Annotated in this window: 56 protein-coding genes and 1 riboswitch (1 of these 57 running past the window's edge); of the genes, 42 read left to right on the forward strand and 14 right to left on the reverse strand. The window is 26.8% G+C overall.

The features are described 5' to 3' along the window. Positions 1-199 precede the first annotated feature (199 nt). Positions 200-1678 (forward strand): VanW family protein, encoded by a 1479-nt coding sequence (locus tag QOZ84_RS07400; protein WP_284132313.1) that lies wholly within the window; start codon positions 200-202, stop codon positions 1676-1678. A gap of 47 nt (positions 1679-1725) precedes the next feature. On the opposite strand, the gene QOZ84_RS07405 is transcribed toward QOZ84_RS07400, so the two are convergent. Then, positions 1726-2271, reverse strand: a complete 546-nt coding sequence (locus QOZ84_RS07405; protein WP_284132314.1) for a DUF308 domain-containing protein — start codon at positions 2269-2271, stop codon at positions 1726-1728. A 147-nt stretch (positions 2272-2418) separates the two neighbouring features. On the opposite strand from QOZ84_RS07405, the gene QOZ84_RS07410 reads away from it, so the two are divergent. From QOZ84_RS07410 to QOZ84_RS07420, 3 genes are all read left to right on the forward strand, one after another. Continuing rightward, positions 2419-2847, forward strand: a complete 429-nt coding sequence (locus tag QOZ84_RS07410; protein WP_284132315.1) for a DMT family transporter — start codon at positions 2419-2421, stop codon at positions 2845-2847. A 205-nt stretch (positions 2848-3052) separates the two neighbouring features. Continuing rightward, the gene (locus QOZ84_RS07415) at positions 3053-3706 is read left to right on the forward strand and encodes a YitT family protein (RefSeq protein WP_284132316.1); all 654 of its coding nucleotides are present in this window, start codon (positions 3053-3055) and stop codon (positions 3704-3706) included. A gap of 109 nt (positions 3707-3815) precedes the next feature. Further along, positions 3816-4640 (forward strand): MerR family transcriptional regulator, encoded by an 825-nt coding sequence (locus tag QOZ84_RS07420; RefSeq protein ID WP_284132317.1) that lies wholly within the window; start codon positions 3816-3818, stop codon positions 4638-4640. A gap of 197 nt (positions 4641-4837) precedes the next feature. Here QOZ84_RS07420 and QOZ84_RS07425 read toward each other — a convergent pair whose 3' ends face one another. After that, the gene (locus QOZ84_RS07425) at positions 4838-6274 is read right to left on the reverse strand and encodes a CehA/McbA family metallohydrolase (RefSeq protein ID WP_284132318.1); all 1437 of its coding nucleotides are present in this window, start codon (positions 6272-6274) and stop codon (positions 4838-4840) included. A gap of 126 nt (positions 6275-6400) precedes the next feature. Here QOZ84_RS07425 and QOZ84_RS07430 point away from each other — a divergent pair, with 126 nt between their 5' ends. Further along, entirely contained in the window at positions 6401-6904 is a 504-nt protein-coding gene (locus QOZ84_RS07430; protein WP_284132319.1) for a hypothetical protein, read from the forward strand. Positions 6905-6963: 59 nt separating this feature from the next. On the opposite strand, the gene pdaA is transcribed toward QOZ84_RS07430, so the two are convergent. Beyond that, positions 6964-7797 (reverse strand): delta-lactam-biosynthetic de-N-acetylase, encoded by an 834-nt coding sequence (gene pdaA / locus QOZ84_RS07435; protein ID WP_284132320.1) that lies wholly within the window; start codon positions 7795-7797, stop codon positions 6964-6966. Positions 7798-8050: 253 nt separating this feature from the next. Between pdaA and QOZ84_RS07440 the strand changes: the two genes are divergently transcribed. Together QOZ84_RS07440 and QOZ84_RS07445 are read left to right on the forward strand one after the other, a co-directional pair. Beyond that, the gene (locus QOZ84_RS07440; RefSeq protein WP_284132321.1) at positions 8051-11146 is read left to right on the forward strand and encodes a helicase C-terminal domain-containing protein; all 3096 of its coding nucleotides are present in this window, start codon (positions 8051-8053) and stop codon (positions 11144-11146) included. 133 nt (positions 11147-11279) lie between these two features. Next, positions 11280-12233, forward strand: a complete 954-nt coding sequence (locus tag QOZ84_RS07445; RefSeq protein WP_284132322.1) for a calcium/sodium antiporter — start codon at positions 11280-11282, stop codon at positions 12231-12233. A gap of 65 nt (positions 12234-12298) precedes the next feature. Here the strand turns inward: QOZ84_RS07445 and nhaC are convergent, their stop codons facing one another. Beyond that, positions 12299-13729 (reverse strand): Na+/H+ antiporter NhaC, encoded by a 1431-nt coding sequence (nhaC, locus tag QOZ84_RS07450; protein WP_284132323.1) that lies wholly within the window; start codon positions 13727-13729, stop codon positions 12299-12301. 124 nt (positions 13730-13853) lie between these two features. After that, a riboswitch (Lysine riboswitch) is annotated at positions 13854-14026 on the reverse strand. Between the two features lie 197 nt (positions 14027-14223). Here nhaC and QOZ84_RS07455 point away from each other — a divergent pair. Next, entirely contained in the window at positions 14224-14823 is a 600-nt protein-coding gene (locus QOZ84_RS07455; RefSeq protein WP_284132324.1) for a ribonuclease H family protein, read from the forward strand. A gap of 35 nt (positions 14824-14858) precedes the next feature. Here the strand turns inward: QOZ84_RS07455 and QOZ84_RS07460 are convergent, their stop codons facing one another. Further along, a complete protein-coding gene (locus QOZ84_RS07460) occupies positions 14859-16631 on the reverse strand; it encodes a peroxiredoxin (RefSeq protein ID WP_284132325.1) in 1773 nt (590 codons plus the stop codon). Positions 16632-16880: 249 nt separating this feature from the next. Here QOZ84_RS07460 and QOZ84_RS07465 point away from each other — a divergent pair, with 249 nt between their 5' ends. The 25 genes from QOZ84_RS07465 (at position 16881) to rpoD (ending at position 40425) form a co-directional block, all read left to right on the forward strand. Beyond that, on the forward strand, positions 16881-17183 hold the full coding sequence (locus QOZ84_RS07465; protein ID WP_284132326.1) for a hypothetical protein: 303 nt from the start codon (positions 16881-16883) through the stop codon (positions 17181-17183). A gap of 118 nt (positions 17184-17301) precedes the next feature. Then, entirely contained in the window at positions 17302-18060 is a 759-nt protein-coding gene (locus QOZ84_RS07470) for a protein phosphatase 2C domain-containing protein (RefSeq protein ID WP_284132327.1), read from the forward strand. Between the two features lie 139 nt (positions 18061-18199). Beyond that, positions 18200-19591 (forward strand): UbiD family decarboxylase, encoded by a 1392-nt coding sequence (locus QOZ84_RS07475; RefSeq protein WP_284132328.1) that lies wholly within the window; start codon positions 18200-18202, stop codon positions 19589-19591. 138 nt (positions 19592-19729) lie between these two features. After that, positions 19730-21256, forward strand: coding sequence for a VanW family protein (locus tag QOZ84_RS07480; protein ID WP_284132329.1), 1527 nt, complete (start codon positions 19730-19732; stop codon positions 21254-21256). Positions 21257-21304: 48 nt separating this feature from the next. Further along, positions 21305-21898 carry a helix-turn-helix domain-containing protein gene (locus QOZ84_RS07485; protein ID WP_284132330.1) on the forward strand — a complete coding sequence of 198 codons (594 nt, stop codon included), beginning with the start codon at positions 21305-21307 and terminating at the stop codon, positions 21896-21898. Between the two features lie 134 nt (positions 21899-22032). Continuing rightward, positions 22033-23388, forward strand: a complete 1356-nt coding sequence (locus QOZ84_RS07490) for a tetratricopeptide repeat protein (protein WP_284132331.1) — start codon at positions 22033-22035, stop codon at positions 23386-23388. Positions 23389-23592: 204 nt separating this feature from the next. After that, positions 23593-24558, forward strand: coding sequence for a WG repeat-containing protein (locus QOZ84_RS07495; protein ID WP_284132332.1), 966 nt, complete (start codon positions 23593-23595; stop codon positions 24556-24558). A 119-nt stretch (positions 24559-24677) separates the two neighbouring features. Continuing rightward, on the forward strand, positions 24678-25040 hold the full coding sequence (locus QOZ84_RS07500; RefSeq protein ID WP_284132333.1) for a CidA/LrgA family protein: 363 nt from the start codon (positions 24678-24680) through the stop codon (positions 25038-25040). 2 nt (positions 25041-25042) lie between these two features. Beyond that, a complete protein-coding gene (locus QOZ84_RS07505) occupies positions 25043-25732 on the forward strand; it encodes an LrgB family protein (protein WP_284132334.1) in 690 nt (229 codons plus the stop codon). Between the two features lie 437 nt (positions 25733-26169). Continuing rightward, positions 26170-27036: a YitT family protein gene (locus QOZ84_RS07510; protein ID WP_284132335.1), complete on the forward strand. Its 867-nt coding sequence runs from the start codon at positions 26170-26172 to the stop codon at positions 27034-27036. A gap of 248 nt (positions 27037-27284) precedes the next feature. Beyond that, positions 27285-28082: an MORN repeat-containing protein gene (locus QOZ84_RS07515; protein ID WP_284132336.1), complete on the forward strand. Its 798-nt coding sequence runs from the start codon at positions 27285-27287 to the stop codon at positions 28080-28082. Positions 28083-28240: 158 nt separating this feature from the next. Further along, positions 28241-29227 carry a CAP domain-containing protein gene (locus tag QOZ84_RS07520; protein WP_284132337.1) on the forward strand — a complete coding sequence of 329 codons (987 nt, stop codon included), beginning with the start codon at positions 28241-28243 and terminating at the stop codon, positions 29225-29227. A 26-nt stretch (positions 29228-29253) separates the two neighbouring features. Then, positions 29254-29952, forward strand: a complete 699-nt coding sequence (locus QOZ84_RS07525; protein WP_284132338.1) for a polysaccharide deacetylase family protein — start codon at positions 29254-29256, stop codon at positions 29950-29952. A 177-nt stretch (positions 29953-30129) separates the two neighbouring features. Continuing rightward, the gene (locus QOZ84_RS07530; protein WP_284132339.1) at positions 30130-30453 is read left to right on the forward strand and encodes a hypothetical protein; all 324 of its coding nucleotides are present in this window, start codon (positions 30130-30132) and stop codon (positions 30451-30453) included. Between the two features lie 179 nt (positions 30454-30632). After that, entirely contained in the window at positions 30633-31217 is a 585-nt protein-coding gene (locus QOZ84_RS07535; RefSeq protein WP_284132340.1) for an anthranilate synthase component II, read from the forward strand. Beyond that, entirely contained in the window at positions 31217-32566 is a 1350-nt protein-coding gene (gene pabB, locus QOZ84_RS07540; protein WP_284132341.1) for an aminodeoxychorismate synthase component I, read from the forward strand. The genes QOZ84_RS07535 and pabB overlap by 1 nt, the downstream gene beginning before the upstream one ends. Beyond that, a complete protein-coding gene (locus QOZ84_RS07545) occupies positions 32556-33299 on the forward strand; it encodes an aminotransferase class IV (RefSeq protein ID WP_284132342.1) in 744 nt (247 codons plus the stop codon). The genes pabB and QOZ84_RS07545 overlap by 11 nt, the downstream gene beginning before the upstream one ends. A gap of 10 nt (positions 33300-33309) precedes the next feature. Beyond that, complete coding sequence (locus tag QOZ84_RS07550; protein ID WP_284132343.1) at positions 33310-34011, forward strand: hypothetical protein; 702 nt, start codon at positions 33310-33312, stop codon at positions 34009-34011. Between the two features lie 17 nt (positions 34012-34028). After that, entirely contained in the window at positions 34029-34601 is a 573-nt protein-coding gene (gene folE, locus QOZ84_RS07555; protein WP_026900640.1) for a GTP cyclohydrolase I FolE, read from the forward strand. A gap of 22 nt (positions 34602-34623) precedes the next feature. Continuing rightward, positions 34624-35415, forward strand: a complete 792-nt coding sequence (gene folP, locus QOZ84_RS07560; protein ID WP_284132344.1) for a dihydropteroate synthase — start codon at positions 34624-34626, stop codon at positions 35413-35415. Positions 35416-35424: 9 nt separating this feature from the next. Then, complete coding sequence (gene folB / locus QOZ84_RS07565) at positions 35425-35790, forward strand: dihydroneopterin aldolase (RefSeq protein WP_284132345.1); 366 nt, start codon at positions 35425-35427, stop codon at positions 35788-35790. Then, positions 35783-36289: a 2-amino-4-hydroxy-6-hydroxymethyldihydropteridine diphosphokinase gene (gene folK, locus QOZ84_RS07570; protein ID WP_284132346.1), complete on the forward strand. Its 507-nt coding sequence runs from the start codon at positions 35783-35785 to the stop codon at positions 36287-36289. The genes folB and folK overlap by 8 nt, the downstream gene beginning before the upstream one ends. Beyond that, positions 36270-37052, forward strand: a complete 783-nt coding sequence (gene aroF / locus QOZ84_RS07575) for a 3-deoxy-7-phosphoheptulonate synthase (protein ID WP_284132347.1) — start codon at positions 36270-36272, stop codon at positions 37050-37052. The genes folK and aroF overlap by 20 nt, the downstream gene beginning before the upstream one ends. 374 nt (positions 37053-37426) lie before the next feature. After that, entirely contained in the window at positions 37427-39244 is a 1818-nt protein-coding gene (gene dnaG / locus QOZ84_RS07580) for a DNA primase (RefSeq protein WP_284132348.1), read from the forward strand. 17 nt (positions 39245-39261) lie between these two features. Continuing rightward, positions 39262-40425 carry an RNA polymerase sigma factor RpoD gene (rpoD, locus tag QOZ84_RS07585; RefSeq protein ID WP_284132349.1) on the forward strand — a complete coding sequence of 388 codons (1164 nt, stop codon included), beginning with the start codon at positions 39262-39264 and terminating at the stop codon, positions 40423-40425. 70 nt (positions 40426-40495) lie between these two features. Here the strand turns inward: rpoD and QOZ84_RS07590 are convergent, their stop codons facing one another. Next, the gene (locus tag QOZ84_RS07590; RefSeq protein ID WP_284132350.1) at positions 40496-40684 is read right to left on the reverse strand and encodes a hypothetical protein; all 189 of its coding nucleotides are present in this window, start codon (positions 40682-40684) and stop codon (positions 40496-40498) included. Between the two features lie 81 nt (positions 40685-40765). On the opposite strand from QOZ84_RS07590, the gene QOZ84_RS07595 reads away from it, so the two are divergent. Together QOZ84_RS07595 and QOZ84_RS07600 are read left to right on the forward strand one after the other, a co-directional pair. After that, positions 40766-41455: a tRNA (adenine(22)-N(1))-methyltransferase gene (locus QOZ84_RS07595; protein ID WP_284132351.1), complete on the forward strand. Its 690-nt coding sequence runs from the start codon at positions 40766-40768 to the stop codon at positions 41453-41455. Positions 41456-41482: 27 nt separating this feature from the next. Next, on the forward strand, positions 41483-42580 hold the full coding sequence (locus tag QOZ84_RS07600; protein ID WP_284132352.1) for a Nif3-like dinuclear metal center hexameric protein: 1098 nt from the start codon (positions 41483-41485) through the stop codon (positions 42578-42580). A gap of 45 nt (positions 42581-42625) precedes the next feature. Here QOZ84_RS07600 and QOZ84_RS07605 read toward each other — a convergent pair whose 3' ends face one another. Then, positions 42626-42934 (reverse strand): phage holin, LLH family, encoded by a 309-nt coding sequence (locus tag QOZ84_RS07605; RefSeq protein WP_284132353.1) that lies wholly within the window; start codon positions 42932-42934, stop codon positions 42626-42628. Between the two features lie 119 nt (positions 42935-43053). On the opposite strand from QOZ84_RS07605, the gene QOZ84_RS07610 reads away from it, so the two are divergent. Then, positions 43054-43476 (forward strand): hypothetical protein, encoded by a 423-nt coding sequence (locus tag QOZ84_RS07610; RefSeq protein ID WP_284132354.1) that lies wholly within the window; start codon positions 43054-43056, stop codon positions 43474-43476. A gap of 56 nt (positions 43477-43532) precedes the next feature. Here QOZ84_RS07610 and QOZ84_RS07615 read toward each other — a convergent pair whose 3' ends face one another. The 5 genes from QOZ84_RS07615 to QOZ84_RS07635 form a co-directional block, all read right to left on the reverse strand. Continuing rightward, the gene (locus tag QOZ84_RS07615) at positions 43533-45680 is read right to left on the reverse strand and encodes a YhgE/Pip domain-containing protein (protein ID WP_284132355.1); all 2148 of its coding nucleotides are present in this window, start codon (positions 45678-45680) and stop codon (positions 43533-43535) included. 137 nt (positions 45681-45817) lie between these two features. Further along, entirely contained in the window at positions 45818-46387 is a 570-nt protein-coding gene (locus QOZ84_RS07620) for a manganese efflux pump MntP (RefSeq protein ID WP_284132356.1), read from the reverse strand. A gap of 58 nt (positions 46388-46445) precedes the next feature. Next, on the reverse strand, positions 46446-47210 hold the full coding sequence (locus QOZ84_RS07625) for a PucR family transcriptional regulator (RefSeq protein ID WP_284132357.1): 765 nt from the start codon (positions 47208-47210) through the stop codon (positions 46446-46448). 130 nt (positions 47211-47340) lie between these two features. Beyond that, the gene (locus QOZ84_RS07630; protein ID WP_284132358.1) at positions 47341-48450 is read right to left on the reverse strand and encodes an ABC transporter ATP-binding protein; all 1110 of its coding nucleotides are present in this window, start codon (positions 48448-48450) and stop codon (positions 47341-47343) included. Positions 48451-48629: 179 nt separating this feature from the next. After that, positions 48630-49421, reverse strand: a complete 792-nt coding sequence (locus tag QOZ84_RS07635; protein WP_284132359.1) for a TIGR00266 family protein — start codon at positions 49419-49421, stop codon at positions 48630-48632. 191 nt (positions 49422-49612) lie between these two features. On the opposite strand from QOZ84_RS07635, the gene QOZ84_RS07640 reads away from it, so the two are divergent. From QOZ84_RS07640 to QOZ84_RS07665, 6 genes are all read left to right on the forward strand, one after another. Then, positions 49613-50161 carry an NADH peroxidase gene (locus QOZ84_RS07640; RefSeq protein ID WP_284132360.1) on the forward strand — a complete coding sequence of 183 codons (549 nt, stop codon included), beginning with the start codon at positions 49613-49615 and terminating at the stop codon, positions 50159-50161. 192 nt (positions 50162-50353) lie between these two features. Further along, the gene (locus QOZ84_RS07645; RefSeq protein WP_284132361.1) at positions 50354-52018 is read left to right on the forward strand and encodes a glycoside hydrolase family 13 protein; all 1665 of its coding nucleotides are present in this window, start codon (positions 50354-50356) and stop codon (positions 52016-52018) included. A gap of 24 nt (positions 52019-52042) precedes the next feature. Beyond that, the gene (locus QOZ84_RS07650; protein WP_284132362.1) at positions 52043-53701 is read left to right on the forward strand and encodes a PTS transporter subunit IIBC; all 1659 of its coding nucleotides are present in this window, start codon (positions 52043-52045) and stop codon (positions 53699-53701) included. Between the two features lie 2 nt (positions 53702-53703). After that, a complete protein-coding gene (locus tag QOZ84_RS07655; RefSeq protein ID WP_284132363.1) occupies positions 53704-54495 on the forward strand; it encodes an endonuclease/exonuclease/phosphatase family protein in 792 nt (263 codons plus the stop codon). 187 nt (positions 54496-54682) lie between these two features. Next, positions 54683-55570, forward strand: a complete 888-nt coding sequence (locus tag QOZ84_RS07660) for a mechanosensitive ion channel family protein (protein ID WP_331496537.1) — start codon at positions 54683-54685, stop codon at positions 55568-55570. 301 nt (positions 55571-55871) lie between these two features. After that, positions 55872-56489 (forward strand): TVP38/TMEM64 family protein, encoded by a 618-nt coding sequence (locus QOZ84_RS07665; protein ID WP_284132364.1) that lies wholly within the window; start codon positions 55872-55874, stop codon positions 56487-56489. 84 nt (positions 56490-56573) lie between these two features. On the opposite strand, the gene QOZ84_RS07670 is transcribed toward QOZ84_RS07665, so the two are convergent. Beyond that, positions 56574-57116, reverse strand: coding sequence for a metal-dependent hydrolase (locus QOZ84_RS07670; protein WP_284132365.1), 543 nt, complete (start codon positions 57114-57116; stop codon positions 56574-56576). Between the two features lie 115 nt (positions 57117-57231). Next, positions 57232-57671 carry the 3' portion of a superoxide dismutase gene (locus QOZ84_RS07675; protein ID WP_284132366.1) on the reverse strand. It continues 259 nt past the right edge of the window, so 440 of the gene's 699 nt are visible here — the last part of the coding sequence; the start codon falls outside the window, past its right edge; its stop codon occupies positions 57232-57234.

The raw sequence follows: 57671 nt of genomic DNA on the forward strand, positions 1-57671 counted from the left end.
TATATTACCATAAAAAAAATATATATACAAATTGCTATTATTTGAGCAAATATATGTTAAATCAAATATACAAATTAGTATTAAATTACCCTATATTCTAAAAATACTATTTACAATACTGTTACCTATTTTACTGAATATATATTTTATTAGATTAATACAATATAGTAATTAAAGGAATCAATGGGGGAATAAAATAATGGATAAAGACAATCTTAATGAAAATGAAAATTCTAATATCGATGAGGAAAAAGAATTAAATGAAGAAAAAGAATTAAATGTAGAAAATATTATTGAAGAAGACGAAAATTTAAAAAATAGTGAGGGGGCAAAAGGCGAAGAAACGAAACCTGAGAATGAAGAAATTATATGTGAAGAAAAAGAAGAAAACTCAAATCAAGAAGAAGATCTCAATCAAGAAAATCAAGAAATAAAAGATGAGTGCAAAAGGGTTATAAATAAAAAAGTAAAAATTACAATTGGTATTATAGCTATATTGGCAGTTGTATCATACATAATAATTAATTTAGTGGTATCTAAATATGATGATATAGTGTATCCTGGCTATTCTATATACGGAGAAAGTATAGTAGGTTTAAATAAAGAACAGTTACAAAATAAAATATATGAGTATAAAAATAAAATAGATAAAAAAATAATTAACATAGATGCTGGTGGAAATCTTTATAAATTAAATGTAGAAGATATAGTCCTAAGTTATAATGAAGATAAATTATTAAATCAAATATTTAAGGAAAATGAAGATAAAAATAAACTTCAAAAATTAGCTGTAATAATAAGAAAACAAAAAAATGATTATAAACTAGATATTGAAGTTGATAAAAGAGCGATAAAAGAAAAATCAGGTCAAATAAGCAAAGAAACTAGTAAAAAATGTGAAGAGCCTAGAGTTTTAATAAATGGAAAAAATATCAGATATGAAAAAGGTAAAAAAGGTATAAAACTGGATGATAAAGACTTTTTATCAAATATAGAGAAGTCTATAAAACAAAATAATATAGATAAACAAAACATAAAAATAAGTGGTAAATATATAGATGACAATCCTAAAGTAAATATTAAAGATGTAGAAGATGTAAATTATAGAATATCAACTTTTTCTACTACATATGGATCTGGTGGAGGCAGAGGTCGTAATATTGAAATAGCAGCAAGTAAAATAGATGATTTACTTTTAATGCCTGGAGATGAGTTTTCATATGAAAAATCAGTAGGACCAGTAACTCAAAGTAATGGGTATACATATGCGCCCGTTATAAGTAATGGAGAACTTATACAGGGAATAGGTGGTGGTTTGTGTCAAGTATCATCTACTTTATACAACACACAATTAAAAGCTGGTATAGTTCCAACAGAAAGAAGAAATCATTCAAAGGCAGTTAGTTATGTTCCTAGAGGGCTAGATGCTACATTGGCAACTGGAAGTATTGATTATAAATTTAAAAATACTCATAAGTACCCTATAGTTATAAATACTTATGCTTTTGGGGGAAATTTAACTATAGAGTTTTGGTCAAATAAAGATGCACTTAAGGGAGTAGAGTATAAGCCCGTAGGATATGCAAATGGAAAAGTTGCAAACACATATCTTTATGGTTACGATAAAAACGGGAAAAAGGTATATGAGAAACATATAGATACAAGTATATATAGATAAAAAAAGTGTTGCTAATAATAAAATTAGCAACACTTTTTTACTTCATTTTAACGTCTAAGTCTATTACCTGTAGATAGTAAGTAGACTCCTAAGAATATTATAAGTAATGATAATATTGATGCAATAAATCTAGATAAAAAGAATGGAGAAAACACCAATACAAAACCGAATAATAATTCGAATATTCTCCAAAATCCTAATTTGAAATAAGGATTATTTCTAGATTTAAGTATTTTTGATAATTGTGAAAATATAAGGTAAATACCAAATAGAGAGGACATAATACCTTGTATTTTATTTGGAAACACAATTAATAAGAGAGCACCCACTAAAAGTATAAGCTGTATACGTATAAAAGGAGCAATTTCATTTTTAGGTGCGTATCGTCTAAGTTCATTAATATTTTTTAGATTTAAATATGCAGCAAATAATAAAGCTATAGCTAGTATCCATGATACTATTTTTATTCCAATACCCTTATAAAAAAAAGACAAAGTTCCTAATGCAAGAAAAAGGACACCCATTATTATAAATTTATTACAATTTTCTTTTTTATAGATATTATCAAAGTTGATATTAAATATCTGAAACATTTTATCACCTCGTAAATTTTAATTACATAATCAATTTAAAGTCATTATAACAAAAAAGCTTTTTAAGAGTCAACTTACTTAGATATGGTTATTAATAAATAGGTTGTATCATAAAATTAAAATAGAGATATTAAAGGAGGGACTAAAATGTCAAATATAGGAGCGATAATATGTGCAATATTAGCAGGAGGGTCTACGGCACTAGAAGCGTTTGTAAACGGCGAATTAGGTAAAAATACTACGGCATTAACTGCAACTTTTATAAGTTTAGTGGTAGGCGTTTTATTTTTTTTAATAAGTATTTTAGTAACTGGGGATTTGAAATCTTTAATGAATATAAGCGATATAAATCCAAAACTACTCATTGGAGGTGTATTAGGAGGGCTTGTAATATACTTTACAGTTAAGTCAGTGCCAACATTAGGTGTTTCAAATACGTTAACATTAATAGTAGTTTCTCAAATGCTAATAGGTCTTTTAATTGATGGTATAATTTTAGGACAAGGAAGTATGCATTTATATAAATATATAGGAGCTATTTTGTTAGTTATAGGAACTTTTTTTATATTAAATTAAGTATATGTTTAAATGATAGTATTGATTTTCATAATATGATTTCTACTTAATAATATTTTTTTAAATAGTTTGTGTAAAAAATAAAAGTTATATAACAATGATTAATTTACATAACTGGGAAAAATAAATTGTGTACATTGGTATTATACTAAGGTATATAATATAATAAGTATTAATTTATACAAATTAAATTAGGAGTGATATTTTGCGGTCAAAACAACAAATTTTAAAAAGTGTATTATTAATAGTTTTAGGATCATCGATATTATCTTTTGGAAGTTACAATTTCAATTATCAAAATAGTGTAACAGAAGGTGGAGTTTTAGGATTAATACTTTTGATAAAAAATATATTTGATATATCTCCAGCTATAACAAGTTTAATAATAGACGTATCATTATTTGCACTTGGTTCTAAATTTTTTGGAAAGCAATTCTTATTATATTCACTAGTATCTACAACTACATTTTCTATAACATATAAAACCTGGGAAAGTATAGGATTTTTGATACCTAGTCTTATGAATAACATGCTAATAGGAAGTATATTGGCTGGTGTTTTTGTAGGTGTAGGTGTAGGATTTGTAGTAAGAGGAGGAGGCGCAGCAGGTGGAGATGACGTCATTGCTCTTTTAGGTAACAGATTTACAAAATTAAAAGTAAATCATATTTACCTAATAACGGATGCTATAGTTCTTTTGTTATCATTAGTATATTTAGATTTTAAACAAGTATTTTTCTCTATAATTGCGGTAACTATAAGTGGTAAAATAATAAGTTTGATTTATAAAGATAAAGATAAAGATAATGATGATGATGAAGGTAAAGAGTGTAATGAAGAAGAAGTAATATTATTATAATTATAAAAGCTATGAGCTATTTAAAATAACCTTGATAAAAGGAGCATTTTAATTTACTCATAGCTTTTATAAAATAACTTAAAAAAGTTGCATAGGAAAGGGTTATAATATGAAAGATTATTATAAAATAGGAGAAATCTCTAAAATATATGGCATAGGAAGAGATTCATTAATGTATTATGAAGAGTTAGGTATATTAAAACCATTTAGAGACACTAATGGCTATAGAATGTATCGGATATCAGATATTTGGAGGTTAAACTTAATAAAAGAATTTAGAAATTTAGATTTTCCAATGAAAAAAATAAAAGAATATTTAGATTGTAGAAGTATAGAAAATACAAACAAAATATTAAAAGAAGAAATAAATCTAATAGATAAAAAAATAAAAGAACTTGAAAAACACAAAGAAAATATAAGCAAAAGGCTAGATTCTATAGATGATGCAGTCAATAACTCAAAGTTAGAAGAAATAGAACTAGTTTATATACATGAGAGGAAAGCATTAAAATTAAATGCTGATATAAAAAAGGATGAAGATGTAGATTTTTTGATACAAAAACTTCAAAAAGAATATGAAAGTAGGTTTAATATACTTGGAAACAATAATATTGGAGCCACATTTTCATTAGATAAAGTAAAGAAAGACATATTCAATGAGTTTAAGTCTGTATTTTGCTTTTTAGAGGAAAATGAGCTGGTATATAATATAGTGGTAAAAGAAGGTTATTATGTAACGTTAACGTATAGCGGTGGATATAAAAACAATAAATTTTATTTAAGTAAAATGATGAATTATATAAATCAAAATGGTTATGAAATTATAACAGACCCTATAGAAATATATAAAATCGACATACATGAAACAGGAATTGTAGACGAGTTTATTACTGAAATACAGATACCTGTTAATATAAATAAAGCTAAGAGTTAAAAGATATATGAACTTTGCTAAATAAAAATAAATTAAATAGTAACAAAAAGTAGAAAAATATCATAATATTAAATATAGATACTAATCTATTTAGGTCTATTTATATGAATTATGTGTCAAGGCTTATAAATATAAATGTGCGGAATATAAAATGGTAGAAACTTAGAATAAGTTTCTACCATTTTGATTTAATAAAATTATTTTATCCATATAGGTGCAGTAACAGATATTTTATCATTTTTTTGAATTATTTTAACATAATAAAACTTATTTTTTATTGATTTAGAGCTAAACTCTAACTTAGCTAGATTAGAATTAAATCTTTTGCTTTTTATTATATCGCCTTTATTGCTTATAATTTGAATTTCCTCTATCTTATCTTCAAAATCAGTATCAATTACACTTACGCAAAATCTAAGTTTAGAAGTTTTACTTATTGTAGACCCCATAGGAAGATCGTTTATAGTGTAATCAATTTTAATATTTTTATCTTCTGTAGCATAGACTCTCATATGTTTAAGAGCATCGTATAAGCCATCCTTAGTTAAATCAGTAGATAATACCACTGTTCTAAATTCATTAGCTATACCAAAGTCAACTCTATGATTGTCTTGATTACAAGTTGGGGCTAAATGCCATCCATTATCTAATGCCAATTGATACATATCATGAGATCTAATGTTTTTTTTAATATCTTTATTATATCCATTTCCGACCTCTATCAACGAGATAAAGCTATCTCCATAAGGTGAATATTTTAAGTTATTAAATTTCCCAAACTTATCACATGGGTGGTTAAATTGACCAATTAAATCGTCTTGATTATAAATCAATTTATAAAAATCATCTAATTCCATATCAGGTAATTCTGAACAAACAAATCCTTCTGAATTAAATATATTTATATGACCAATCGGATTTTTCACGTTATAAGGATAAGTCATTTCAAATCCATTAAGAGCTATAAATTTTCCATTAGAAGTAAACATATTTTTATATTTTGTTAGTTCATTCCACTCATTACTAAATGATGCATTTTCTATATTACATTCAAGATTATTATCTAGCATATTAGAATGTTCTGTTATGGCAAAAAAGTCTAAATTGGCTTTGTCTCTAGCTAAGTAGTAAGCATCACTATAACTACCATGACCATCACTTGCTGCTGTATGAGAATGCAATAAACCTCTGTAATGATTATAAACAGGTGTACCGACTACAAAATACCATTCAAGAGAAGATATTTTTTTATTATTTGATGAATCTCGTGCCTCTAGCTTTACTATCTGAGTACCTCTTTTAAATTTTTTATCAGGAGTATAGCTAATTTGGTTTTCAGAGATAGTTGATTTTTTAGTTACGTCTTGGTAGTTTACAAATAATTTAATTGAAGAAGTATCTATATTGCTTTGATTAGAATAATTTATTTTTATAGTTGGTTTAGAAACTATATATTGTTCACATTTATTTGGAGATACAGAGTTTATAACCAATTCATTATTTTCTAAATTACTAGTTTGCAAAGTTTTTTCATTTGATAATTTAAAACTAAAAAAATTATCATATGAGACTTTACTTATTGTAATAAATGAGAACAGTAACATTAATAATATTATCTTTTTTTTTGATGTCATAATAATCAGTCCTTTTTATAAAAATATAATAATTATGTTGTGTATTTTTTTATGTGTACATACATGAAATTATAGGATACTTTAATATAATTTACTAAAGGGCAAAACATTTACAAGGAGGGTACTATGAAAATAGAAGCTATTGAGATAAATAAAAGCAAAAAAGAAGCCTTAAAGCATGTATCAAGAAAAATGCCATTAATGAGTAAAGTTTCTCAGTTCAATACAGTAGTGAGTGATATACATTTAGAATATATAGAACTAAAAGTATTAAATTATGAAGTAATAAGTAGAGAAAAAACAAATAAGGTATTTAGACATGAAACAAAAAAACATTACATAACAATGCTAGTGAATACTTTTAATGGATATTCTGAATCTATTGATATAATACCTAGCACAACAAGAAGGTATGTAACTAAAAGCCGTATAAAAAAAGCTAAAATAGGTGAATGTGATATTATAGAAGGTGTTAAAAGTGAGATTATGAATTTCTTAGGAGAAAAATATAAAAGCAATACAATAGATAAAATTAATTTACAAAATATTAACATAAAAGAAGTTAAAAGTATTTATAAACCTTATTGGGTAGCAAATTTTAGAGGTAGAAGTATATTAGTTGATGCATAAAGAACTATAAAAAAGATATAGAGCAAATTAATTGTCTCTATATCTTTTTTATGAAAAAATTAATTTTTAGTATTGTTTTTTATTAAGTAGTCTAATGTTTTTAGTTTATATCCTTCTTTTTCCCAGTGAGTAAGTACTTCATCTAATATCTCAGTATTAGTTTTAGAGTTTGGGTGAAGTAAAACTATCGCACCAGGGTGAGTTCTTGAATATATCTTTTCTTTAGCATATTCATGTGTAGGTTGCTTATCATTATACCAATCAACATAAGCAAAGCTCCAAAATATTGAACTATAACCTAAATCTTGAGTATATTTTAAAGATTGTTCGCTAAACTTACCCATAGGCGGTCTAAAGTATTTGGGAATATCTTTACCTGTAACATCTTTGTAAGCTTTTTCAACGCTAGTAAATTCAGATTTAAATTTATTGAAATCTGTAATTTGTGCCATTGAAGGATGTGTTTTAGAATGATTACAAACTAAATGACCTTCTTTTTCCATTCTTTTTATTAAGTCAGGATTATTTTTGATATAGCTTTCAACAACAAAGAACTGAGCTTTGACATTGTGTTTTTTTAGAGTATTAAGTATGCTCTCAGTAGTACCATTTTCATATCCTGCATCAAAAGACAGATATAAAACTTTTTCATCAGGTGCTCCAACATAATAAGAATTATATTTTTTAAAGAAATTAGCTTCCTTTATTGGGTCTGGTTGTTTTCCATCATTTCTAGGATTAAAGTACCAACTATATTCTTGAGTACTAGGATCTTGGTTTAATATTTGAGTCTTGGACTTATTAATCATATGAAAGTTAGTCCCAACTAACACACAAAATACTAATACAAAAAAACTAAGAATAAAATAAGTTCTAGACTTTCGATTGTTCATAAAATCACCTCTAGTTGTTATAAAATTGTAATATTAATCTATATATAGTTTCTATAAATAAAGTTAAAATATACTCTGAAAATCAAAATATTATTTTAAACTATAAATAATGATTTTATTGAAATCGTAATAATTTATAAAAATATACTTTTACTTTTTGGATAAACTTATCATATAATTATGTATACAAAACGAGTGAAAATAAAATCTTATTAAGAGAATTTAAAAGATATTTTATTGAAAGGACTAAAAAATGAAAGATACTATAAATACATTATCTAATGAAGTTACAAGCATTTTAGATAATGTTGTATATTTAGATATAGAAACAAGCGGGTTAAATTTGAATAACTTTGAAATAATAGAAATTGGAGCTGTTAAAATAAAAAATGGTAATAAGCAAATATTTAACACCTTAATCAAAAATCAAAAACCAATTTCGACACAAGCATATTCTCGATATAGTGATTTATATAAAAAAAACATTCAAAGTGCGCCTAAACTAAACAACATAATAGATGAATTTGTAGAATTTTTTGAAGATGCAGTAATTATTTGCCACGACACATTGTTTATAAAACAAATTTTAAATAAATATATGCCAAAAATAAAAAATAAAATTATAAACTCTATGGAATTAGCAATTGTATTAGAGCCATACCATAAAGAATATAATTTAAATTATTTAAAAAAACAATTAATAAGTAGCACTCAAAAAATAGATAAGAAGTCGCTTACTCTACATAAAATAGAAGATATGATTAAAATAATTAATGTGTTAATAGTTAAATTAAAAAAGTCAGAAGAATCTACATTAGAGCCCTTAACATTTAAAATAAACTCATATCTAAATAAATTCATGCTATCAAAATGGGAATGGAGTGAGTTGATAGATAATGCTTCTTATACACAATATCATTATGAAAAAGAGATATTGAGGGAAGACAAAGGTATAAAAGAAAAAGATATTTTAAAAAAGGTTTATAAAAATGATAAAAACTATGAAGAATTATTAAAGGATGAAAGTATATGGGAAAGTAAAGAGGGATTTTTATATGAATATAGACCTGGTCAATATGAACTTACAAAAACTATAAGAGAAACATTTAAAACAAAATCAGCTAATCCTAAAATAGCATGCATACAAGCGCCCACAGGAATAGGAAAAAGTGTAGGATATTTGCTTCCTGTAATTTTAGAATCGAGGCTTAATAATAAAAGAGTTATTATATCTACTGATACAAAGGAATTACAAATACAGCTTATTAATAAAGATATACCTAATGTATTGAACTCGTTAAATCTTAACAATAAAGTTAGCTATGGATATATAAAGGGGAAAAATAATTATATCTGTGTAGAAAAATTGGAGATTTATAAAAAAGATTATAACGAACAAAATCCAACTATAGAAGAGATATTAGGTATTATAATATTAGAAAGATTTATAAAAGATGGGAAACATGGAGATATAGAAGAAATAAATCATTTCATAATAAGTCATTTTGAAAAAATGGATATCCACTTAAGATATGTAATGTGCGATCCTAATTTATGTAGGCCTAAAAAATGCTTTAAAAATTGCTTATATAAAATAAGAACAGAAGAATTAAAGGAAGAAGATATAACAGTTATAAATCATTCACTACTTGCTAAATGGCCTTATAAGGAAGAAAAGCCATTGGAACATATAATAGTTGATGAAGCACATAATTTAGCTGAAAAAGGATATGATTTTTTTTCAAGTATCATTGATTATAAGATGTTTAGCCATTTTTTAAAAGAAATATATCCATATGAAAATATAAATAATAGCATATTTGCATACGAAAATAAAAATAAAAAAATAAAACCATTTGATAAATTTTATCATCATGTACATTTTGATAGAAATATAAAAAATAAGATAAGTACTAATATAAATTTAATAATAGAAGAAATGAAAAATATATTAGAATTTGGAATGAATTCACATTATAAAAATATAAGTAAGTATAATTTAAGGTGGGAATTAAATCTACAAGAAAATGAAATAGCAGGAAAGATAAAAATTGATAATGAAATAAAAAATATAACTTACGATAAATATAGCCAAGTAATAAAAAATAGTTGCGATAAAATCATAAGAAATTTAGTATCTATATTGATTATAATAGATAGAAATTTAGATGACGATAGTATAGATAAAGAGTCTGATGTTTATAAATTTGGAAAAGCTAGAATAAATGAATTAGAAAACATAAAATCTGTATTTCAAACCTTTATGGAATATAGTAAAGATGATGATTTTGCAAGGATAATTGAAATAGATAAAAATTATAATTACTTTGAAATAAGAGTTGTTCCATTAAAATTAGCTGCATTATTTGAAGAAAATATATTAACACAAATAGAAAGTGGTGTATTTTTATCAGCTACTTTAAGTGTAGAAAATAGTATGGATTATTTTAAAAATACGTTAGGTATAAACAGAGTTGAAAGTATAGAAAAAATAATACCTCCGTTATATGATTATAAAAATAGAGTATCAATAATTGGTTTAAATGATTTGTGCAACTATAACAATAAAGATTTTCCAAAAGAAATGAGTGATGTTATAAATAATGTATCTAAGATAACACAAGGTCATTTACTATCTTTATTTAATAGTAGAGATAGGCTAGAAAAAACGTATAATTATCTTTTAGACGATTTGAATAATCAAAATATAGAAGTTTATATGAATAAAAAAGGTATTAAAAATTTAAATGACATAAACAAAAAGTGTGTAGTATTAGGTTCTAAGGGTTGTTTTGAAGGCGTAGATATACCGGGAGATGGATTAATCTGTGTTACATTAGATAAAATACCAAATTTAAATCCCAAAGATCCACTGTATTCAACAATTATGAAAAAATATAATTTGCCTTATCATGTTGTGAATTATCCACAGATGGCTATAAAGGTTAAACAAGCTATGGGTAGAATTTTAAGGAGCCAATATGATTATGGTTGTTTTGTGATTTTTAATACAGGAACTAATATTCATACTATAAAAAAATTAGAAAGAGATTTACATGGATGCAGGATAAATATTATGGGCAAAAACAAAATAACAGAATGTATAAGTGATCACTTATATAAGTCTAGAACTGTTGTTATGAATAAGACTTTAATGGAAATTATAGATATATTAAAATATGATGATAATATGAACATTAAAAATGTAGAAAAATTTATAAACAAGCAAATGAAAAATAGAAATATAAATAGTAATGTGGTTGATTTTAAAGACGAAATCTTAAAAATAAATTACTATAATCAAAATTACTCAATACATAAAGATAAACTTAAATATAAGCCTAAATAAATATTTTGTATATAAAATAATATGCCTATTTTTATATAAGCAAACTTATATGTTGAATAAGATATAACAATTTAGAAAAAATAACTATTATAAGGAGCTAAATATAAATGAAGAAATAAGGAAGGCGGCTTATATGAATTATATATTATTAATAATAGGTTTTTTACTACTTATAAAAGGAGCAGATACATTTGTAGTAGGTTCTTCATCAATCGCTAAGATTTTTAAAGTTCCAACTTTGATAATAGGTTTAACTATAGTTGCATTTGGAACTAGTGCACCAGAAGCTGCAGTAAGTGTTACAGCTGCTTTAAAAGGAAGCAATGATATGGCAATAGCAAACGTAGTTGGATCTAATATATTCAATTTATTATGTGTAGTTGGTGTTGCAGCTATAATAAATCCTATTAAAGTACAAAAGAGTACTATAATAAAAGAGTTTCCGTTTGCAATATTAGCAGCAGTAGTTTTGATGATATTAGCACATGATGTAAAGTTTCAAGGCTATAGCGAAAACCTATTAACTAGAGCGGATGGATTAATGCTATTAGCGTTATTTGGAATATTTATGTATTATTTAATAGAGATGGCACTTACATCAAAAGAAGAAATGAATATAGACCAAGCTAAAGAAAACATATCTATTGGAAAAAGTATATTTATGAGTATATTAGGTATTATAGGAATACTTATAGGTGGTCAAATGGTAGTCAATTCTGCAAGTAGTATAGCTATAACCCTGGGAATGAGTGAAAACTTAGTAGGACTTACAATAGTTGCGATAGGTACATCTTTACCTGAATTTGTAACTAGTGTAATTGCTGCAAGAAAAGGAGACAGTGATATTGCAATAGGGAATGTAGTTGGATCAAATTTATTTAACATACTATTTGTTTTAGGTATATCTTCAACTATAAGTAATATACCAGTTCATCCTATTGTATTTATAGATATGCTTGTTATGATAGTTGTAACTGTATTAACTTGTATATTTGCAGCTACTAAAAAAAGTGTAAATAAGATAGAAGGAATCTTTCTTGTACTTATATATATCCTATATATGGTATTTGTAATAATAAGACAGTAAACATAAATACGTAAAAAAATAGCGTTGTTATTAATAACAACGCTATTTTTTATTAAGTTAATTTATTAAGCGACATTTTCAAGTCTTAATTTTTCTTCATCTGAAAGTTTTTCAATTGTTAATCCAGTTGCCCCAAAGAATAAAGAAATTAAAGGACAAAGTAAGTTGAAGAATGCATATGGTAAAAATGCAAATGAGCCAACTCCAAGTGTAGCAGACATATAAGCTCCACAAGTATTCCATGGAATAAGTGCTGAAGTTACTGTACCACTATCCTCTAAAGCACGAGATAAGTTTTTAGGAGATAAACCTTGCTTTATAAATGCATCTTTATACATACTTCCTGGTATAACTATAGCTAAATATTGATCAGCAACAGCTACGTTAGTTCCAATACATGTAAATATTGTAGCTGCTATTAGTCCAAAAGTTCCTTTAGCTACACTTAATATAGCTTTAGCTATTACCTCTAGCATTCCAGTTTTCTCTAATATGCCACCTACAGTTAAAGCACAAAGCATTAAAGAAACTGTTCCTAACATACTATCTAGACCACCACGAGTTAATAGTTGATCTACAAAGTCCATACCAGTAGATGAAACATATCCACCTTTAGCAGCTAAAAATACATCTGCCATAGATGAGCCTTGGAAAGCTACAGCAATTACACCACCAAGTAAAGCTCCACCTATAAGTGCAGGTATTGCTGGAACTTTAAAGATTACTAGTACTATAACAGCTACAGGTACTAAAAGTAATAATGGAGATAAAGTATGGTAGTTATTAAGTAAAGCAGTCTGTATTTGATTTATTTGAGTAGTATCTATTTGATTACCAGCATATTTCATACCAATTATTCCATATAAAACTAGAGATATCAATAAAGCTGGAACAGTTGTGTATAGCATATGTTTAATATGCTCAAATAAAGTTGTACCAGCCATAGCAGGAGCTAAATTTGTAGTATCTGATAGTGGCGACATTTTATCTCCAAAATAAGCACCAGATATTATTGCACCTGCAATTATATTAGTAGGGATACCAAGTGCATTACCTATACCAAGTAAAGCAATACCTATTGTGCCTGCAGTAGTCCAAGATGAACCAGTTGAAATAGATACGATTGCACATATAAGTGTTGTAGCAACTAAGAATATACCAGGTGATAAGATATTAAGCCCCCAATATATCATAGAGGGAACTACACCTCCAAGAATCCAAGTTCCAATTAGCATACCAACTATTAAAAGTATAAGAATTGCTTGCATCGTAGTATTTATTGTAGATAAAATTCCGTCTTCTAATTCTTTCCAAGTAAAACCTAATTTAAATACAGCTATAGATGCTGTAAAAACTGCACCAACTATAAGTGGTATATGAGCAGATATTTCATATTTTCTTAAAAATACTAAACATGTTACTAAAATTGTTACTAAAAACCCTACACATAATAGTGCGTCGAATAATGTTACTTGCTTTTTACTGTTAGTTGTCATAAAATCCTCCTATTAATTTGCATCGAATATAACAGTAAGGAGAAATTTGAGATTAAAAAAAGTCTAGGATAAGAAGTTATCCTAGACTTAAGTATCCAATGCAAACATTGAATTAAAAACTTAATCTAAAGATAGTACTCCACATGTTAATGTGACAGTGTCATATATATTTTATATGACCCCAACATATAAGCTTAAAGCATCACTTATATATTTCGGCACTGTTACCTTTTATTTTGCGTCTTCGTGCTTAACTCAACAAAATTACTTATTAACAATGCGACCTCTACCAATTAGTTATATTCGATATTTTATTTATTTAAGAATTATACCATGTATTAAAAAAATAATAAAGTATTAAATAATTACTAAAATGAAATAATAACATTTTATAATATAATGAAAATTTAAATAAATCTTTTAAATTCAATGGCTATAGGATAAAATATATATTATACTTAATACAAAAATAAATATAATAAGGAGGCGATTATTTGAGTAAAATAAAATTTTATGCTGTAAAAAAAGGAAAAAAAATAGGGATATATAATACTTGGAATGACTGCAAAGAACAAGTGAATGGTTTTTCAAGAGCTGAGTATAAAAGTTTTGAAACTTTAAACGAAGCAAAATGTTATATAGAAGATAAAAAAAATGAAGTTTTTCAAAATTCAGATAGTTGCTTAGAAGCATATGTAGATGGAAGTTATGAACATTGTATTAGAGCATATGGCTCAGGTGTAGTAATATTAAAGGATAATAAAGTAGAAAAAACATATAGTACAAAAGGCGAAAATGAATCACTTGTAAGTATGCGAAATGTAGCTGGAGAAATAGAAGCTGCTAAAATTGCAATGCAATATTGTATAAGCAATAAAGTTGAAAACTTAACTTTATATTTTGATTATGAAGGAATTGAAAAATGGTGTAATGGGGCGTGGAAAGCTAACAAAGAAGGAACTATTGATTATAAAAAATTCTATGATAGTATAAAAAATAAGCTAAATGTTAAATTTGTTAAAGTAAAGGCTCATAGTGGTAATAAATACAATGAAGAAGCTGATAGGCTAGCTAAAGCATCTATAGGAATATAAAAAGTCTTGCAAAAGAGCAAGACTTTTTATATTTTTTAAAATTCTCCATACATATCTTCTAATTTTTCCTTAAATAAAACAGGATCATTTATTCCGTCATACATAGCTTTTGCAAGTATATTTGCTTGATCATAAGTTGATGTCCAAGAGAATATTCCTCCTAAACAGTTTTTAAGTATATATTGTGATTTTAAATATATAGAAAGAGGATCATCATATGACATTGCAAAGTTACCGTCTTTTACAAGGTATGGGGCTTGGGCTTTTGCATCAAATTTATATTCATATCCGTTTTTATTTATATAATTTTTTCTAAGTTCATCGTAAGATCTAGTTATATTAGCTCCGAGTCTACCGTAAAAAGGAACGCCTAGTAATATTTTTGAAGAGGGCATTCCAGCAGCTTCTAAGTTTTTAATCCAAAGGTCAACGTTATACCCAGGCAAACTAAGATCAGAATCATAAAGATTAGCGTGATGTCTTTTACCTAGTTCTCCAGTTTCTCCAGCTGTAAAATCATAGCTCATAAGATTAAAATAATTTATAAGTGGAGCTATTTTATCTATTTCAACACTTCTATTTATATACCCTTTATCACCTGTGGCAGCGACACTTAACCATTTATCATCTCCTATAACATCTCTTATAGCAGTAAGAAGTAGTGTGAAGTTCTCTCTATCTACTGGTCTAGATTTAATACCCCCTGCACTAGTAGCAGGATACTCCCAATCTATGTCTACACCGTCTAATTTATATTGATTTATTAGTTTATTAACCTGTCTAGCAAAATTATATCTAGAAGTAGGTGTTAGTGCAGCATCAGAAAAACCATCTGCCCCCCAGCCACCTATAGCTGCTATTACTTTTAAATCTGGTTTTTGAGATCTTAAATTTAGCAACTGGTTTAAATACTTTGGAGTGGGAACTAATAACGTTCCATCAGTATTTATTTCAACAAATGCATAAATAACAGCATCTAAAAGTTTTTCATCTACATTTTTAGGATTACCAAAAACATATTCCATAACTATTGGAGTAACATTAGGACAGTATGAAATATCAATAGGTTGATTTTTTATATCTGTTATTTGAGGACGTGTAGATTTTTTACTTTTTTTAGATTGACAAGGAACGTAGTTTGTGGAGTTTTTATTATCCAAATCTTTATTTTTATCAGGAACAAAACAAAGATACCAATCTACGCATGTACAGTTTTTATCACAGTTTTTGATTCTACTTTTTAATTCTTTGTAAGTTTTAGGATATGGTAGTAGAACTGGCATTCCAGGGAACCAATTAGCTGGAGTTACCACATTATCTTTATCACTTGTTTGTAAAGCTTCTATTATTCTTAATATTTCAGGAATGTTTCTTCCTGTTGTTAAAGGATAATAAAGTATTGTTCTTAGTATTTGTTTATCATCTATTATAAAAACAGATCTAACAGTTGATGTGTTGCTCATTGTTTCTGAAATCATCCCATATAATTTAGCGATTTTCATATCTCTATCTTCAATTACTGGAAATGGTATTTCTACTCCTGTTAATGAAAATATATTATATATCCAAGCTAAATGTGAGCTATTGCTATCAATACTAAGACCTATTAGTTCAGTATTTCTTTTTTGAAACTCAGGATAGTATTTAGCAAAACATAAAAATTCTGTTGTACAAACTGGTGTAAAATCACCAGGATGAGAAAATAAAACAATCCATTTCCCATAATAGTCAGACAATTCAATAGGTCCAAATGTTGTGTTAGCCTTAAAATCAGGAGCTTTTGATCCTAAACTTGGCAGACTTGGCATATATATCACCCCTTAATTTAATAAAATATCACCTATTCTTATTGTATTAAATTGTATAGAGTAGTGTTACGCCTAAAAAATCAATATTTTAGTTGAAATTTTAACAAAAAACACTAATAATAATTGATATTTTTCTTGGTATTTGTTATAGTTAAGTATAAGATTAAATGTAAATATTTGTTATTGTATGGGGTGAGAATGTTGAAAAAAATCCTAAGAAAATTGAAAAATGTCTTAAGGGTATTGATTATGTCAAGTGTTGTATGTTTTTTACTGACATTTACACTAATTATAGTAAATGCTGTTATGGGAATATTTGTAGGGCTAGATTATTATTTAATGATCCTTGCTGTTTCAACTCTAGGTTTAACATTTGGGTTAGTATTATATAACTATAAAAAAATATTCTTTAGCAAAAAGAAGATAAGAAAGAACAAAACTTTGACATCAAATAAAGTAAAAAGAGATACAAGTAAGGTAAAGAGAGATACTACTAAAGTAAAAAGAGATAACCGTAGAGAAACTATTAATGCGAAAAGAAAAATTTCATAATAAATATAAGTTATATTTTAAATTAAAAGCACAGTTAATACTGTGTTTTTTTGTTATAATTTTTTAATACCTATAATAGAAAATAAATATAAGTAAATTATATAGGAGGAGATTATTTATGGATTATAATATATTTCAATGTAGCGTAGTGGGGTATAAGAATGTATTAAAAAACTCAAACTCTCAAGACTATTTAGATTATAAAATTTTAGAAAATGTAATAATTTGTGCAGTTGCAGATGGACATAGTGGGGAATTTTTTAAATATAGTGACGTTGGTTCTAAATTAGCATGCCAATGTGCAATAAATATACTTGAAGAATTAATTAATATGGATGAAGACAATATCTTAGAATTATTAGAAAAGGGAATAATACAAAAGCGTGTATTTGACCAATGGATGGATTTAGTAGAACAAGATTATAAAAAAAATAAGCCGATAGTTTATAAGCCTCAATATTTAAAATATTCAACAACATTAATTGCAACACTTATCACTGATAAATTTAGATTGTATTTAAAAATAGGAGATGGAGATATTGTAACTAAAAGTAACGATAGCTATAAAAAGGTTATAAACACAAAATATAAGAAAATTGTAGATTCTCTTGGAAGGTACGATTCATATAAAAATATTATATATTATATAGAAAAAAATAGTGAATCACAGGTAGATAGTATAATTTTATTTACAGATGGATATGAAAATAGTTTTGAAAATGATGAAAAATTGTATGAAAGTTTAGATACTACGATGAAAAAATATAATAAAAATATATTTTCAAAAGAATTATTAAAAATAGGATATAAAGATTATTTAAAAGATTTAAGTAAACATGGAAATTATGATGATATAAGTATTATATTTATTATATAATATGAAAAAATAGAAGGGTAAATTCAATTTACAACAATATGACTGTTAAGTGAAGATATGGTTAATAATGTATATATATGATATAATATAAAGAAGTTTATAGCGTTAATAAATCAGTAAATTTAGGAAGGGAAAGCTAATGAATTTAAAAGAATCCTTTAATAAAGGTGTAGATTTTATAGATAAACACAAAAAAACTATAATTGCAGCTTCATTATCAATATTAGGGTTAATAATCTTAATGGTTATATTTTTTATAAGTGGTGATGAGTTTAGTATAGAAAAAGAATCTAATACATTATTGAAAAATATAGAACAGCGTAAATATTCTATTGCTCTTGAAAATTATGATGATTATAAAGATAAATTCTCAGAAATTAAAATGAATAGATTTAACAAATCTATTTCCAAGAAAATAAACAAATTACTTCTTGAAAGTGGAGATAAATATATAAACAAAGAAATAACAAAAGAGCAATATATAGGGATTATAAATACCATAAATGCGTTAGGAACTATAGAAATAGATTTTAAACGAGTTGTAGAGCAGGGAAAAAGAGCGAGTGAGATGTATGAAAAAGAAAATATAGATTATGAAATTGCGATTTCTTATATGAACATAGCATCAACTCTAAATGGAATAGTATATGAATTAGATTTATATAAACAAAATATAGAAGAAATTAATGAATCAAGGAAATTATATCAAGAAGCTGATAAAAACAACAATAATCGTATGTATTATGAAGCTATAGTAGGATATAGTAAGGTATTAGAAAAAGATAAAAAATACTATGATTTAGCACAAGATAAAAAAAGTAAGTGTATAGAAGACATGTATGATTATTACATACAAAAAATTTATGAATCTGATGAAAATGGAAATTATGAAGAGGCACTTCAATATATAGAATATATTAAACACTATTATCCAAATGATGAAAATATATTATCTTTAGAAAAAGAATATAAAAAGAAACTATCTCTTTATACACTTTCATCTGAAGATATAATAAATTTAATATGTAAAAAAAGTGGTAAAAAGAAAGAAAATTTATCAATAAACTCATTTTATCAAATGATAGATGGTGAAAAATATTATTATGTAGAATTACTAGAACATGATATATTAACTGATGAAATTTTAATAAATGCTAAAACAAAAGAAATGTATTCTTATAAAGATACTGACAAAGATTATAAACAAGACTATATTGATGGTTATTTTAGACATATTGGTAACGGGAAAATGCAGTTTGCAATCACTCAAGAAAAAGCAAAATTTATATTGGGCAAAAAGCTTGATGAAAAAGGACATAAATATAAGGAAATATCACAGATAAGCCAAGATAAAGCTCAAAGACATGTAACAGATAAAGAAAATTTGAACAAGATATTAGGAAAAAATAAAGATTTGTATTATTATGAAATGGTGAATAGTGGTTTCTTCAAAGAGAAACAAGTTTATATTATAAATATGTATACTGAAAAAATATATATTATATCAAAAGATAAAATTAGTGAGTATTAAAGCGTGTATTTAACAAGCTTTAGTATTTTGATTTATAATGTTTTATATTTTCATAATTTTATATAGATATGTTTATTGTATCAGTAAAGCGTGAAAAAATAATATATAGAACTAATATAAAATTAAGGAGATACAAGAATGGGTAGTATGAAAAAAAAAATATATGTTGGTATAGGTATTTTATTATCACTTATAGTATTGTTTGTAGGATGGATTACTTTACAAATAAATGGAGATAAAGTATTAAAAAATACATATATTAATGAAGTGAATTTAGGTGGACTAAATAAAAAACAAGCAAAAGAAAAATTAGAAAAAAATTATAAACTAGAAAATATAGAAGTTAAATACTTAAATGAAAAGTGGAATATAGATAGTAAAGAAATTGATCTTTCTTACGATGTAGATAAAACTTTAGAACAAGCATACAATCAAAATAGAGAAACATCGTTTATAAATAATATGACCAAAACTATAAAAGCTAATTTTGGTAAAAAAAATAATATTAAAATAGATATAAATTATGATGATAAAAAATTAAAAAAAGTAATAGATAATATATCAAAAGAAATAAATGTAGAAGTAAAAGATGCCAAACTAAACGTAAATAGTTCATCTATAGATGTGGTTGAAGGTAATAGTGGATTAAGTGTAAATACACAAGAGAGTATAAAAAATATTATTAGAGAACTTCAAAAAGGCAATAAACAGGAAGAACTAGTTGTTACTAAAATAGAACCTAATATAAAAAAGGAGCAACTAGAAGAAGTTGATACTTTATTAGGAAGCTATTCTACAACATTTAATTCTTCGGTATCTGGTAGAAGTCGTAATATAAATATAGCTGCAAGCAAAACGAGTGATATTTTATTAATGCCAGATGAAGTGTTTTCTTATAACGATCATACAGGTATGAGAACCGTAGCTAATGGATATAAAAATGCACCAGTAATTGTACAAGGTGTTGTTCAAGAAGGTATAGGCGGAGGTGTTTGCCAGGTTTCATCTACATTATATAATTCAGTTTTATATGCAGGATTAGAAATAGTTAACTTAAAAAATCATTCGATACCATCTACTTATGTACCTAAGGGTAGAGATGCTACAGTAACAGATGGAGGAATAGATTTTGTATTTAAAAATAATTTAAAGTATCCTGTATATTTTAAAAATTATGTATCAGGTAATGTTGTAACGTGTGAGATATATGGGAGTTCAAAAGATAAGCAAAATATACAAATATCTACAAGTATAGATGGAGTATCTGTTGCACCTGTAAAAAAAGTAGATGATCCAACAATACCTAAAGGTGAAGAAAAAAACTTAGAGGCTAGCAGAAATGGATATACAGTATCTACGTATAGATTGTATGTAGATAATAATGGAAACGTTGCTAAAAAAGAAAAAGTAGCAACGTCATATTATCCAAAGAAACAAGGGGTGATTGCAGTTGGGACAATGGAACCAAAAAAAGAAGAACCTAAAAAGGATTCACAAGTACCTCCTATAGTGCCAGAGATACCTAATAAACCAGACGAACCTAATAAACCAGAGGAACCTAATAAGCTAGAAAAACCAGAAGTTGTACCTGACGTGCCACCAGAAAAACCTGAAACTTTACCAGAAAAACCTAATAAACCAGAGGAGACGGCACCTCAAGTATAAAAAATAAAAAATACTTTAAATTGTATTAATATATTAGGAGGTATTAATTTGAATTTAAATGAAATAACAAATTATATACAAGGTGTATGCGAGAACATATCTAGCATACTTGAGGTAGATGTTACTTTAGTAAGTAAAGACTTAGTTAGACTAGCTGGGACTGGAATATTTAAAGATAAAATAGGGGAAGTAATACCTGAAAAAACTATATATTATAATGTACTTAAAGATGGTAAATCCTATGTTATGAATAAAGAATTAGAAGAAAAATGTAGTCTATGCTGTAATAGATTTGATTGCAAGGAATTAGCTGACATATGCACACCTGTTAAATTTGAAAATAATATAGTTGGGATTTTAGGAATCGCAGCATTTGATGAAACTCAAAAAAATAAAATATTATCAAAAGATAAAGAATTAATAGATTTTATAAACAGTATGTCAGAATTAATATCATTTAAATTAAATGAATTATATGCACAACAAATAAAAACTATTGAACAATTAGAAAAAGAAGCTATCGAAAATGCTATAAAAAAATATGGTACTAACACAGAAGGTATGAAAAATGTAGCAGAAGCATTAAATATAGGCATAGCAACTTTATATCGAAAAATAAAAAAATTTGATATTAAATATTAAATTTACAAAAAAGAAAAATAGCGAAAAATGTATAGTTTTGACTTAAAATATTAAATGTGTTATCTTAGATATATATACATATATAGGAGGCGATTATTATTTTAGGTGAAAAAATTAAACAAGATATACAAAGGATGCCTAGAAAAATTCTAGATATAGCTTTAATAGAAGAGAATAAAAGTGATTTAACTTTTTTTAATATAGCTGAAGAAGAAACTAATGAAACATTAAAGGCACTGAAACAAAGTTATGTAACAAATAATTATAAGGAAGAGACAATCTTGAACTTACAAACTGCTCTAAATAATAGTTCAGATGATACGTCAAAAGAATTAAAAATAGAATCGTACAATAGATATAATAATGCTCTTGAATTAGCTGAGAAAAACTACATAACTAGTGCTTGCGAAACTATAGAAAAAGCATTAGAGATTAATCCTAAAGATGTTGATATTTTAAACTTAAAGGGTTTATTAACTTTATTAAAATGTGATTTTTCTAAGGCATTTGAAAGTTTTTATACTGCTATGTGCTATAGTAATGATGCATTATCTAGAGAATACGTTGATAAGCTTTCTTCAGATGAGTTTAATGTATTTTTAGGAAGATATAACCACTCTATAAGATTTATAAATGAAGAGTTAAATCATGAATCGATACATATATTAGATAATATGATACAAGAAGACCCTGAGTTAATTGAACCTTACGTAATATTATCATTGTTATATGATAAATTAGGAAATTCTAAAAAAAGTAAAATGTACCTAGATAGACTTAGAGAAATTGATAAAGATAATTCTTTATTTGAGTCAAAAGAAAAAAGTGAATTAGATAAAGAAGAAAATACAACAATAAAAACAAAGCAAAACAAAAACAATATAATACCATATATATTAATGGGTTGCTTAGTATTAGCTGCAGGGGCATATTTTGTTTATAATAAAAATAAAATAGAAGATTTAAGTTCTCAGCTAGTTAAAAAAGATCAAAAATTAGATGAAGCAGGAAATAAATTAACTGAAAAAGAAGAGAAATTAACTGAAAAAGAAGAAAAATTAGAAGCGAAAAAAGAAGAATTAGATAAAGCTAAAAAAGAAGAAATAATAGTTTCAGATGAAATAACTTTATATAATAAAGGACTAGAGTTAAAAAAAGAGAAAGATTATAAAGGCGCAATAGAAAGTTTTAAGTATGCGATATCAACGGGGAAAAGCAAACAATATATATCAGAGTCAATATATGAAGTGGCTTTAGCAAATGAAAAACTAGGTAATAAAGATGAAGCTATAAAATATTATAAAAAATATATAAATACATATACATCTAAGGACACATATTATGATGATGCGTTTTATCAATTAGGAATGCTATATTATAATAATGGTCAATTAGAAAACGCTCAAAATACATTCTATGGCTTGAGAAGTGAGGTTCCAAATAGTATGTATAATAACTCAAAAGTAAATGAAATTTTAAAAGAAAAATAAATATTTAATTTAAAAAATAGCTATCTTTATGTATGTAAACTTCATACATAAAGATAGCTATTTTTATGATGTTAATTGATTTTATGACAGGTGTTGTAGGAAAGTAAAAATAACACTATTAAAATAATAAGCATAGTGTGTATTAGAGCATAATAAAATATAATAACAAGACTATACGTTTATTATTTAATAGGGGGGCTAAGTATGATAGAGAAAGACTTATTTCTTCCAATACTTAGGGATGGTAAGTATGGATTTATAGATAAAGATAAAAACCTTATAATAAAGCCAAGATTTAAATATGTATCAGAAAGATTTAGAGATGGATACTGCGTAGTTACTTACATAAAAAAAATAAGAAAGTCAATAAGGTGGGTTTTTGGATATATAGACAAAAATGGTAATACACAAATATTTCTTCATTTAGATAGTGCATCTGAGTTTAATGACGGTTTAGCTAGGATTAAAGTAAATGATAGATACGGATATATAGATACTTCTTTAAAGGAGGTTATAAGTTCTAAATTTGATTCGGCAGCTAATTTTAAAGAAGGCTTAGCTGGTGTTAAAATTGATAAAAAATGGGGGTTTATAAATAAAGAAGGGGAAATAGCTATACCACCTATATATACATATGTTAATCAATTTTTTGAAGAACGAGCATTAGTTGAAATAAAAAATAAATATGGATATATAAATAAAAGCGGAGAACTTATAGTAGTGCCTGAGTATGATATAGCTACAGATTTTTCTGAAGGTTTTGCGGCGGTAAGAGTAGATGATAAGTGGGGATATATAGATAGAAATGGGGAAATGAAAATAAAATTACTATTTGATAGAGCCAAGCCATTTTACGAAGGTTTGGCTGCGATATGCATAGATAATAAGTGGGGATATATAGATAAGCAAGGTAATATTGTAATAGATCCTATATTTGATTATGCATGCAATTTCAAAGATGGATTAGCAAGGTTTAATATAGGTTCTAGTTCTTTAACAAGAGGAATAAGCACTCCAAAAGGAGGGATGTGGGGATTTTTAAATAAGTCCGGGCATATAGAAATAGTTCCTGTATTTGATTCAATATCAGATTTTGAAGATGGTTACGCGCAAGTGATACAAGGAAATAATAACAATTATATAGATAAATGTGGAAAATTAATATTATAAATTTAAATTTGAAAAAAAAGTGTTTAAGTAGTAATATATAAGATAAAAGGGAGGATACCCTCCCTTTAAATTTTTGACAGAGGAAGGTTTTTTAATAAGGTGACCTTCAAGGAGGCAAAATGAATAAGCTTAATCAACTAGCTGTAATACTTGGAATTTGGGCTGCGGGAGAGTATATAAGTTCATTTATACAAAGTGTAGTCATAATACCAGGAGGCATAATCGGTATGATATTATTATTTTTACTTTTACAATTTAAAGCAATAAAAATAGATAGTATAAAAGAGATAAGTGATTTGTTCCTGGATAATATGGCTATGTTTTTTATACCAGCAGGTGTATCATTAATAAACTCATTAGATCTTATAGCAGATAATATATTTGTTATTTTAATAAGCATAATCTTGAGTACAGCTATAGTTATGTATATAACTGGCATTATAGTTGAAAAAATGATACAAAAAAAATCTAAGGAGAACTAATCATGTACAATATTTTAGAAACACCACTATTTGGACTAGTAGTAACAATTGTATTTTTTAATTTAGGTGTATATTTGCAAAAGAAAACAAAACATCCAATAATGAATCCGTTATTAATTGCAATTGTTGGAATACTATTATTTTTAAATTTAACTAAAATACCATATGAAAGTTATAAAAAAGGAGCAGAAAGTGTAAACTTTTTTTTAGGACCTGTAACCATAATATTGGCAGTTCCATTGTACAAACAATTTAATTTATTTAAAAAATATATATTAGAAATATTTATAGGCATAGGATGCGGAGTAGTTATATCATTTATGTCTGTAAAAATAATTGGAAGTCTAAGTAGTGCTAATATCAATATAATAAACTCTCTAATACCAAAATCAATAACTACACCTATGGGCCTTTCTCTTACTAATACTATAAATGGTATAGAAGCGATAACAGTAGTGGCTATAATTTTAACAGGTATAGTAGGTGCTATAATTGCACCCATGGTATTTAAGATAGGTAAGATAACCCACCCTGTAGCTAAAGGAATTGCATTGGGTACATCAGCTCATGCAGTAGGAACTTCTAAAGCATTAGAGATGGGAGAAATAGAAGGTGCTATGAGTGGACTTTCTATAGGAATATCGGGAATAATAACTGTTATATTGATACCTATTATAATAAATATTATATAATAAAAAATAAAATTTTAAAAAATAATTGCAATTTAAAATTCAAATAATGAAATGATTGCAATTTAAAATTCACGTTATGAAATAAAAAAAATATTGATTGCATAATTAAATTAAATAAAAATAAAACAAGTGTAAAAAAATATATATAAATAGCATTATTCAATAATAATATATATAAATTGAATAATTTACAAATTTTATTAATTGCAAGATAAACAAAGTGATTTTCTTTTACTGATAGAAAAATATCTATCATATCAAAAACTATTAAAATTATACACGATTATTAAAAATTATAACAAAAATGCACTGGACATATATAAAAAAGATAATATAATATATGATGTATTAAAAATATATCAAAAACTATTGATATATTTGATATAAAAATAAGTGCACAAAACAATATGTGTAAAAAAAGCTTGAAGGAGAATAAGATGAGCAAAGTTAACACCGCCCTAAACGATAATATTTTATTAAGGTATTCTGTTATAGTCATAGGTATGATAATAGCATGTATAGGAATAAATGGTTTTTTAAGACCAGCACATTTGCTAGCTGGAGGCGTTACAGGTGCATCATCAGCTATAAACTACTTAACGGATGTAAATATAGGACTTTTAACATTTTTAATAAACATACCGATATTTATTTTAGGATTTATATATCTTGAAAATGAATTTTGTATTTATAGTTTGGCAAATATGATGATATTTTCTCTATTACTTGGATTGACTCAAGATATAGGACATTTTATACCGATAAAAGATATATTACTTCAAAGTGTATATGGAGGAATACTATCAGGAATAGGAACTGGGCTTGTATTTAGAACTAAGTCATCACAAGGTGGAACTGATATACTAGCAGCAATATTAAAATTTAAAAAGAATATACCCATGAAAGATACAACTCTTTCTATAAATATTCTTATAGTTTCAATAGGTGGAGTGTTATTTGGAATGGATTTAGCATTGTATACACTTATAGGAATGTTTTTAAATGCGTATTCAATGAATTTTGTAAAAGACGCTATGAATTATCAAAAATCTGTAATGGTTATATCACGAGAAAGTGATTGTATTGCTAAAGATATTATGAGTTCACTTCATAGAGGAGTTACATTTTTGGATGCTGAAGGAGCCTATACTCATGAAAAAAAGAAAATTATATATTGTATAGTTTCATCAAATGAAATACCAAAAATAAAAGAAATATCATTAAAATATGATAAAAAATCATTTATATCAGTTAATGATGTAACTGAGGTAAAAGGAAGAGGATTTAAGGAAAAATATTTATAGAAAAATTTTAAAAAATAATAAACTGATCGGATAGATAAAATAATTTATATTAAATCGGATAATATATTGTTTGAAAAAGGGATATTTCATAGATATGAAATATCCCTTTTTTAAATAAATTATATAATTTATAAAATATATAACTATAATATATATAAAAAAATATTTATATATGGAAAAATATATTCGAATTAAGATATAATAAGTTTAGGATAAAAGTTGACAAAAATTGATAGGAGAAATACAATATGAATTTATCTAGAGAATATATTAATATATATAATCAATATTTAAAATCTATAAATGATACAAAAAAAGAAATTAAGACCATTAAAGTTATACAAAAAATTACGATTAAAAGAAAAGAGAAAGCAACAGAAGAAGAAATTTTAGCTCTAGAAAAAGAAAATATCAACATAGAAGAATTGCCTAATTCTAAAAAGGCTTCTAATAAAATATATAATTTTTCAAATGGAGATGTATATATAGGTAAGATAATTGATGGAAAAATGAATGGAAAAGGTATATATACATTTATAGAAGGAATAGAATACATAGGCGAATTTAAAGATGATATGAAAGATGGTAATGGTATGATTACATTTAATAACGGAAATACCTATACAGGTGCTTTTAAATGCGACAAAATGAATGGTATAGGTCAGATGATTTATAATGGTGGAAATGAATATATAGGTAATTGGGAAAATAGCAAACGAAATGGAATGGGTATATACAAGTGGAATGATGAGTGTATATATGTAGGAGAATTTAAAAATAATAAAATGGATGGAAATGGATCGTGTTATGATTCAACTGGTAGATTGATATATAAGGGCGATTGGAAAAATAATTTAGCTCATGGTCAAGGTACATATATATGGGAAGAAGGAAAGAGATATGAAGGTGAATTTGTACATGGTAAGAGACATGGACAAGGGACTTTTTACTTAGACAACGAGTTAGTTTATGAAGGAACATGGAAATTTGATAAACCTTCAATATTCAATAGAACTTTAGATGAAATATTTTCATTTATAATATAAAAAACCTTATTTAAATAAAGAATAAGGTTTTTTATATTATAAATATATAAGTTTAAACATATATTATAAATACATATTTTATAAATATATAATATTAGCATGAAGAGCTTATACAATTAAAACTATGTCAAATAGCAAATTTATTGGAGTGTGGTAAATTGAAAAAGATAGTATTTATAAGCATTATTTTAATAAGTATATTATTTAATTTTTCTTTTTTAAAAGGAGGTATCTCTAAATATGAAATTTCAACTCAAAATAAAACGGCTAATAAAAAAGCAGAAAAAGATGAGAATATAGATGCAAATGTAGAAAAATTTGAGACTATAAAAATAGGGGATACTAAGGAATTTGTATTATCTATAATAGGAGAACCAAACAGAATAGATGATAGTGAATATGACTTTAAGTGGTATGTATACAATCAACATAAAGAAAAATTTGTTATGGTTGGTATAGAAAATGATACTGTAGTTGGGCTTTACAGTAATTATATAAATTCATGTGAAATAGATAAAGTATGTATAAATGATACTAACCAAAATGTAATAAATAATTATGATATATTAAAATACAAGAAAAAAGGAAATACTAGATATATAATAAATTCAAAAAATCAATATGATATCGTAAAAAAAGATAATAAATATATAACTTTTTTTTATGATATTTATGAATCTAACAGAGTGTGTTCGTATCAAATAATAAGTAATGATGCAGAGTTGAGTTTAAGATCAATGTATTCAAAACCTAGCGAAAATCTAAAAAAAAGTTTTGAATTACAAGTAATAGATCTTACAAATAGCGTAAGGTATCAAAAAAAATTGAATGGTTTAGGGTATAGTGAAAAAGCAACTGTAAGTTCAAGAAAACATAGCGAAAATATGATGGAAAATAATTATTTTGATCATACTGACAAAGAAAATAAAAGTCCATTTGATAGAATGAAAAAAGAAGGTATTGATTATGTTAGTGCGGGTGAAAACATAGCAGCTGGTCAGACTAGTGCAATATATGCACATGAAGCCTGGATGAATTCTAAAGGTCATAGAAATAATATTTTGGGGGAGTATAATAATATAGGAGTTGGAGTTTGCTTTGGAGGAGATTATAGTATATATTATACTCAAAATTTCTATAAATAGTAAAATTTTGAAAGGACGTCATAAATATGAGACATAATAAAAAATTAGCATTTATTGTAATAAGCTTAATTACAATTACAATTTTAAATGTAAATGTATTTGCATATAGTAGCGAAGAAGAAGTATTTGTGAAAAATGGACCAACAGACAAAAAAATAATAGCATTAACATTTGATGATGGGCCACATCCTAAAGAAACAAACGAAGTTTTAGATGTATTAAAAAAATATGATATAAAAGGAACATTTTTTATAGCGGGAAAACATGCTAATTGGTATTCAAAACCTTTAATTAGGGCAAGTAAGGAAGGCCATGAAATAGGAAATCATACTTTTAATCATCCTGATATAAGTAATTTAAGCAAAGCAGAGTTAGAAGACGAAATAAAAAAATGTGAAGACATACTTGTGAAATTGACAGGAAAAAAACCGACTTTATTTAGACCTCCATATGGTAGCTATAAAAAAGAGTCATTAGAAGCTATTGCTAAAAAATATCACTACAAAATAGTATTATGGACTACAGTAGATGCACGAGATTGGCAAAATCCTGGAGCAAATAAAATTTCAGATACAATAATAAATAATGCTAAAAATGGAGATATAATTTTATTACATGATTATGCAACAGACAATACAGTAGAGGCTCTTGATATTCTTATCCCTAAGATGATAGAAAAGGGATATAAGTTTGTAACTGTTTCACAGCTAATAAATAATAAATAAAAAATTCGATTTTTATTAACCTAAAAATAGAATAAATATGATATTAATTGAATTTATTCACAACATAGCAATAATATGCTTAGAAAATATATTGTAAAAATAAAAAAATATAAAACATTTTTGAATTAGATTAATATATATATAGTAAGACTATCTTGAGAAGGATTGATTTAATATATGTATAATAAAATCTATGAAAGAAAAGAGTTTATAATATTTCAAGTGAAGGAAGGCTTTATTGTTTACAACACTAAAAAAGAATTTGAAGGCGGACATACCCATTTAAAACATTTTGAAGCTGCGAAGACTGCAATAGATTTAGTGATAAATAAAAAAATTCCTAAAAGCACAGATGGATACTATTTAGCTAGCCTTATAAGGCTTTCTGACGATGATAACTATATAAACAAAATCAACAATCTGATAGAATCAAGAGAGCAAAAAGGAAAAAAAGATAAGTACTATAATGCAGGTTATAAAATAGCAAAAAGGAGCGGATAACGCTCCTTTTTTTTAGTTAAATTTAATAATTAAAGTATACTTGAAAAGGACTGTATTGACATAGATTTCTATAAAAATATATAATTATTAATATACATATATAAAATACTAAAATTCGATTGATTTGTAGTATTAAATACAGTCATAGAATATAGAATTTTAGTGGGGGGGAAATAGAAATGATTCTTATGATAGATAATTATGATTCATTTGTTTATAATTTAGTTCAATACATTGGAGAACTAGGTGAAGAGGTATTGATAAAAAGAAATGATGAAATTAGTTTAGAAGAAATAACAAAACTAAATCCAGAAATGATATTTTTATCGCCAGGACCATGTTCACCAAAAGAAGCAGGGATTTGTATAGAAATAGTAAATGAATTTAAAGGTAAGAAGCCAATATTTGGTATATGTTTAGGTCATCAAACTATAGGGCATGTATTTGGAGGTAAAGTTTTAAAAGCGAATCAACCAGTACACGGAAAGGTTCATAGTATAAAGCACATTAATGAAGGTGTATTTAAAGGTCTTAATAACCCTTTGAATGTAACAAGATATCATTCATTAGTAATAGATTTAGAAAGTTTACCAAAAGACTTAGAAGTAACAGCTATAACAAAAGAAAATGAAATAATGGGTATAAGACACAAAAAATACCTTATAGAAGGAGTTCAGTTCCATCCAGAAGCTATATTATCAGAGCAAGGACATGATATCCTTAAAAACTTTATAAAACAAGCTAGAGAAGGGGGACTAAAATAATGATAAGAGAAATAAATACTAAATTAGGTTCTTTTGAAATATTTACTATTTTTAAAGATGAGGAAAATAGTTTTATATTAGATAGTGCTATGGATCCTAAAAAATTAGGAAGATACTCTTTTATAAGTAGTAACCCTTTTAAAGTGATTAAATATAAAAACACTTTAAATAATCCACTAGATAATTTACAAGAAGAATTAAATAAATACAAAGTTGAAAATAATACATCACTTCCGTTTATAGGAGGAGCAGTTGGCTACCTGTCTTATGACTTAGGGAACTATACAGAAGACCTTCCTAGAAGCGCTGAGGACGATATAAATGTATATGACTTGTACTTTGGATTATATAATTGGGTAGTAGTAATAGATCATTTAAATCAAAAAACATACATAGCTACTCCTGATATAAATGTTGAAGCAGAAAAAACTATAATTTGTGAAATTGAAGATAGAATAATAAAAGCAGAGAAAAAAGGAATAGATAATATTTGTTATGAAGAAAAAGAAGTTGAGCCTATAAAGCTAAAATCAAACTTTACTAAAATACAATTTGAAGATTCGGTTAGAAAAGTTCAAAATTACATAAGACAAGGTGATATATATCAAGCTAATTTAACTCAAAGATTTAGTGGACAAACTAATATGTCAAGTTATGAACTTTATAGAGATTTAAGAAGATTTAGTCCAGCGCCATTTGGAGCATTTTTAAATTTTGAACATACCAACATATTATCAAATTCTCCAGAGCGATTCATAAAATGTAAAGACCGAAAAGTTGAAACTAGACCGATAAAGGGAACTAGACCAAGAGGAAAAACTGTACAAGAGGATTTAAAGCTTCAAGAAGAATTAAGAAATAGTGAAAAAGATAGAGCAGAATTACTTATGATAGTAGACTTAGAAAGAAATGACATTGGAAGAATATCAAAAATAGGAAGTGTAAAGGTTCCTGAATTATTTGTAATAGAACCTTATGCAAATGTAAATCATTTAGTAGCAACTGTAGTTGGCGAATTAAATGATGAAAATGATTGTATAGATGCAATAAAAGCTACATTCCCGGGAGGATCTATTACAGGTGCTCCAAAAATTAGAGCTATGGAAATAATAGATGAGTTAGAGCCAACTCAAAGAAACGTATATACAGGTTCTATTGGTTATATAGGATTTGATGGAGATATGGATTTAAATATTGCAATAAGAACTGTTGTAAAGCAGGATAAGAATATATACTTCCAAGTTGGAGGAGGTATGACTTGGGATTCTAATCCAGAAGATGAGTACCAAGAAACATTAGACAAAGCTAAGTCTATAATGAAAGCGCTAAGAGGCTATTATGAAGAATAAAGTATCATTTGATAGCAATTTAAGTAAGTTTGGAATAGGATTATTTGAAACTATAAAGGTTGAAGAAGAACCTATAGAATTAAATTTACATATGGATAGGATGCTTAACTCTATAAAAGAATTAAATTTGAGTTTAAAATATGAAAAAGACTTTTTAATAAAAGAAGTATTAAAATATATAAAAGAAAATCAGATATCTAATAAAGCCCTTAGAATAACTGTGTATGATGAAGGCTACAATATTTCAACTAGAGATATAGTATATACTAAAAAAAAGTATGAAGATGGATTTAAATTAAACATATCTCCTATAAAAAGAGGCGATAGCTTAATAAATAGACATAAGACTACAAATTATTTTGAAAGTATTTATACTAAGAACTATGCTTTACAAAATGGTTATGATGATGGAATATTTATAAATATAGATAATGTAGTGTTAGAATGTTCTATGAGTAATATATTTTTTATAAAAAGTAATAAGATATTTACGCCAAATAGCAAATTATCTATATTAAATGGGATAACAAAAAGAAGGATTATGGATATTTGTGGCGAATTAAATATACAGTTGGAAGAATTAGAAATAAAATCAGATAAAATGAAGGAATTTGACTTTGCTTTTATCAGCAATAGTCTTATGGGAATAATGAAAATCAGTTCTATAGAAAACATAGAATATGATGGTTCCAATGAGATATTTGATAAAATTTCATATGCTTTCAATAAATAATGGAGAAAAAATGATTAAGACAATTAATAGTATATACAAAAATGAAATAAGTAAAATAATAAATGATACAAAAACAGAAATAGTATTTTTAGTAGGTTCTTCAAAAGGAATCGACTTTAATGATAAAGATGTAAAAGTAAATGATATTGATGTATTTGTACTTGCTAAACAAGGGGAAAAGCAAGTGCGAGAGATAAAAGAGGTAGATGGGGTAGAGTTTGACATTAATTATTTTTCATATGATGGACTAAAAGAACTAATAGACAATAAAGAGTATTTTTTCTTGAAAGAAATGAAAGATCCAAAAATAATTTATGATAAAACAAAAGCTGGAGCTGATATAGTAAAACTATGTAATCAGAAATTTTTAGAAGGTCCTAGTGTTTTATCAAATGAACAAAAATATTTTATGAAAACTGATATTAAAGGTAAAATAGATAGACTAAATAAAAATCATAAAATAGAAAAGTTTGAATATGAGTTTTTGACGAATATATATATAAAAGATATAATAATTGGGTATTTCATTATAAATAATAAATGGATACCTAAAGACAAAAACTTATTAAAAGAATTAAAAAAAGAAAATTTAGAGCTTTTTAATTTAGTTAAGAATGTCCATAAAAATTATAAATATGAAGATTTATTAAATGTTTATAAATATATATTTAATGATATAAAATTAAATAAAATCATAAAAATAACTTACTAATCAAGGGGGCTAAACCAATGAGCAAGGTAGACAAAGACAAAATAAAAAATGCAGTAAGAGACATATTAGAAGCAATAGGAGAAGATCCAGATAGAGAAGGGTTATTAGATACTCCAGATAGAGTAGCTAGAATGTATGAAGAAATATTTGCAGGGCTACATCAAGAACCAAGTGATCACTTAAAAGTTATTTTCCAAGAGGAAAGTCATGAAGAATTAGTATTAGTTAAAGATATACCTTTTTATTCTTGTTGTGAGCATCATCTAGTTCCATTCTTTGGGAAGGCGCACATTGCGTATATACCTAAAGGTGGAAAATTAACAGGTCTTTCTAAATTAGCTAGAGTAGTAGAAACTTTTGCTAAAAGACCACAACTACAAGAAAGAATAACTAAAGGTATTGCAGATATAATAATGAAAGAATTAGAACCATACGGAGTTATAGTTGTTGTTGAAGCAGAGCATATGTGTATGACTATGAGAGGCGTTAAAAAGCCAGGGTCAAAAACTATGACATCAGCAGTTAGAGGTGTATTTGAAAAAGATATAGCAGCTAGAGCTGAAGCTATGAGTTTAATAGCAATGAAATAATAAACTAGGAGAAATTGATAATATGTTTGATTATGGAAAAAAAACTTATATAATGGGAATATTAAATGTTACTCCAGATAGTTTTTCTGATGGCGGAGATTTTAATAATATAGATGTAGCAGTTAATCATGCTAAGGAAATGGTAAAAGAAGGTGCAGACATAATAGACCTAGGTGGAGAATCGACTAGACCAGGACATAATTATGTGGATGCAAACGAAGAACTAAGAAGAGTTACGCCAGTTATAAAAAAACTTAAAGAACAAATAGATGTACCCATATCAGTAGATACATATAAAGCAGAAGTTGCAAAAGCATCTTTAGAATTAGGTGTAGATATGATAAATGATGTATGGGGACTTAGAAAAGATAGTAACATGGCAAGTGTTATAGCTACCCACGATGCATATGTTTGTATAATGCACAATCAAGAAGGTACACATTACGAAAAAGATATAATAGAAAGCATGAAAGACTTTTTAATAGAAAGTATAGAAATAGGATTAAAAGCAGGTATAAAAAAAGAAAAAATAATATTAGATCCAGGTATCGGTTTTGGAAAAACATTTGAACAAAATTTAGAAGTATTAAAAAGATTAGGAGAACTAAAAACATTAGGATACCCAATTCTTCTTGGAACATCTAGAAAATCTGTAATAGGAAATGTGTTAAATGTAGAGCCTAAAGAAAGAGTAGAAGGAACTATAGCTACCACAGTTCTTGGAATAAGGGATGGAGTGGACTTTGTTAGAGTACACGATATAAAAGAAAATATAAGAGCATCTAAGATGGCTGATGCTATATACAGAAGATAGAGGTAAATTATGGATAAAATATTAATGAGTAATCTTGGATTTTACGGATTTCATGGCCTTTTAAAAGAAGAAAGTGTTCTAGGTCAAAAATTCTTTTTAGATATAGAACTACATGTTGATACTAAAGAAGCTGGATTAACTGATGATATGACTAAATCAGTTAGTTATGCAGATGCTTATGAGGTAGTAAGGGATATCGTTCAAAATAAAAGATTTAATTTGTTAGAAGCATTAGCTGAAAATATAGCTAATGATATATTAGAAAAATTTGATTTAGTTAAAGGTATCATGGTTAGAATAAAAAAACCAGAAGCACCTGTAAATGGAATTTATGATTACTTTGGTGTAGAAATAAGGAGAGCTAAAGATGAATAGAGTTTATTTAGGTCTTGGAACGAACATGGGAGATAGATTAGAATATCTTCAAGGCGCTTGTGAAATTTTAAATAAAAATGAGTACATAAATATAACTAAAAAATCAAAAATATATGAGACTAAAGCATGGGGGTATACAGACCAAGCTGACTTTTTAAATATGTGCATAGAAATCGAAACCAAAGTAGATACATATGAGTTATTAGAAGTATGCCAAGAAGTTGAAAAAAAGTTAAATAGAGAAAGAATAATAAGATGGGGACCTAGGACTATAGATGTTGATATATTATTTTTTAATGATATAATATTAGACGATGAAAATTTATCAATACCTCACCCAAGGATAAGTGAGAGAGCTTTTGTGCTTATACCTCTTATGGACTTAAATAGTAAGTTGAAAATAAAAAATGCAACTATAGATAATTATTTAAATTCACTAACTTGTGAGGAAAGAGAACAAGTAAAGGAGTTTGTAGGCCATGAAAAAGAACCTATTTAATGAAGATTTAAAGTTTGAAATAAATATATGTGATGAAAAAAAGATAATAGTAAAAGAAGATAAACTTATAATGGCAGGACCATGTGCTATTGAAAGTTATGAACAACTTTTAGAAACAGCTAAGTTTGTAAAGAGTAAAGGCGCTAATATATTAAGAGGTGGAGCATATAAGCCTAGAACGTCTCCTAACTCTTTTCAAGGATTAAAAGAAGAGGGTCTAGAGATATTAAAGGCAGTTAAGAAAGAAACTGGTTTACCTGTAATAACAGAGCTTATGGATGCTAGAGAATTAGACAAGCTATGTGAAGTATCAGATATAATTCAAATTGGATCAAGAAATATGCAAAACTTCACTTTATTAACAGAAGTAGGTAAACAAAATAAGCCTGTTATGTTAAAAAGAGGTATATCTGCTAGCATAAGCGAGTGGATAGGAGCAGCTGAGTATATTGCTGTAGGTGGGAATCAAAAGATTATAATGTGTGAAAGAGGTATAAGAACATATAATGATTATACAAGAAACACATTAGATTTAGCTGCAGTACCTATAATTCAAAAAGAAACAGGTCTTCCAATCATTGTAGACCCATCTCATGCAACAGGAGTTAGATATTTAGTAAAGCCTATGTCTATAGCATCTCTTGCAGCTGGAGCGGACGGTATAATGGTAGAAGTTCATCCAGACCCTGTTAATGCATTGTCAGATGGAATGCAATCACTACACTTTGATGAATTTGAAGACTTAATGAATTCTATAAAATAAAGAAAAAAGAGGTTTATTACCTCTTTTTTTATGTTAAAAAAAATAAAAATAAATAAATAAGGTTAATTATAAAAAAAATAGGCAAAATTATATATGATTAAATCAATATAAAAAAACGAATTATTTTTATTTTTATCTTGTAAATAAAAGCTAAATAAAAAATTTTATATGCAAATAGGTATTAATTACTGAAAATTATGTGAATAATTAATATTAAATTATAAAAACATTTATAAAAGGAAAAAATAAAAAAATTAAAATTTAAGAAGGATATTAACAAAAAAAGTCGAATTATGTATAATGAACATTTGACAAATTTCTAATATAATGTAAAATAGAAATGTTAGAAAAAAATTACACCAGAAGGTGATAATATGAATGATATCAAAGAAATAATAGATGAACTGAAAAGTAGATGTGACATAGTTAGTACAATCTCCCAATACATAGAGGTCAAACAATCGGGGGCAAATTATAAAGGATTATGTCCTTTTCATGGCGAAAAAACACCATCATTTTACATAAATACTTCAAAACAGATATATAAATGTTTTGGATGTGGAGAAGGTGGAGACGTAATTAATTTTGTTATGAAAATGGAAAATTTAGATTTTATGGATGCGGTAAAATTATTAGCAAAACAATATGGTATAGAAATCAATACTAATATGGATGAGGAATCTAAAATTAGAATTGAGAAAATAAAAAGATTTCAAGATATACATATAGAAGCAGCTAGATTTTACTTTTCAAATCTAATAAGTGGAAAAAACTATGGTTATGAATATTTTAGAAAAAGAGGACTAGATGATAAAATCATAAAAAAATTTGGACTAGGATACTCATTAGCATCTTGGAATTCACTTATGGATTATTTAATATCAAAGGGACATACGAAAGAAGAACTTGTAGCGTGTGGCTTAATAACACATAAAGAAGAAGGAAATAAAGCCTATGATAAATTTAGAAATAGAGTAATGTTTCCTATATTTGATTATAGAGGGAATGTAATTGGATTTGGTGGAAGAGTATTAGATGATTCTCTACCAAAATATTTAAATTCTCCGGATACTTTAATTTTCAATAAAAGACAAAATTTATATGGATTAAATTTTGCAAGAAAAGAAATAAATACTAAAACTATAGTTTTAGTAGAAGGCTATATGGATTTAATATCTCTTTACCAGTATGGAATAAAAAATGTAGTAGCTACTTTAGGAACAGCATTGACAGAACAACAGGGAATGTTAATTAAACGATATGCAGACACTGCTATTATATCATATGATTCAGATGCTGCTGGAATAAAAGCAACGCTAAGAGCTATAGAAATACTTAACAAGCTAGATATTAGTGTTAAAATATTAGATTTAAGAGATAGCAAAGATCCAGACGAATTTATTAGAAAATACGGTCTAAATGAGTATAAAAAAGCTATGGATACTTCGATTCATCAAATAAAATATAAAATTGATAATCTTAAGCAAAACTTTAATATACAAAAAGATGAAGATAGAATGAAATTTGCAAAAGAAGCATCTAAAATAATTAAAGAATTAAAAAGCGCTGTAGAAATTGATTATTATACTAAATACTTGTCAAATCAAATTGATATAAGTGTTGAGTCAATAAAAAGAGAAGTATATGGAAAGCAATATGATAAATTACAAAATAAAAAATATAACAAATTCGAAAAATACTCAAATAAAAAAGAAGATAAAACAATTGAAAAGCCAAAGACTATAATTAATGGAGAAAAATTTGTTGAAAAAAATCTTATAAAAATAATTTTAGAAAATAAAAATCTTAGAGATATAGCCTTACTTAAGGTTGATGAAAATGACTTTTTATTAAAAGATAGTAAAGAAATTTTAAATTGGATAATTAAAAATCAAGAATTGGACAAAATAACTATTGACAAAACTAAAAGTTTAAACATAGGCGAAGAATACTTAAGAGATTTAGAAAGTATATCTTTAGAAAGCATGAACTTACAAAATGTCAAAAGTATAGATGAGATAGTAAAAAATGTGAAAAAAAATACACTTCATGAAAAAATGAATAGATTATTAGAAGAACAAAAAACTATTGAAAATAACAAAAATATTAGTTATGCGAAAGAGGTAGATGGTAAGATTATGGAAATTGCTTTAAAAATCGTGGAAATAAGAAGAATGTTACAAAGGTTATAGTGAAGGGAGGTCTGAGTATGGAAAATAAAACTACTAAAAAAGAATTAAAAAGAGTAACGGCAAAGAGCTTAATTGAAAAAGGTAAAAAACAAGGATCTCTTACTCTTGCAGAAATAATGGAAGCTTTTTCTGAAACGGAATTAGATAAAGATCAAATAGAGAATCTTTATGAAACACTAGGAAACTTAGGCATAGAAGTAACTGAAACTAAAACTGAAAAGGTAGAGATAGACTTTTCAGCAGATGATGATTTAGATATTGATTCTCTAGAAGAGGGTGCAGAAGAGGAAACATCTAAAGAAGATGCCCCTATGGAATTAGAAGCTATAGATTTATCATTACCAAAAGGTATAAGTATAGATGATCCAGTTAGAATGTACTTAAAAGAAATAGGTAAAATACCATTACTTAAGCCACATGAAGAAGTAGAGTTAGCTAGAAGAATGAACGAAGGCGACGAAATGGCTAAGCAAAGACTTGTAGAAGCTAACTTAAGATTAGTTGTAAGTATAGCAAAGAGATATGTGGGAAGAGGTATGCTTTTCTTAGATTTAATACAAGAAGGAAACTTAGGTCTGATAAAAGCTGTTGAAAAGTTTGATTATGAAAAAGGATTTAAATTCAGTACTTATGCTACATGGTGGATTAGACAAGCTATAACTCGTGCAATAGCGGATCAAGCAAGAACAATAAGAATACCAGTTCATATGGTTGAAACTATAAACAAATTAATAAGAGTATCAAGACAATTACTTCAAGAGTTAGGTAGAGATCCAAAACCTGAAGAAATAGCTAAAGAGATGGAAATGACTGAAGACAAAGTAAGAGAAATTATGAAAATTGCTCAAGATCCAGTATCCTTAGAAACTCCAATAGGAGAAGAAGAAGATAGTCATTTAGGTGATTTTATTCCAGATGACGATGCTCCAGCTCCAGCAGAAGCAGCAGCATATTCATTATTAAAAGAGCAGATAGAAGATGTACTTGGTTCTTTAAATGAAAGAGAACAAAAGGTACTTAAACTAAGATTTGGTCTTGAAGATGGAAGAGCTAGAACTCTTGAAGAAGTAGGTAAAGAGTTTGATGTAACTAGAGAAAGAATAAGACAAATAGAAGCTAAGGCTTTAAGAAAATTAAGACATCCAAGTAGATCTAAAAAGCTTAGAGATTATTTAGATTAGGATTTATATATATTCAAAAATTCGCCTTGATAAAGGCGAATTTTTAATATGTGGAGTTGAAATTAATATATTAATGCCAATAATTAATTCTTTTTCCATAATCAATTTCTTTTTGTAACTCTGATTTTGATTTAGAGACATTTTTATCTTCAGCTTCTTGAATTATTTTTTGGTCAGTTTGATTAGACCAAAGAACAGTATTTCCACCCCAGTTATAGGTAGGATCATATTCAGATTTACGTTTTTTTATTTTACTCAATATAAACACCTCCTAATAATAGTATTAGGATTTTATATAATATTATTATAAATAATTCGAATTTAAGAAAGGATGAGACATTTGAAATTAACAGATAGATTATTAAAAATAGCATCACTAGTTACTAAAGACAAGAGAGTTGCAGACATAGGAACAGACCATGGATATATACCTGTATATTTATTAAATAAAGGTTTTATAGATTTTGCAATACTTGCAGATGTAAACAAAGGTCCACTTGAAAATGCGAGAGGTGAAGTTAGAAATAATAACTTATTGCAAAAAGTAGATTTAAGATTAGGTTCAGGAATTGAAGTATTAGAAAAAAATGAGGTTGATGAAGTTATAATTGCAGGAATGGGTGGAATTTTAATAAGTGAATTATTAGAAGCGAAGACTGAGGTTGCTCATAGTGTAGAAAAATTAATACTTCAACCTATGCAGGCACAACGTGAACTTAGAAAGTATCTTTTAAACAATGGATATGAAATAATGGATGAAGTGTTAGTTAAAGAAGATTTTAGAATATATGAGATAATAATAGCTAAATATACTGGAGAAAATACTTTAGTTGAAAGTGAAGTATTTTATGAAGTTGGAAAAAAACTAATAGAAAATAAAGATGTATTATTAAATGAATTTATAGATAAAAAAATATTTATGTATAGCTCAATATTGAGTAAAATTGAAGGTAAAAGTGGAGAAGGAATAGCTAAAAAGATAGAAGATAGCAAGTTTGCAATAAATGAGCTTGAAAAATTAAAATTATAATATAATAAATATTAAGGGGACAATAATATGAATTTAAAAAGTATTATAAGAAAGATAGAAAGTAAATATCCACTAAGCTTAGCTTATGAATGGGATAATGTTGGACTTTTAGTAGGAGATATTAATTTAGATATAAAAAAAATATTAGTTGTTTTGGAGGCTAATGAAAAAGTCATAAATGAAGCTATAGAAAATAAAGTAGATTTAATTATAACTCATCATCCATTTATATTTAGAAAAATGAATAAAATAAATACAAATGATCTAAAAGGAAAGTTAATACATAAACTTATAAAAAATGATATATCTCTTTACTCTATGCATACTAATTTTGATATAGCATTTGGTGGTCTAAATGACTATTTTATGGAGTTGATGGAATTTGAAGATTCTAAAGTATTAGATATAACAAGTAATGAGGTTTTATATAAGTTAGCAGTATATGTGCCTACATCACATATAGAATCTGTAAAAAATGCCTTATTAAAGAGTGGAGCAGGACATATAGGTAATTATAGTCATTGTAGCTTCAGTAGCCAAGGTATAGGTAGCTTTAAGCCGTTAGATGATACTAATCCATTTATAGGTAAGATTGGAGAAGTAGAGTCTGTTGAGGAAAGTAAAATAGAGACAATAGTAAATCAAAAAAAATTAGGCTCAGTTATTAGCTCTATGTTAAGTGCCCATCCTTATGAAGAAGTTGCATATGATTTATATAAACTTGAAAATAAAGGAAGCTCAGTTGGGCTAGGAAGAGTAAGTAACCTGAAAGAGGAAGTAGTTTTAAAAGAATTATGTAACAATATAAAAGAGAAACTAAATATGAAACATATTAAAGTGGTAGGGGATATAGACACTAAAATAAATAAAGTAGCTGTAGTGACTGGGTCTGGAGCCGATATGATAAAAAAAGCACAAAGAAAAGGTGCAGATGTGTTGGTAACAGGAGATGTAAAATACCACGATGCACAAGATGCGCTAGATATGGGAATGTGTGTAATTGATTGCGGGCATTTTGATACTGAAGATATATTTAAAGATGTAATTAAGAGATTCTTAGATGAAATAGAAGGTTTAGAAGTTATTAAAAGTGATGTATATTTAAATCCTTTTAACATAATATAAAAAAAAGCTTATGAAAATAATTATTTTCATAGGCTTTTTTAGTATCTAATTACTTGATAAAAGTTTTTTTATATCATATATAGCAGCTTCTATTAATATAGCAGCTTGTTCTTGTGATAGCTTATTGTTACTAAGTTGTACTAATTTTTTTAGAGCTAAATCTTTTTTATCAACGCCTGTTAATTGAGGATTTCCTTGTTCAATTGCCATAACAACTTGTTTAGCCATTTTGTAATAGCTACTTAGGTTTTCGCTACCTATTTTGTGCTTTAAAAAACTAATTAAGTAACCTCCACCAATTGCAATAACTACAGTGATTAAGCTTAAAAGTAAGTTAAATAATGTTGTATCCATGAAGACTACCTCCTTTCTATTTAAATGACAAAAAATGTAATTGCAAAATAGTATAATTTTTATTGAAATAATACAAATACTATAACTGTAGTATATGAAAGTTGAGGAGGAAAAGTGATATGATGAAAAATTTAGTTAAGAAAAAAGTTCAAAAAGAAGTGAAACATAATGGAAAAAAAGCCTTGATATACGGTGGTGCAGTATTAACAGGAGCGGGAGCATATTTTTCTTATAAAGCAATTAAGAATCATAAATTAAACAAAGAATTAGAAGAAGATAGTTATTTCCAAGATAGTGAGTACGAAATATACAATTATGATAACAATGAAAATAGTGAATTAGAAGAAAAAGTAAATGAATTTAATTCAAGAAGAATGAATTATGATAATTGCACTCATGTATCTAAAGAGGATTTAGAGAGCTATGTAAATGAGTCACAAGAGGACAAGAAGGAAGACATGGACATAGACCAAAATGCTTATAAAGAAGAACCTTATGAGAAGTACGAATACTATGAAGATGATTTATCAAAGGAAAAATAATAAAAAATAGACTATATAAAATTAACTTTATATAGTCTATTTTGGTTTGTTAAATTTTAATGACCAGTTAAGTCACTTTCGTTAAATTTAGCTTTAAATGAGGCTCCAGCTTTATTTATTGGCCCTTTAAGCAGTAAAGTAAATGCAATAGGTATAATCATAATAATAACTAGTACAGAGAGATCTCTAACTAAATTAGGTTGATATATACCACCTACAGTTTCACGAAGTGCAGATATTGCGTAAGTGAAAGGTAGTAATGGATTTACATTTTGGAAAAATTGTGGAGTAACTTCTATAGGGAATGTTCCTCCAGATGCTGCAACTTGTATTACCAAGAACACAACACTAATTGCTTTACCAATGTTACCAAAAATTGATACTAAAGAGTAAACTATTGAAGTAAAGACTATACTTGTAAATAATGATAATAAAACAAATAGTACAGGGTCAGTAACTTCTACACCTAGTAATAATATGTCACCAACACTAACTATAAGTGCTTGAACTATGGCAATACTTGCGAAAGTAAGCCCTCTACCAAAGTATATCTCAAACGGTTTATAATCTCCATGAGCTTCAGTAGAAAGTAATGACATAAGTAACAACACACCAACCCATAAAGAAAGAACAGTATAAAATGGTGTCATAGCAGAACCGTAATTTGCTATTGGATATAATTTGTTAGTAACTAAATCAACAGGTTGCTTTAAGAAATCAGAATGTTTAATTACATCATTTTTAAGTAAAGATACTAAATCATCCATATTATCACCGTTGTTAATTTTTTTCATAGCATCAACTAATTCATTAACAGTAGATTCAGCTAATGGTAATTTTTGTTTTATGAATTTTATATTATCTTGTGCGCTCTTAGAGAATTTTAAAGTCGTGTCTAAAATATCTTCAACAGCAGGTAATTTCTTTTGAGCTTGATTTAATACACCTATAACTTCATCTGCAACTTTATAGCTTTCATTAAATATGTTATTTATAGGATTAGCTATTTTAGAATCAAAATTATTTAATATTGAAGATGATGTATTAGCTACATCGTTAGTAACTTGTAATATTTTGTTTAAACCGTCTATCGAAGGATTTTGTCCATTGGCAACTTGGTTTTTAATGTTATCTAAAGAAGCCATTGCAGTATCAAGTTTACCAACTATAGATTCTAATTGAGCTATAGGTCCTTGAAGTGGATGGTTAGGTGAAAATTGATCTAATTTCTTTAAAAATTCTAGTACAGTTTTGCTAGTATTTGATAAAGTAGATAATTTACTAGATAAGCTATCAACTAATGCAGGTATATTTTCAGCACCTTTGTTTATAGCATCTATTAAATCTGAAACACTTGAAGATGCACTAGATGCAATATTTGATATAATTTGTAAATCACTTTTTATAATTGGAGAAACTTTATCAAGACTTCCCTTACTATCTTGTAGGAATGATTTAACATCATTTGCTAAGTTTTTAGAACTAGTTATAGTATCTTGAATTAAAGGAACATCTTTTTGTAAATCTTTTACAATATTATTAACTTTATATGTAGCATCAGATGCTAAATTTACAGTTTTATTTATATCTTTAAATTTACTTTGTACCTGAACTAATTCGTTTTCTAAACTTATTAATTTAGGTAATTGATTTTCTATTTCTATTCCTACCTCATTAAATACTTCAAAGACTACCTCACTTGCAGTTTTAACTACTGTTTGATTAACTTCACTTTGCACAGTAGAGGCACCTTTATCTGTGATTTTAGGAGCGATGGCATTTATTTTTTCATTTACAGTATAAATTATTTCTCCTTTTTTAACATTATTTGATGTTAAAGAAGTTAAATTTTTAGAAAAATTCTTTGGAATTTCTATTGCTGCATAATATGTACCTTTGTTAACACCTTTTAACGCTTCTTTTTCGTCAACGAACTTCCAACCTAAATTTTTATTATCTTTAAGTTTTTCTACTACTTCGTCTCCTATATTTACTTTCTCATCTTGAATAGTAGCACCGTCATCTTTGTTTACTACTGCAACAGATATATTTTTGGTACTACCATATGGATCCCATGATGCTTTAATATTAAACCATGCATATAATGATGGTAAAAACGCAAGGCCGACTATTATTACTAATAAGACTTTATTAGTAAAGATATCAGCTAAATCTCTTTTGTATATTTTGAATATATTTTTCAAGTCTATCCACCTCCGTGATTGAACAAAAGAAACAAAAAGTTAGATTTTGAACTAAAGTATATTATATTTGTTTTTAATAAAATAGTAAAGTTAAAAAATTGTAACTTTATTTTATCGTTTAAAATAGGAATAGTTTTTTAAAACAGGTTAGAAATTATTCCCGTATGTTCATTAAATATGTTTAAACCTATTAAAATTAAGATAACTCCACCTATCATTTGAGCATAATTTTTAAACACATTTCCAATTTTTTTTCCAATTAGGACGCCAATAAAGCACATTAAAAATGTAATAGACCCAATAGCTAAACATATAGGAACTATGTCTATATTTAAAAATGCAAAGCTAACTCCAATAGCTAAAGCATCGATACTAGTTGCGATAGATAAGACAATAAGTTCTTTATTATCTAAAGTAGAAGAATTACTATCATCGTCATCTTTAGCATCAAATATCATTTTAATACCAATAAAGCTCAATAGTAAAAGAGCTATCCAATGATCAAAGGATTTGATGTAAGATTCAAATTTAATACCAAGTAGCCAACCAATTAAAGGCATGATTCCTTGAAACAATCCAAAGAAAAAAGCTATTTTAGCAGATATAGAATAATTTATTTTTTTTAGTGTGATTCCTTTTGTAACAGATACTGCAAAAGCATCCATTGAAAGAGCAAATGAAGTAAGTAAAATACTTATGATTCCCATTAAAATTCCTCCTGAGTTTTTTAATTGTTGATTTTATTACAATGATATTAATTGTGATTTATAATTTTGATGCAAGATAAGATTTAATACTTAAATAAAAAATAAAAGAATGTTTGAAATTCTTTAAATCAAGTTCTAAAATTTCTTTTATTTTATCTAGTCGATATATAAGTGTATTTCGATGTAGAAATAAATGAGAAGACGTTTTAGAAATATTAAGGTCATTTTCTATAAAGCTAATTCCTGTATGTAATAAAGTTTCATCCATATTTTTTATTTTTGAAAAATCTATTAAATCAATAAATGATTTTTCTTTTCCAATTAGTTCAATAGCTTTATAAACCGATAAATCATGTAATGTTATAAAATTGTTTAAATTAGTTTCTGTTTTTAAACTAGATAAAAGTTCATCTAAAATAGATAATCTAAAGTTAAAAGTGTCGATGTCGTTTATTTTACCTAAATAAGCAACATAAGTAGTAGTATATGTTTCAGATTCTATGATTTGTGGTGTAGATAAATTTATATCTAAGCTATTATTAGAATTTAATATTAAATAATTATTATATTCAAAAATATTAACATCTTCATATAAATTATGCAAAATTTTTCTTAAATTTTCAAATTCTATATTTTGCTGATACATTATATAGTAATATCCTTTAACATTATTAAATGAAAGTTTATCATCTATTTCTATTATGTATGTTTTATAATCAAAAGTTACTAAGTTTTGATTATTTTTTAAATCTTGATTTTTATATTCTAAAATTTTAATTTTTTTATTAGTTTGTATTTCAAAAAAATTTATTAAATCTTGCATAAAACCACCCCTAAAGTATTATGTAATAAAAAAAGTAAGATGATTAAATCATCCTACTTTAATATATCATTAACTAATATGTATTTATATAAAATTTAAAAATAATATTGATTTTATATAAAAGATATCGCTATCTTATAGCTTGTTCAGTTTCTTTATCAAATACATGTATTCTATGTTTATCCATAGCAAGCTTTAAAGTATCTCCTATGTTCATTTTATATCTACCATCAAATCGAGCAGTTATACTTTGCTTACCAGCTTTTAAGTAAGCATAGATTTCAGCTCCCATAAGTTCGCCAAGTTCAACTGTAGCTTCAAAAGAACTATCTAAACTATTGTCAACAAAAACATCTTCTATGTGTATGTCCTCAGGTCTTATACCTAAAACAACTTCTTTACCTACATAGCCATTATCAATTAAAGCTCCACATTCACCTTTATTTAAAGTTATATCAAAGTTTTCACTCTTAGCATAGATTTCATTGTTTTTTTCAACTAAAGTAGCTTCAATAAAGTTCATTTGAGGAGCACCTATAAATCCAGCAACGAACATGTTGTTTGGCATATCGTATACCTCTTGTGGTGTAGCTATTTGCTGAACTATACCATCTTTCATAACAACTATCCTATCAGCCATAGTCATAGCTTCAACTTGGTCATGAGTTACATATATGAATGTAGTACCAAGAGATTTATGTAGCTTAGTTATTTCAGTTCTCATTGCTGTTCTAAGTTTTGCATCTAAGTTTGATAGTGGCTCATCCATTAAGAATACCTTAGGATTTCTAACTATTGCACGTCCAAGCGCAACCCTTTGTCTTTGTCCACCTGATAAAGCTTTAGGTTTTCTATTAAGTAAACTTTCTAAATCTAGAATTCTAGCAGCTTCTTTAACTTTTTTATCTATTTCATCTTTAGGCATTTTTCTAAGTTTAAGAGCAAATGCCATATTATCATATACTGATAAATGAGGGTATAGAGCATAGTTTTGGAAAACCATTGCTATATCTCTATCTTTAGGATCAACTTCATTTACAACTTTATCACCAATATATAGTTCACCTGAGCTTATTTCTTCAAGTCCAGCTATCATTCTTAAAGTAGTAGATTTACCACAACCAGATGGTCCAACTAAAACTACAAATTCTTTATCTTTAATATTTATATTTACATCTTTTACAGCATTAAACCCATTTGAATATGATTTACATATATTTTTTAAAATTACCTCTGACATGATTATTATCTCCTTTATTTTAAAGTGAATTATTAAATTAATAAGAGTTGCTTATTAACTTAATAATAATAGAAAAATGTTTTCCTGTGAATGTTTAAATTGACTAAAAGTTTTTAGTCAATTTAAACATTGTGTTAAAAAATAAAGAATTAATAGATAATAAGACTACTTTTAAAAAATTAATTTTCAAATAGATTACCCAAAGAACCTAATACACTGCCTTCACCTTTTTGACTTCCAGAAAGTTGAGGAGCTGAGGCAAATACTTTAGAAGCAAGTCTAGAAAATGGTAAACTTTGAATCCAAACATCACCAGGTCCTGTTAAAGTAGCAAAGAAGAATCCTTCTCCACCGAACAATGTATTTTTAACACCACCAACAAACTCAATATCATATTTAACATCCTTAGTCATTGCAACTAAACATCCAGTATCAACTTTTAACTTTTGCCCAGGTTTAAGTTCTTTCTTTATAATAGTACCACCTGCATGAATGAAACATAAGCCATCACCTTCAAGCTTTTGAAGAATAAATCCTTCACCACCAAAGAAGCCTGCTCCAAGTTTTCTCTTAAAATCTATACCAACGCTAACACCTTTAGCAGCGCATAAAAATGCATCTTTTTGACAAACTAGTTTACCTTCAACTTGTGATAAGTCAATCGGTATAATTTTACCAGGGTAAGGAGATGCAAAAGATACTGTTTCTTTTTCTATGCCATCATTTGTAAAAGCAGTCATAAAAAGACTCTCACCAGTTAAAACTCTTTTAGCCGCACCACCTAAAGCTCCAAATAAGCCAGAACCACCTTTTTTTGAACCGTCACCAAATATAGTTTCCATTGAAATATTTTGATCCATCATCATTAGAGCACCAGATTCAGCTATTACAGTTTCTTTTGGGTCTAATTCTATTTCTACAAACTGCATATCGTCACCGTGTAGTCTATAATCTAATTCATGAGCTTTCATAGATAATCCTCCTATTAAAATAAGTTATATTTATACAAAAGTATTATTACTATTTGTATAAATCTTTTAATTATTATATTAGATGAGGCTATAAAAGTCAAAATTTATAAATTTATGTTTAGGATATAAAACAGGTGGTATATATAAAAGTATAATCAAAAATTAAAATAGAAATTAGGAGGATTAAAATTATGAAAAAATTTGTTTGTACAGTATGTGGATATATACATGAGGGAGAAGTAGCACCAGATGTTTGTCCAGTGTGTAAGGTAGGGGCTGAAAAGTTTAATGAAATGAGTGGAGATATGATTTGGGCTGATGAGCATAGAATAGGTTGCGCTCAAGGTGTTGATGAGGATATATTAGAAGGATTAAGAGCTAACTTTACTGGAGAATGTACAGAAGTTGGAATGTACTTAGCTATGAGCCGTCAAGCAGATAGAGAAGGATATCCAGAAGTTGCAGAAGCTTACAAGAGAATAGCATTTGAAGAAGCAGAACATGCTGCTAAGTTTGCTGAATTATTAGGAGAAGTAGTTGTAGCTGATACTAAAGCTAATTTATCTGCAAGAGTTGAAGCTGAATATGGAGCAACTGAAGGAAAATTAAAAATAGCTAAAAGAGCTAAAGAATTAGGATTAGATGCTATACATGATACAGTTCATGAAATGTGTAAAGATGAAGCAAGACATGGTAAGGCATTCTTAGGATTATTACAAAGACATTTTGGAAAAAACTAATATAAATAAAAAAAGTTACCTTAGAATAAAAGGTAACTTTTTTATTTAAAAAAATCTAAAAACAAATAAAAAAATGTTGAAAACATTTTCATCAAGTGTTATATTCATATTAAGATAAATTTAAGTTGCCATAAAGGGCATAAATTTTTTTGATGATTGCGCAAACGGTTGCATATATTTAAGGAGGGTAATATGAAAAAAAAATGGTGGAAAGAAGCAGTTGCTTATCAAATATACCCACGTAGTTTTATGGATAATAATAATGATGGAATTGGGGACTTAAAAGGAATAATATCTAAGCTTGATTATTTGAAAAATTTAGGTATTGATGTAATATGGATATGCCCAATGTACAAATCTCCTAATGATGACAATGGATATGATATAAGTGATTATAAAGATATAATGAATGATTTTGGAAATATGGATGATTTTAATACATTGTTAAATGAAGTCCATAAAAGGAAAATGAGACTTATAATAGATTTAGTAGTAAACCATACAAGTGATGAACACCCTTGGTTTATAGAGTCAAAATCTTCAAAAGATAGCCTAAAAAGAGATTGGTATATTTGGAGAGATGGTAAAGATAACAAAGAGCCCAATAACTGGGAAAGTATATTCAAAGGTTCTGCATGGGAATATGATGAAAACACTAAACAATATTTCCTTCATTTATTTAGTAAAAAACAACCAGATTTAAATTGGAAAAATGAAGCAATGAGAAATGAAATATATAATATGATGAATTGGTGGCTAGAAAAAGGAATAGATGGATTTAGAGTAGATGCTATAAGTCATATAAACAAGGAAGATGGATTACTAAATATGGAAAATCCAGATGATTTGAAATATGTACCATCATTTGATAAGCATATGAATGTTGAAGGAATACATGAATATTTAAAAGAAATGAAAGAAAATACTTTTGATAAATATGACATAATGACTGTGGGAGAAGCTAATGGAGTAAAAGCGGATGAAGCTGATTTATGGGTTGGAGAAGAAAATGGGAAATTCGATATGTTATTTCAATTTGAGCATTTAGATTTATGGAATTGTGATAATGGAAAATCATTTAGTGTGCCTAAGTTAAAAGAAGTATGGAATAAATGGCAAACTAATTTAGCAAAAAATGGATGGAATGCACTTTATATAGAAAATCATGATGTAACAAGAATAGTATCATCTTGGGGAAATGATAAAAAATATTTAAATGAAAGTGCAAAAGCATTGGGATTAGTGTACTTTATGCACAAAGGAACACCTTTTATATATCAAGGTCAAGAAATAGGAATGACAGATGTTAAGTATGATAACATAAATGACTATGATGATATAAGAACAAAAAATGAGTATAAAGAATTAGTTGATTCTGGAATAGATAGCAAAGATGCTTTAAAAATAGTAGGATTGTCATCAAGAGATAATACACGTACACCGATGCAGTGGGATGGAAATTTAAATGCTGGGTTTAGTAAAGTTAATCCATGGATAAAGATAAATCCTAATTATATAAATATAAATGTAGAAAATCAGTTAGATGATAAAGACTCTATTTTAAATTTTTATAAACAAATGATAAAAATAAGAAAAGAAAATAAGTGTTTAATATATGGGGATTATAAGTTGATATTAGAATCAGATGAGAAAATATTTGCATATACAAGAATTTTAAAAAATGATAAGTTTTTAATAATATGTAATTTAAGTGATGATAAATCAAACTACGAATATAAAAAATTAAATTTAACTTATAATAATTTATTACTTTGTAATTATAAAATAAGTAATCATCAAAATACAACTAAGATAACCTTAAATCCATGGGAGTGTAGGCTTTATAAAATTATATAAATAACATGAAAAGAGGAAGACATTATGGGGAGACAATTAGGAAAGAAAAAATTAATATCATTTGATTTTTGGCAAAAATTTGGGAAAGCATTGTTAGTAGTTATAGCAGTTATGCCAGCAGCAGGTTTAATGGTATCTATAGGGAAATTAATAGGAATGTCATCAGATGCACATCTTGTAATGACAATCGCAAGAGTTGTAGAGGATATTGGTTGGGGTATAATTGGAAATTTACATATATTATTTGCAGTAGCTATAGGTGGATCATGGGCTAAGGACCGTGCAGGTGGATCATTTGCAGCATTAGTAGCATTTATATTAATAAATCGTATAACAGGAGCTATATTTGGAGTAAGTAGTGAGCTATTAGGAGATCCAAATGCAGTAGTAACTTCATTAACAGGAGCACAACTTTTAGTTAAAGATTATTTTATTTCGGTATTAGGATTGCCAGCTCTTAATATGGGAGTTTTTATAGGTATAATATCTGGTTTCTTAGGAGCTGTTTTATATAATAAATATTATAATTATAACAAGTTACCTCAAGCATTAGCATTCTTTAATGGAAAACGTTTCGTACCCTTTGTTGTTATATTAGGTTCAGTGGTAGCTGCAATAGCTTTATCAATAGTGTGGCCTTTTATACAAGGTGCGCTAAACTCATTTGGTATGTGGATAGCATCATCAAGAGATACTGCACCTGTATTTGCACCATTTGTATTTGGAACACTTGAAAGATTGTTATTACCATTTGGACTTCACCATATGATAACAGTACCTATGAACTATACTGAACTTGGTGGTGTGTATCAAATAGCAACAGGTGCAGCAGCAGGGACTGTAGTTGCAGGGCAAGATCCATTATGGTTAGCTTGGATAGCTGATTTAATAAACTTCAAAGGTGCAGGAAATATAGCATCTTATAATGAATTGTTAAGTACTATAACACCAGCTCGTTTTAAAGCTGGACAAGTTATATTATCAACTGCATCGCTTGCAGGTGTATCAATGGCAATGTACAAAAATGTTGATAATGATAAGATAAAAAAATATAAACCTATATTTATGTCAGCATTGCTTGCATGTTTTTTAACAGGTGTTACAGAGCCAATTGAATTTATGTTTATGTTTATATCTCCTGTTTTATACATAGCGTATGCTATACTTACAGGCTTAGCATTTGCACTTGCAGACTTAATAAACTTAAGAGTTCATGCTTTTGGATTTATTGAATTTTTAACTCGTACACCAATGTTAATAAAAGCAGGTCTAGGTATGGATTTAGTAAACTTTATTTTATCTTGTATAGCATTTTTTGGACTTGATTTTATGACTTTTAATTTCTTAATAAAGAAATTTGATATAGCAACTCCAGGAAGAAAAGGTAATTATATAGAAGAAAGTACAAGCGAATCATCAAATGCAAACTCTAGCATAGAAGGCGATGTATTATCTGGTGAAATAATAGAATTATTAGGTGGTGCTGATAATATAGAAGATGTTGATGCATGTATGACTCGTTTAAGAGTAACTGTAAAAGATAGATTATTAGTTAAAACTGAAAAAGATTGGAAAAAGACAGGAGCTATAGGACTTATATTAAAAGATAGGGGAGTTCAGGCGATATACGGTCCTAAAGCCGATGTTATAAAGTCAAATATAATAGACATGTTAGGAGTATAAAATTGAAATTATTAACACTTAATGTCCATTCATGGCAAGAGGAAAATCAATTAGAAAAGATAAGATACATAGCAAGTGTTATAAAAGAAAATGAATATGATGTTATAGCAATGCAAGAAGTTAGCCAATTAATAAGTGAAAAAATAGTATATGAAAATATTAAAAAAAATAACTTTGCATATTTACTTAACAAAGAACTAGAAAATCTAGGAATAAACAATTATAAAATTTTTTGGGATATTTCTCATATTGGATATGATTTGTATGAAGAGGGACTTTGCTTAATGACAAAGCTTCCTATAAAAGAGTGTAAAAGCTTTTATATATCTAAAAGTGAGGATATAAATTATTGGAAAAGTAGAAAAATAATAAAAATGAAAATTAATTACAATGGAACTTATATAAGCTTTTATTCGTGTCACCTTGGATGGTGGAAGGATGAAGACGAACCATTTGTATATCAATTTGACAATTTAAATAAAGATATAGAAAAAGAAGATCTGGCATTTATTATGGGTGATTTTAATAATAGTGCAACAATAAGAGAAGAAGGCTATGATTATATGATTAAAAAGGGTATGTTAGATACATATAGTTTGGCAAAAGAAAAAGATAATGGAATAAGTGTTAAAGGGAAAATAGCAGGATGGGATAAAAACAACGCGGATTTAAGACTAGATATAATACTTGCTAGTAAATCTGTAGATGTTCATTCATCAAATGTAATTTTTAATGGAAAAAATAAAAAAATCGTATCAGATCACTTTGGAGTTGACGTGAAAGTAAATATCTAACTGTATTAGGCTGTATGAGGGAATTTAAATATTAACCTTTATACAGCTTAAATTGTATTGAATGCTAAAAATTAAAATTTATGGGTATAATTTCAAATATCGCTTAATATAGACATAAAAATGAAAATAGTGTAATATAAACTAATAAAAAGTCGAATAATAAAAAGTAGTAAAGAGGTGATAGTACATGGCTGGTGAAAATATAACTGAAACTGTAAGCCAAGAAATTTCAAAGATGAGTAGAATGAGTCCAGAGTTGTTATTTGAAAAATTTATAGACTGGATTACTATAAATGGAGTTAAGCTATTGGTTGGTTTAATAATTATATCTATAGGTCTGAAAATAATAAAGAATGTTGTTAAACACTTTATAAAGTTTTTAGAGAAAAGAGATGTAGATGTAACACTAAGACGATTTTTACAATCACTTATATCGGGAGCTTTAAAGGCTGTACTGTTTATAGGAATATTAGGATATTGGGATGTGAAGCTTACAGGTCTTGCAGCGATAGTTGCTTCAGGAGGTGTGGCTATAGGTTTAGCACTTCAAGGAAGTTTATCTAACTTTGCAGGTGGATTTATAATCTTACTACTTAGACCTTTTAAAGTAGGAGATTATATAGAAACAGGGATTTATGGCGGAACTGTCGAGCAAATCGGATTATTTTATACTAATTTAGTTACAATAGATAATAAATTAATATTAATACCAAATGGAGCATTATCAAATGGTAGTTTAATAAATTATTCAGCTAAATCGCAGAGAAGAGTGGATTTAAGTTTTAGTGTAGGATATGAAAATAACTTACCTCATGTAAAAGAGGTATTAAAAGAGATAGTAGATAACCATCCATCCATATTTAAAGATCCAACACCGTTTGTTGGAGTAAACGCACATGGACCAAGTTCTATTGATTTTGTTGTTAGAGTTTGGTGTAAGTCAGAAGACTATTGGCCAATACATTTTGATTTATTAGAGACAGTTAAATTAAGATTTGATGAAGAAAACATAACTATACCATATCCTCAAATGGATTTACATGTAAGACGAAGTGATTTAATAGACAAGAAATAAGATTTTGATAAAGGACTAATAAGATATTAATATTTATATTAGTCCTTTTTATTATATTAAGTTATAAATATGCCAATAAAAGATTATTTTTAGGTATAAAAGCGTTAGAATTGGATATGAACTATATAGTATAAGCTATATAAAAATAAGTTTTAATTATAAAATAGACGTTAATAAGTATGATAATGAATAAATATAGAGAAATATTAAGAAGAATTAACAAATATTAAGAAAAATTAAGGAAAATATTAAGATAAATAATGTATACTTGAATTATAAAAAAATGAAGGAGATAAGGATAATGGAGTATATTAACGACATATATTATTTTGCAAAAGATTATTGGTTTCTTACAATGTTGGTAGGGGTACTGACATGCTTTATTGAAAGTTTTCTGCCTATATTGCCGTTAATAGCTATAGTGGGTGCAAATGCACTTTTACTTGGATTAGTTGGAGGAATCGTATTGTCTTGGGTAGGTTCTGGACTTGGAACAATAGCACTGTTTTTATTAGTAAGTAAATATAGTGATAACAAGCTATTTAATAAATTTAGAAATGAAAAAACAGAGAAACCTTTAAAATGGATGAAAAAGCAAGGATTTAAATTACTATTTTTTGCATATTCATGCCCTTTTATACCAGGTTTTTTAGTTACAGTAATGGCAGCTTTTTGTAAAAGAGATATAAAAAGTTTTGCACCAGCAATGCTAGCAGGGAAGTTTGTTATGTTTTTAGTAGTAAGTTATCCGGCAAGCGATATAAAGGGTTTTATAAGTAGCCCTTTAAAAATTATAATATTTATATCTTTAGTATTTTTATCTTGGAAAATAGGTAGTAAGGTAAATACAAATTTACAAGACAATAAATCTAATGACAAAGCAACTTGTATAGAAAATTGTGATGAACTACGTCAATAAATAAAACATACCTCTTAATTTAATTAAGAGGTATGTTTATTTTTAGAGCAAATATAAGTTGATAATAAATTATACTTACTTATTTTATATTTGAAATAATGTGTAAAACCTATATCCTAATAAAAATATAACTATAAAATTTAATGTTTTACAAATGAATCTTTCAATTTTAGAGCTTGTTTTTATAGGCAATAGAGAAAAATTTATAGAAATAGGATAAAAGATTTCTATTCCTTCTTTTGTTAATAAGTCTAGACATAAATGAGATGCGTATCCCACCAAAAAACCACTAGATAAACATAAAAAAACTACGTCATCACTAGTATACTTAGTAAGTGATTCTAGCAAAAAAATTAAAAATGATATAAAAATTAAACTGTGAGTGAATCCTCTGTGTTTAAACTTGGAACCGAAAAGTTTATAAATTATAGGATGCCTTTTGCTAATATATGAACCTTTCATATCTATGTCCGGAAATAAAGATCCTAAATATGAAAAATAGATATATACTGAAATTAAAATACATTTATATATGATATCATATTCATTTAAAAAATTGTTATTTAAAAAAGGAAGAGCTAAAAGTGCAAAAGTATAGCCTCCTTTTGTGTGAGTTTCTTTTACCATGAGTCCTCCTGAGATGATAAGGCTATAAATTAAGCGCTATGTTTTCTTAATTATATAGCAAATTATGTTATTTTTCAAAAAAATAAATATATAGTAGGAATAATAGCAATATTTTTTACTTAGCTAAATTTTTATAATTCTCTTCAGCTTTATTCCAATTTATTATGTTAAACCATTTATCTATATAAGAAGCTCGATTATTTTTATAAGATAAATAATAAGCATGTTCCCATAAATCGATTCCTATGATAGGCTTAAGGTTTAAAGTAATAGGGCTATCTTGATTAGCTGTAGTAATTATGGATAAGTTGCCACTATCATTAGAAACAAGCCATGTCCATCCAGAACCAAAAACATTTAAGCTAGCTTTTTTAAAAGCATCTTTAAAGTTATCAAATGATCCGAAATCTTCAATTATAGCTTTCTTTAGATTACCAGATAAGGTTGTTTGATTAGGTGTCATAATATCAAAGAAAAACTCATGATTATAAACCCCACCACCGTTATTTTTTATAGTTTTATAAATTTCACTAGGTAAACAATCTAAACATGTAA

The sequence above is a fragment of the Romboutsia sedimentorum genome (genome assembly GCF_030131845.1).
GTDB lineage: Bacteria > Bacillota > Clostridia > Peptostreptococcales > Peptostreptococcaceae > Romboutsia_D > Romboutsia_D sedimentorum.

Bases quoted from the DNA above. Each gene is read 5' to 3' on its own strand.
- QOZ84_RS07400 (WP_284132313.1), top strand. From the start codon at position 200: ATGGATAAAGACAATCTTAATGAAAATGAAAATTCTAATATCGATGAG.
- QOZ84_RS07405 (WP_284132314.1), bottom strand. From the start codon at position 2,271: ATGTTTCAGATATTTAATATCAACTTTGATAATATCTATAAAAAAGAA.
- QOZ84_RS07410 (WP_284132315.1), top strand. From the start codon at position 2,419: ATGTCAAATATAGGAGCGATAATATGTGCAATATTAGCAGGAGGGTCT.
- QOZ84_RS07420 (WP_284132317.1), top strand. From the start codon at position 3,816: ATGAAAGATTATTATAAAATAGGAGAAATCTCTAAAATATATGGCATA.
- QOZ84_RS07425 (WP_284132318.1), bottom strand. From the start codon at position 6,274: ATGACATCAAAAAAAAAGATAATATTATTAATGTTACTGTTCTCATTT.
- QOZ84_RS07430 (WP_284132319.1), top strand. From the start codon at position 6,401: ATGAAAATAGAAGCTATTGAGATAAATAAAAGCAAAAAAGAAGCCTTA.
- pdaA (WP_284132320.1), bottom strand. From the start codon at position 7,797: ATGAACAATCGAAAGTCTAGAACTTATTTTATTCTTAGTTTTTTTGTA.
- QOZ84_RS07440 (WP_284132321.1), top strand. From the start codon at position 8,051: ATGAAAGATACTATAAATACATTATCTAATGAAGTTACAAGCATTTTA.
- QOZ84_RS07445 (WP_284132322.1), top strand. From the start codon at position 11,280: ATGAATTATATATTATTAATAATAGGTTTTTTACTACTTATAAAAGGA.
- nhaC (WP_284132323.1), bottom strand. From the start codon at position 13,729: ATGACAACTAACAGTAAAAAGCAAGTAACATTATTCGACGCACTATTA.
- QOZ84_RS07460 (WP_284132325.1), bottom strand. From the start codon at position 16,631: ATGCCAAGTCTGCCAAGTTTAGGATCAAAAGCTCCTGATTTTAAGGCT.
- QOZ84_RS07465 (WP_284132326.1), top strand. From the start codon at position 16,881: ATGTCAAGTGTTGTATGTTTTTTACTGACATTTACACTAATTATAGTA.
- QOZ84_RS07470 (WP_284132327.1), top strand. From the start codon at position 17,302: ATGGATTATAATATATTTCAATGTAGCGTAGTGGGGTATAAGAATGTA.
- QOZ84_RS07475 (WP_284132328.1), top strand. From the start codon at position 18,200: ATGAATTTAAAAGAATCCTTTAATAAAGGTGTAGATTTTATAGATAAA.
- QOZ84_RS07480 (WP_284132329.1), top strand. From the start codon at position 19,730: ATGGGTAGTATGAAAAAAAAAATATATGTTGGTATAGGTATTTTATTA.
- QOZ84_RS07490 (WP_284132331.1), top strand. From the start codon at position 22,033: ATGCCTAGAAAAATTCTAGATATAGCTTTAATAGAAGAGAATAAAAGT.
- QOZ84_RS07495 (WP_284132332.1), top strand. From the start codon at position 23,593: ATGATAGAGAAAGACTTATTTCTTCCAATACTTAGGGATGGTAAGTAT.
- QOZ84_RS07500 (WP_284132333.1), top strand. From the start codon at position 24,678: ATGAATAAGCTTAATCAACTAGCTGTAATACTTGGAATTTGGGCTGCG.
- QOZ84_RS07505 (WP_284132334.1), top strand. From the start codon at position 25,043: ATGTACAATATTTTAGAAACACCACTATTTGGACTAGTAGTAACAATT.
- QOZ84_RS07510 (WP_284132335.1), top strand. From the start codon at position 26,170: ATGAGCAAAGTTAACACCGCCCTAAACGATAATATTTTATTAAGGTAT.
- QOZ84_RS07515 (WP_284132336.1), top strand. From the start codon at position 27,285: ATGAATTTATCTAGAGAATATATTAATATATATAATCAATATTTAAAA.
- QOZ84_RS07525 (WP_284132338.1), top strand. From the start codon at position 29,254: ATGAGACATAATAAAAAATTAGCATTTATTGTAATAAGCTTAATTACA.
- QOZ84_RS07530 (WP_284132339.1), top strand. From the start codon at position 30,130: ATGTATAATAAAATCTATGAAAGAAAAGAGTTTATAATATTTCAAGTG.
- QOZ84_RS07535 (WP_284132340.1), top strand. From the start codon at position 30,633: ATGATTCTTATGATAGATAATTATGATTCATTTGTTTATAATTTAGTT.
- pabB (WP_284132341.1), top strand. From the start codon at position 31,217: ATGATAAGAGAAATAAATACTAAATTAGGTTCTTTTGAAATATTTACT.
- QOZ84_RS07545 (WP_284132342.1), top strand. From the start codon at position 32,556: ATGAAGAATAAAGTATCATTTGATAGCAATTTAAGTAAGTTTGGAATA.
- QOZ84_RS07550 (WP_284132343.1), top strand. From the start codon at position 33,310: ATGATTAAGACAATTAATAGTATATACAAAAATGAAATAAGTAAAATA.
- folE (WP_026900640.1), top strand. From the start codon at position 34,029: ATGAGCAAGGTAGACAAAGACAAAATAAAAAATGCAGTAAGAGACATA.
- folP (WP_284132344.1), top strand. From the start codon at position 34,624: ATGTTTGATTATGGAAAAAAAACTTATATAATGGGAATATTAAATGTT.
- folB (WP_284132345.1), top strand. From the start codon at position 35,425: ATGGATAAAATATTAATGAGTAATCTTGGATTTTACGGATTTCATGGC.
- folK (WP_284132346.1), top strand. From the start codon at position 35,783: ATGAATAGAGTTTATTTAGGTCTTGGAACGAACATGGGAGATAGATTA.
- aroF (WP_284132347.1), top strand. From the start codon at position 36,270: ATGAAAAAGAACCTATTTAATGAAGATTTAAAGTTTGAAATAAATATA.
- dnaG (WP_284132348.1), top strand. From the start codon at position 37,427: ATGAATGATATCAAAGAAATAATAGATGAACTGAAAAGTAGATGTGAC.
- rpoD (WP_284132349.1), top strand. From the start codon at position 39,262: ATGGAAAATAAAACTACTAAAAAAGAATTAAAAAGAGTAACGGCAAAG.
- QOZ84_RS07600 (WP_284132352.1), top strand. From the start codon at position 41,483: ATGAATTTAAAAAGTATTATAAGAAAGATAGAAAGTAAATATCCACTA.
- QOZ84_RS07605 (WP_284132353.1), bottom strand. From the start codon at position 42,934: ATGGATACAACATTATTTAACTTACTTTTAAGCTTAATCACTGTAGTT.
- QOZ84_RS07610 (WP_284132354.1), top strand. From the start codon at position 43,054: ATGATGAAAAATTTAGTTAAGAAAAAAGTTCAAAAAGAAGTGAAACAT.
- QOZ84_RS07620 (WP_284132356.1), bottom strand. From the start codon at position 46,387: ATGGGAATCATAAGTATTTTACTTACTTCATTTGCTCTTTCAATGGAT.
- QOZ84_RS07625 (WP_284132357.1), bottom strand. From the start codon at position 47,210: ATGCAAGATTTAATAAATTTTTTTGAAATACAAACTAATAAAAAAATT.
- QOZ84_RS07630 (WP_284132358.1), bottom strand. From the start codon at position 48,450: ATGTCAGAGGTAATTTTAAAAAATATATGTAAATCATATTCAAATGGG.
- QOZ84_RS07635 (WP_284132359.1), bottom strand. From the start codon at position 49,421: ATGAAAGCTCATGAATTAGATTATAGACTACACGGTGACGATATGCAG.
- QOZ84_RS07640 (WP_284132360.1), top strand. From the start codon at position 49,613: ATGAAAAAATTTGTTTGTACAGTATGTGGATATATACATGAGGGAGAA.
- QOZ84_RS07645 (WP_284132361.1), top strand. From the start codon at position 50,354: ATGAAAAAAAAATGGTGGAAAGAAGCAGTTGCTTATCAAATATACCCA.
- QOZ84_RS07650 (WP_284132362.1), top strand. From the start codon at position 52,043: ATGGGGAGACAATTAGGAAAGAAAAAATTAATATCATTTGATTTTTGG.
- QOZ84_RS07660 (WP_331496537.1), top strand. From the start codon at position 54,683: ATGGCTGGTGAAAATATAACTGAAACTGTAAGCCAAGAAATTTCAAAG.
- QOZ84_RS07665 (WP_284132364.1), top strand. From the start codon at position 55,872: ATGGAGTATATTAACGACATATATTATTTTGCAAAAGATTATTGGTTT.
- QOZ84_RS07670 (WP_284132365.1), bottom strand. From the start codon at position 57,116: ATGGTAAAAGAAACTCACACAAAAGGAGGCTATACTTTTGCACTTTTA.